This window comes from Salegentibacter maritimus (assembly GCF_016236915.1).
In the GTDB taxonomy this organism is placed as follows: domain Bacteria; phylum Bacteroidota; class Bacteroidia; order Flavobacteriales; family Flavobacteriaceae; genus Salegentibacter; species Salegentibacter maritimus.
Genome location: NZ_JAEHOK010000023.1, coordinates 1 through 51,398 on the forward strand (window position 1 = coordinate 1; position 51,398 = coordinate 51,398).

The following is a 51,398-nucleotide window of genomic DNA, read 5'->3' on the forward strand; positions in this document are numbered from 1 at the left end:
GGGTCTGTAAATTAAACTCTGTCTGATGTTTCAATTCCTCTGGGGCTAGCCCCAGAGGAATTGGCGTTTATGTCCAGCGGTATCCGGTCTCCAAATTTAATATAAAATTGCTGAATCGTAAGGCTCCAATTATGCAAAGGAGCGGTCCATTTCTTCTCAATGTTTCGTGTGGCCAGGTAGACTAGCTTTAGCAGCGACATATCAGTGGTGAAAGCACCCTTGGTTTTGGTAACTTTCCGGATTTGCCGATGGAAGCCCTCTACGGCATTAGTGGTGTAAATAATCTTCCTAATGGGTTCTGTATACTCAAAATACTGGGATAGCTGTTCCCAGTTACGCTGCCAACTTTCAATAACTACAGGATATTTATTACCCCATTTCCCTTCCAGGTTCAATAGCTCATCTTCGGCTACATCTTTAGTGACAGCCCTATAGACCTTTTTCAGGTCTTTCATAAACTCTTTTTGATCTTTAGAGGCAATATACTTCAATGAATTACGGATTTGGTGTACAATACAAAGCTGAACCTGAGCCTTTGGATAAACGCTTAAGATGGCTTGTGTAAAGCCTTTGAGATTATCTGTACAGGCTATTAAGATATCCTGTAATCCACGGTTATGAAGGTCGGTTAAAACCTGTAGCCAGAAATTAGCACCTTCGCTCTCAGAGATATACATCCCCAGGATTTCCTTTTTCCCTTCTTTGGTAATACCCAGGATGTTATAAAGTGCTTTGTGGGCAATCTTTCCATCCACTTTAACTTTATAATGCATGGCATCAAGCCAAACAATACAGTAAAGGGGTTCTAAAGGACGACTTTGCCAGGCTTTGATATCAGGAATGATCTGATCGGTGATCTGGCTTAAAACCGTATGGGAAATATCGGTATCGTACATTTCTTTGATATGACCCGAGATGTCACGGTAGCTCATTCCAAGTCCATAAAGACCGATAATTTTTTCTGAAAGATTATCAGCCAGAATCGTCTGTCGCTTTTTAACCAGTTCCGGTTGGAAGCTACTTTGACGGTCTTCAGGGGTTTCAATGTCAAAAGAGCCAAAGCCACTTTTAAGCTTTTTCTTTCCCTTGCCATTGCGTTTATTCCCTTTGGAGCGTTCATCACTACTTAGATGAGAGTCCATCTCTGCCTGAAGGGCCTTCTCAATAACGTTCTTGAGCATCGGTGCAAAAGCACCGTCTGCACCAAAAAGGCTTTTGCCTGACATGAACTGGTCAAGCACCTTTTTCTCGAATTCTTGTTGTTCTTTTGTTGCCATAATTCTGTATGAATGAAATTAATAAATAATTCAATTCAGACAGAGTTTATTTTACACTCTCTCTAAAGTAATAATAATCATTTTCTCTGCCTTCAAAAACCACCGGCGTGCCATGAAAATAATTTTTTTGAGTAAAAATCTTTTTCTCGTCTTCGTTTGATAATTCTTGAATCTCTTCTTTATAAACTTCTTTTTCCAATTGAAATTTTATTTAAAGCTTGATACCAACGTCTCGTATAAAAACAGTGCTGGTAAGCTTGATTGTCCTGCGGACAATCAGGCGCAGCAAGCGAGCAGGGAGTTTCGATTTGAGACGCATTTAAGCATCTTTTTATATTGTTAGCCGTAGTTTTTTATTATTCTGTCTGAGTGGTTATATTGTTTTTTGAATCCAATTTTTTCCACCATTTTATTTGATGATATATTTTCTTTGGTGGTCATAAGAAAAACTTTAATTCTTTCTTTGTGGATTTTTTCTGTTACAAAAGAAAGTAAATGAATTCCATTTCCTTTAGCCCTAAACTTTTTATCGATAAATATGGTTCCAATCATATTTAATTCTGGATGAAGAAAATTCATTATAGTACAAAACCCAACAATTTTTCCTTTAAGTTTCAATCTATAAATTAATTTCCGAGAATGTAAACTTTCGACCATTGCAGTCGTGGTTTGTAGATCTTTGTCATTTTTACCATCATATTCTTCATGAAAGTATTTTTGATAAAGAATACTCAATTCTTTAATATCTTCTTGTTTAGATAAATCTACTTCCTTCGAAAATTTAGTTTTAAGCTTAAGAGAATTTAATGAATAGTAGTACCTTTCTTTAAAAGGTTCAAGTGAATAATCTAAATTGCTATTTGACAATTGTTCAATTATTTGAGTGTTTCCCGTGAAATGAAACCCATTTCCAAATTGACCAAAATCAATTTTGTTTTTAATGATTTTGGTATCACTATGAATTAAGTTATTACTGTTGAAAAGGTAATTGCCAGTTATCCAAAAACCTACACACCATCTATCCTCTATTTCATAAATCCAACAATCATAAAATTCAACATTATTCGAAAATACGCGACCAAATGCATTAATTATATTGTAGAAATTAAATTCATTATATCCGTCTAAGCTTTCGATATGATAAATAAAATTAGCATCTAAATTATTTGAATAATCTGTGAACATTTTATTTTTTAAATTACGGCTAACTTGTTATAATACTATAAAATACAATTATTAAATAGTACCTGTATCGGGATAATAAGAGTTTTTCCAAATATAAGATAATCGAAAAACTTAATTATGTGGAAATCTGTAAATAAGGCTAGCAGTTGCAACCGCCTTTTAAAATAAAAAGCACTCTTTTGTAAATAATTGAGGTTAAGTCAATTGATGCATTAAAGTAAACAGATACAAAATAGTCTGTCTTCTTTTTGAAATGTGAATTTTTGATTTATAATTCTTTCTAAAGCTAGAGTTGGAAATACTCTACCAGCCCCATATCTACCATAACTAACCTGCGCCGGATCCTATGCTGTTTTTATAGCGTACGGGAAGTTAAGCGTAAAGTAAAAACAGCATAGGGGCGTTATTCGATTTAGATAATAGGTCACCTATTCCTCATATCGTCTTTTAAGAATATCTAGTTCGGTAAAATTAATATCTATTTTATAGTACGGCTTCCCAAAGGTAGGTTCTACTTTAGTTATCCCGTTGATAATCTTTGAGATCATTTCTGAAAATTTCCTTCGATCCTTTTGTCGTGCATTTTTAAGCAAATTGTATTCCTCCTGCGAAACTTTTCCATCTTCCAGCTCCCATTCCTCCCTGGTCAATCTTCTAATGTTTGTTTCCTCCAGTGGTCTTGTTTTAGCCTCTATTTTTTCAGCTTTATCAAAAAGTCCTGCAAGCATATTATAGGTAGGCTTATGATATTTTTCTTCGTGCTCCCTGAGCAGGGCAACGATAAAATCCAATCGGCCAATTACATAATTATATAGCCCAATATAGTGCCTAAAAATTGGACTCCTGGGATGAATCTTTGTGACTTCAAAAAAGTCCATCATATCATCCAGGCTTTCCGAATGAGAGGGACCTATATTTTTCGAAAACTTACGAAATCGTGCTGCCGTGATGCGATTAATACTAATTGCAGAAAACAGGCTTTTTCTATCTTTATTTGTTTCCATTACAGTAATTTTTTTCTTTGCTGCTGGGCTTCTTCAGACCAAAGAGCTGGTTTTTGCTCCATCGATCATTTCATTAGGTATTTTTATTAATTTTTAAAACACTGAATAACAGTGTTTTAAGTTAGAGGGTGGTTCCTAAGTATCCACTCTGTACAGTAGATTATTCCCCTGTTTACAGTAGCTAACGAATGATTCTAATTATTTATGCACCAGGGTTTTAAATATTAAAAACCATAATTAATTGAATATCAGTAATTTAAAAATTGTAACCTTGCTTTAGCAGGTTACCCTCTTGCTATTCAAATTCCATCCACTCCGCTTCTGAAATTCCAATAGCTTTTCCATATCATTAAATCACTAGAATCAAGTGCTTATTGATCAGCCCTGGAACTGCTTTAAAATTTTCTAAATTCCTCTTTAACTACTTTCCCCTTGATTCTTTTAGGGCTAAAATCTCTTGAGGAGGTAAGTCAAAAAAGTTAATAACTGTAATCTTATTTCCCTGATTCATTTTCTAGTTCTGAGCTTCTAAAATCAGGCTATCAAACTCTTTTTTGGCTTACTTCCGGATCCTCTTTTTGGACGAACCTCTTTTTCCTAAGCTGTAGCTTTTGCGAAGGCGTGGAAAATGTGGTGAGGACTTTTTACTACCAATCATTCTCGCCAGCTTTTCCCTTCCCATTTGATGATATTAAACATTTCCGGCAACCGGTCTCCAATATGATGTCCATACCGGGCGGATATAGCTGATGGATTTTCATTGGTAGTCACAAAAGTTTTTAATCTTCGCCGGTGTCTTTCATAAAGCAATTTTCCGATAATCTCTTCCCGGTTATAAGCCTTGTTTTCTTTACCCACATCATCCAGGTACAGTTTTCCGTAATAATAATCTTCCAGTTTAAAATTGCTGTTTTTATTCTGTTGCGATTCGTAATAACGTGTCAGTAAATGAACTGTCGAAATCTGAGGGAACCATAGTTGTGCACTTCGGGTCTGATCCAGAATTATTCTTCCAATGTGATGAATGGCATCAAAAAGCGTGGATTTTCCTACGCCGTAACCTCCATACACCAACAATCCTTTGTCGAGTCCTGGTTTATTTTTTATGATACCAAACTCATTAAAATTAGGCTGTTGTAGGAAATACCGGAAAATGCTGAACACTACGTGTTGGTTTTCTTGTGTTATTTCGAATTCGGGATACTGAGTGCGAAATAAACTCCAAAACACGTGTTTGCTAACCAGAGTTCGTTTAAAGTCAGGTTGCCTATTTTTTACAACTGACTTTGATAATATATATGGAAACTGGGTGCTAGTCATAACTCTGAATTTTATGCTGAACCTGTAAGTCCATTGTTTTAAGTCTCATCGGCTTATTGCCCTGGGCGATCAGCTGTCCAATTTTCTCCCTGAGTTTATGGGTGCTTAGGATTATTCCTTTCCAGAATTCTTCAGAACCATTTAGCAACTCATAAGCAAGCTGAAGTTGTTCTTCTGAAACACCATCTTTTTCCAGCATCAATCGAATTGGTGTCAAACAATCCTCGAATCCCGCCTGGTCTACTTTTTTTGTTGGTGCGCCTTTATTTTTTAAATTTTTTAAAAAGAGTTGCTGAAATTTAAATGCCCAGTTGAAATAGCCCAGATAGTTTTCTGGAATTTCAGATTTATCAACTTTTAGAAATTCTTTTTTATTTAAAGTTTTAAGGTTTTGTAGTTTAAGGTTTAATTGTTTATTTATACTCGCAATGCTTCGGACTTGCTTTGAGCATTGCTCAGACACTGCTGTGTGCAATGCTTTATGCAATGCTCTGTCCAATGCTTTAGGCGGTGCATTGGTATTTTTTACCAAAGCAATAATGTTGGAGGTGTATTGGTTTTTGCTTTTCTGGACCCATTTAATAAATTCCCAGTCAACCAGGTCTTCAAGCGCCCGGATATAAGTTTTATAATTTTTAATTCCCAAAGCTTCCATAGCCAGATCAGTAGGGAAGCCAAATGTTTCTTTCCAACCTAACCTATTGCAACGTTCTATGGCAAAAAAGTAAATAGCGGTATGTACGGGTTTAACTTTGTTGGGATGATTAAAACTGAAATCAAACCACGCCCTTGAAAATTCATATCCGTTCATAGGAATAAAATTTATAAGTGGATTGAAAAATCGATTTTAATGGATCGGGCTTAAATCTATAAGTGCCTGTTCAATTTCGCTTCGCTTATAATACACACGTCGTCCTAATCCATATGGTTTCAGTTTGCCCCGCTTGGTCCAGTGGTGTACAGTTGAAAGGTCAATTTTAAGCATTTTAGAAACTTCAGTCCTTGTGAGGTATTCTTCCGGTTCTTTTGGACGAAATTCTTGTTTAAGGATTTCAATTTCTTTCTTCACTCCAAGTAGAATAACGTTTACTAATTCCTCAGGAGTTGTCTGGTGTAGTTGGATAACTTTTTTCATTACATTGAGTTTTTTGGTTTACAATGCAAATCAATAAAATTTCATGGCATACCATTGGCATACTATGTCGTTAGTACGTCATAACTTTAACTTTTTCTTAAGTTAAGATCGGTTTATCCATTGTTTCAAATGGAATTCCAGCTCGTGAATTAAGGGTGTTAAGTCTGTGGAACGTTTTCTTATAGATTGAAGTTTTTCACGCTTGTCAAAAGGTAAATCTAATAGTTGCTGAAAAAAATCAAATACTTCTTTTTCGGATCCACCATTAATTTTTTTAGCCTGGATAAGTGCTTTAATTAACTCGGCCAGTTCGAGAGGAGTACCCAGCCATTTAATACGATTTTCCTCGCGGAAATCTTTCAATTCCCGCTCTTGTAAAATACTATTTACTTTATAATGTTTATCAAGGCTGAGAATAGATTTTTTGAAATCTAAAGTGTCCTGTTGGGAATATTGTGGTAGCGGATTATGGAAGGTGAAAAATTCGGTGATAATATTATCCTTCTCTGGAAGATGAAATTCCTCCAGTTTATTATGAAAAGCTTGAATAAAATCATATTCAGCAAGTAGATGGGGTTGACTTTGTATGGGTAAGCTCGGTAAATTTTTATCGACAGCTAAGACTCCTGTTATTTGCTGAACAATAGCTTCAAATAATAGGAAGTGGTATTTTTCTTTTGTCTGTAACGGTACTCCTTTATAGAGTAGAGGTCTTTTATAAGTAGTATTGAAATAGGCCTTGACCTGGTAAGGCATGACTTTATAATTATTGATGAAGATTAGAATATCTTTATACAGGTCCCTCATAAAGATTTCCATATCGACCTTAAAATACCTTCCGTGGGCTTTCTTAAAATAAAAATCGTAAAATGCGGAATTGATATCGATTTCCAGGAATTGCTTTAAGGAACATAGCTTTAAAAATGGTAGCTGCAACTGGTTATATTCAATATTTTTCGGCTTCATCTTTTAGATCGATATGATTGGATTCATTATAATTCCCATTTAACTAAAATCAACTTTTAGCCGCCAGTTTTTCGTATAAGTCAGCTATTTGCTGGGCACTATCCATAGCAGATTTCCCTATATATCCTAAGAACATTTTTTCCGTGCTATGTGCGGTGATTCTCATTAATAATGGTGTTGGAAAGATACCGTATTGGTTAGTTGCAAAAGTCCTTCGACATACGTGAGAAGTAATCAATTCGTATTTGGGGAAAGTGCCGGTTATTTTCCTTTTTGTGCCTTTCTTTTTATAACGGCCTTTTTCATCTTTTTCAAGTATTTCTCCGTTTTCATCAAGCATAACAATTTTTGCTCCTTCTGTAAGCGAATTTATTCCAACCGTATTACATAGAATTTTTAAATCGTTATTAAAATTTTGAAGGGCTATTGGGTAGGGTAGTCCTTCTTTTAAAATTTCTTTGGTAGTGGGAAGCACAGGTATAGTAACATTTTTGCCTGTCTTCTGTTGTTTTAGTTCAATTAGTTCCAAGCCCTTTCTTGTTATAAAATTATCTTTCGATAGTCGAAGTAGATCACCTCCTCTTTGACCAATATTGCAACCCAATAACAGCCATTTTCTAACATTCTTAAGGCTATCAGATTCTAATTGGGCCTTTTCAATTTTAAGAAGTTCTTCAGGAGTTAAATAAATGATGAAGTCATTTTTTGTTTTTCCTCCTTTTACCTTCTTAAGTTGATGACTAACTTCTAAACCATTTATTTCAGCATCTGCACAGACTGACTTGAGATCATCAATTTTTTTTCTGGCGTAACCTTCAGAATAATTTTGTGAACTGAGTAGCCAATCTAAAAATTTTCTACCAAATTTGATATCTACATCTTTCACTCGATACTTTTTAGCCCCTTGGTACTTTTTGAAAACGTTCAAAAGGTTTTTATAGGATTTAACCCTACTTAAAGAGATTCCCAAGCCTCCTCGAGCATTTTCTCGGGTATGAGCATTATCTATTAATTCTTGAATACAATCTGTTATTAAATCACTTTTAATTCCATCATCCACATGTTCATCTTCCTCTGGATTGTAAAAAATGTAAAGAATTTCTTTAAGCCAATTTTTCTGTTCAGGTTTGGGTTTTTGCTTCTTATACTTAGAAAGAAGAAAGTCTTCTAATTCGGACAGTTTTGAATTAACTTCGGCTATTTTTCTTTTGTCAACTGCATCTAAACCCCGCCTTTTATGCCTTGTAGTATTCCAATACTCTTTTGGAACCTCCAACTCTGTTTTAGCTTCAAATTGAAACTTTTTGTTATTATTATCCTTATCTTGTAGGCGTACTGTAAGTGGAGCTTGTTGCCTTTTGGAACGGTAAAGAAAATATATTGTAGCCATAAGGATTTATTGAGTAATTATAAAGATAAGACATATTCATTTTTGTTGTACGCAAAATGTACGCCCGAGGAAGAATATAAAAGAATTTTACGCAATCCATAACAATTTAACCTGGGACAATATAGTGCCGGAAGCTGTTGATTTTACTAAGCTTATACTGGTTTTTGTGGATATAGGAAATGAACTTAAAATTTTAAGGAAACACTACCGTCCCGAGTACTTAAAGCCTTGTTAATCATCTGATTTTCAAGGCTTTTTTGTTTTGTGGGGCTACGTTGAGGGCAACCTCTTATTGAAACTGTCTATTTTTACATGATTTACTTTTTTTATATCATTATCTTCTACAGAGTAGGTTCAATTATTATACTATGAAACAACTTAGAGATTATATAAATAAGAACAATAAAAAATTTTTCCTGGGTATTAATGTAGGGGTTATTATAGGAATTTTACTGGGATTATTTTTTATACTAAATTAATCAGTAATTGATTTGGTGGATAATTTCTTTATCACCATTTTCCTATAGTCTATTCTGACTCTAACCTGTGGAAAGTTTTTGCTTAGTATTAAGCCGTGGTAGTAACTGCTTTTATGACCAGAAAATGTTCTTGATCCAGTATGGTTCAGAATAAAATTTTGGGTGTTTTCCAGAATAGAAAAGATATCTCCGGTATATTCCTTTTTATCGATGAAAACATCCATTGTAGTTCCCTCAAATCTTGCACATTCTACCAGGCAATACAGCAGATTATTGGGAAGGATTAATATTGATTCCGCCATCAGTGTAATTTGGTATCCTGAGGTTAATGTTATTTTCCCTCATTAGATTTACTCCTCATCAATTGAAATACCTTCTTAATAACGATCAACTTCCAAGTAAAAACTCAAATTATGATTTGATGAATTCCAATTAGACATTCCTTTTTCTCTGAAATATTTTGTGTCTAAAGGATTAATACCTAAAGGAATCGCGAAAAACTTACTATCTGGAGTCTTCTTTTTACTTTCTAACCATTGTATAGTAACAGCGAAACTACCTAATTCTTCTTCTAGATAAATATCATAAGTATCCAAATCAACTTTAAACCAATCTGACTGAATATCTCCTACATCAAAAATAATGTCTTCTCTATTAAGTAATTCAGTAGGCTCATTATTATCTAATCGATATACATTTAACCTAAACTTTACAGAATTATATTGATTACTTCCGACATAAAAGTTTAAACTTTTAAGCCTATAGTCACCGTTCAAATTAAATTTCATCCCTGCTTCTGTACCCAGTTTGTCATTTTGTACTTCACCTGCAGTATAAAAATTAAACCATAATGTTCCCGTACCAATATGGTTCCTTCCAATTGTTTTTTCTTTTGGTTTTTTACTCGGAATAACAACTTCTGTAAGTTTATCTGATTGCGGTATCATTTTCACTACATTTTCTTTATTTCGCAAAGAAGATATTTGAATTAATTTCTTTTTATATCCAAGAAATGAAAATTGTAAAGTGTCACTTGATCTTAGTTTCTTGTTTAAATTAAGATTAAAATTTCCGTTTTTATCCGAAACGGTTCCAATATTTGTTCCTTGAATCCCGATATTGGCATAAGGTAATTCTGATTTAGTGTCAGCATCTATTATTTTGCCTTTAATATTAGATTGAGAATAGGTAAATGCACTTATTGAGAAAAATAAGATTGAAAGGATTTTATTCATGTGTGGGTTTATCGTTCAAATTAACAATTGAGTTTTAATTTTACTTGCCAACGCCAACATTCTGTATAATCATCAACTACGTTTATTAATATACCGTTTGGAAGTATTCCCTACAATCTTATCTAAAACCCTTTCATAAGGCTTCATTTCTCTTTTGTAGTAAGCTTTGTGAAACTTTTTCCAGTAATCTAAAGACATACTCTCTTTGGCCTTATATTTCAGTAAATTATGTCATGAATTTATTACAAGGTACTTTTTGAATTTTCGTGGTTTCATTGACTGCTTTTGCATTTCCATTCCTATAAAACAGTAATAAAGTTGATTTTAATCATCCCAATTTATGGAATATTCACCTGTAGGTGCAGTCTCAATCCATTTTCCCTCAATGATTTTTTCGTTACCCGTTCTGTTATTAGTTAAATTAAGTCTATATGAAACCTGTCGTTTTCGCCATTCCTGTTCAATGTGAAATGCAGATTGACCTTTAGGAATTGCAACTTTTTGCATTTCTTCAAAACCGTGTGGGTTTATCGAAGAGTACTCACTATACAACCTTTCCTCGCCATTAAAGTAAATTTCATTTTGATTAATGTCTGTGGGAACTTCAACCATTAAAGAATCATTCTTTAACCAAATAAATGCACCGTCTTCAGGGCTTTTAAAATGCGATTGAATATGAGTGTCAACCCCTCCATATGGGGAAATTGAAATCTCCTGGGACTCTGGTACATCGAATGTGTAAGTTGTTCCCTTCCTAACAAAAAGGGAATCACCATCATCTTCATTTAAAGTGTAGATGATGCTATTAAAGCGGTATCCCTGCGATTTTTTCTGAAATACTTCAATCTCTTTGACTTCTTCACCTGATTTAAGAACTAGAGTAAAACCAAATTCCTCCCCGGAACTGTTTTCTTTTAATATAACTTCAAGCAAAGAAGGAGTATTTCTGGTTATAACAAAACCTTTAATATCCCACAAAGCTTCGATTTTGCCCAGATCTTCTAAAGATAACACTGAATTTTCCTTAGTCATTTCCCCTTCTTGGGAATAGATGTTCCCGAAAATACTATAATCACTATTATGGTTTACGACCTCTGCGATTTGCCAATTACCATTAGTAAAAGATATTTCTGTTTCACCACCTTCTGCTTCCATTTCAATTAAAGTGGTTGACGGTTGTATGGTAGATAGTTCATTATCACTACAGGAAATTAATCCTATTATTAAAAATAGACCAATGAATATTTTCATGTTTTTTTACTTCTCATTTTTTGTCATTTATTATAGGACTTTGGTTTTTTAACTTCGTTACGGTTTTACTTGTTAAAATTGCTACGTCACCGCTTAGTTTTTATTTGCCTTGTATATTAAACCCACTACAGCTGAACCATCATTAAAAAGTATAAAAGTTTCAGTTCGTTCCTGTTTGGTGTTAAGTTTTGGGCTGAAATAGGAAAAAGTGATAATAAGCTTATTTACTAATAATTCGTTTGGGTCTCTACCAGTATATCTGTTTAAGTATTTAGGATTGCCAATCCTGGATCTCTTTTAAATTCTTCTCTTTTTCATTTAATTCCCGAAATTTTACTTGACTTAGCCTCGATCAATGGAGAGGCAGTACTTCTGTTTATAGTTTGGTGATCTAAAAGATAAAGAAGAATTTTTTTCTTTTCAGGGGCTAATCGTCCATAATCGTTCGTAAACGGTCGTTTTTCGGTCGATTGATTGACTGGAGTTTCCTTTTTGCGAACGATTTCGATATTCATAAAATCATTCTCTTCTTCTATTTTAGGAGTAGGTAAACCATATTCTTTGCAGGAGTTAATAATACGGTTAATTCTGCTTTCTCATTTCCATTAGAATCCAGTTATTTCAAATTATGATTTTTTCAGCCTGCAGTAAAAAAAATACTCCTGCCAGCCAATCTTCTCTTATTTGATTTTTAACAATCCTCATCAGGATCTTCAACCGCACAATGATCGGCGTGCCAGGCATTTCTTTCGCCCATTGGTTTTTCCATTCCTATGGTAGTGTCGTGGCGGGTTTGATGTTCCATTTCTGAATTTATCTCAGCACCCATTAATACAATAAAAGCGGTTAAAAATAACCACAACATTAATATTGCTACGGCAGCAAAACTTCCGTAGAGATCATCATAACTTCCAAAATTGGCTACATACCACGAAAATAAAATAGAGCCGGCCAGCCAAACCAGGGAGCCAATTACCGCACCCCAGCTTACCCAACTAAATCTTGGATTTGTTCTGTATGGAGCAGTTTTATAGAGCATACTTAAATTAAAAATTAAAATAAGTCCCAAAAACACCCAACGTAACCAGTTGAACATGTTTTCTAATTGTGGTGTTAAGCCCAGGTTTTTTATGAGTAACGGGAAGAAAATCACAATTAATAAACTAATGAGTCCTATTACTAAACCTCCCAGGGTAAACAACAGGCTTAGCAGATTTTTCATGATAATTCCCCGGCCATCAATTTCATCGTAAGCAATATTAATACCTTGCAAAAGTGCACTTGTTCCTTTATTGGCACTCCAAATACTTATAAGAATACTAATAAATAACCCCCAACCAATTTCTTTTTTAGAACGTTCTAAAACAGGATCCAGGAAATCGGTTAGCATATTAAAAGACTGGTCGGGTAAAATAAGGTTTAGGTATGAAATCTGTTCTTCAATTTGCGAAGGTTCTAAAACCAGGCTATAGATGGAAATAGCAGCTACAATAGTGGGGAAAATTGCAAGAAAGAAATAAAAGGCAACCCCGGCTGAAATTATTTGTATATGGTCTAATTTCATCTCTCGAAATACACGTTTCCCAATATCTATCCAGCCCGATATTGGGATTTGGTGTGGCCATTTAGCTTCTTGACCCCGGTAATTATTTCTGTTTTTACTCATTTTATAGATACTAGATTTTTACCTCTATTTAAGTAAGCCTAATATTTTTTGAAAAAGGGAATCTTTATTTCGCTTATTGATTTTGCTTTTAAATTCCGGTGCTCGAGCCTTTCGGCGGATAGCTTGATTGGTTTCTAAGAGCATCAATTTGCTCCCTGGTAAATTCCGGTATCGGCATTTCGCGCTCTTTTCTCCAGTTTTCAACTTCAGCTTCGGCTCTGGCCGACTTCTCTTTAGAAAGCCCGGGATCTTTTCCGAAATAAATAGTTTGTGAAGGGAAAGCAAAATCGGTACCGCTGCGGTCTACAACTTCCATCATTCTAAGCATAAGGTCTTCGCGTATTTCCAGAAATTCTTCATAACTGCGTGCTTCTAAATAAGCAAAAACTTCAATATCTAAAGAGTGTGCGCCAAAACCTATAAAGCGAATCCTGGCCGGATCTTCATAAACTTTTGGATGTGAATAGAGTGTTTTTCGTAATTCGGTAAGTAAAAAACGCAATTGGTCTGATGAAGTTTCATACCTGAAATTTAGAATGCTTGCGAACCTAAATTTATCTCGATAGGCATAATTCTCTATGGTGTCTGATGAGAAAGCTCCATTGGGAATGGTGATAAGTGTACGATCCAGGGTTCGAATTCGTGTAGACCTAATCCCAATTTTTTCAATAGTTCCGGTAATTTCTCCCACTTTACAAAAATCACCTACTCTAATGGGCCTATCGGCTATTAAAGTTACACTTCCTACAAAGTTTTCTATAGTTTTTTGTGCACCAAGGGCCAGTGCTATACCACCAATTCCCAATGCTGCGAGGCCGGTGGTTACATCTACACCTATAGCCCCCAGAATTGCTATAATTCCAAAAGCTACAATAGCTATTTTAGCTGCACGTTGTAAAAATAGGACTATAGAAACCCCGGCAGGGTTTCCGCGTAAAAGCATTTTTTCCTGAGTTATCTTTCCAATAAAATCAGATAATCTCCATAAAAGGATAAGAATAGCAGCAATCCCTATGGTTATGGTAATGGCGCTAAATTTCTGCCTTAGAATAAATGAAAGTTCAAGGTTTCTTGAAATAGATACAAATATCCATACCGCCATATAAAGTTTTACAGGTAGTTTCAGCGCAGTAATGATTCCTGAAATTGGCGAATGTCTTGCTTTTTTCCATATTTTCTTTAGTAGAAATATAATGACAGAAACTATTAGTCGCGAAATTAAATAGCTTATGGCAATAAGTATTACAGCAATTATCCATTGGCCGGCCGGAACCCCGCCCCATAGGTGCTTTTTTAAAACACCGGGCATTATTTCATCTATATATGTAGGGTTTTCCAGGTTAAGCGAGCTAATAGCCCTGGTAGTTTTAGAGGAAAAAAGCCATATGGGATGGCCGGCTTCATCATCATATTTTTCTAAAAAAATAGGTATGGTCTCACCATTAACCTTTACACTACCAATTTGATCCAAATTTGCATCTATATCATCATCTAATTTGCCACTTTCTTCATTGCTAATTATGTAATAAGACTGTATGTTTCCTTTTTGGTCAAACAAACCTTGTAAAATCCTAATAACTCGCTCTTTCTCTTTTTCGGTAGAAATACCCGCCGGAAAATTTAAGTATTTAGCTGCTTTGTTATAGTTTAGCTCGGCCATTGCATCTATAAAACCATTTACCGCTCCTCTTGGCGTTCTTCTACCAAGGGGGTCTTTAGGGGTTTCCTTTGCTTCCTGCTCTTCATTTTGTGTTTTAGATAATGGGAATTGCGCCTGGATATCTATGCTTGAAAACAGCAAGAAACAAATAATAAAAATCTGATGTACGCGGGTTATTGACTTCATGAGTTGGCAGTTTTCAAACTTATACCGAAGATAAGCAATTGTTTTTATCGCTTAGTTTTCTGGCTTCAGTTCTAACGTATTTATAGAATTCAGACTTATAAATCTTCCTTAAAACTTGATCGTAAAATCTTTAAAGAAGGTTAAAGTTCTTGAAACAGCTTTTTTAAACCTATAAATTATAGAATAGAGACTAAAATAATGAAAAATGGAAAAAATAGTAAAGATTAAAGAAGTGAAGCTTGTAACTCATGATGTTAAACAATTTATAGTAGAAAAGCCTGCTGGTTATACGTTTACCCCGGGTCACGCCACCGAAGTTTCTATAAATAAGCAAGAGTGGAAGGATGAAAAAAGGCCGTTTACCTTTACCAGCTTAAACGAAGACGATTATTTGGAATTTACGATTAAGATCTATCCAGATCATGATGGGGTGACTGAACAATTAGGTAAATTAAAACCTGGAGACGAATTAATTGTTCGCGATACCTGGGGTGCCATAGAATATAAAGGGCCGGGATATATTATTGCCGGAGGAGCAGGAATAACTCCATATATAGCGATGCTGCGCGAGCTTAAAGAAAAAAATAAGCTAGACGGAATAACTTTATTTTATTCTAATAAAACCGATAAAGACATTATTCTAAAAGAAGAATTAGATACTATGCTGGGGAAAAATGTAACTTATGTGATTACCGACCAAAAAGATACTCATTTTACCAAAGCTTATATAGATGAAGACTTCTTAAAAAAACATATAGATAATTTTAATGAAAAATTTTATGTATGTGGGCCGCCGAAAATGACAGAAGAGGTAGGTGAACTTTTAGAAAAATTAGGTGCGAATCCAGAGTCAGTAACCTTAGACGATCAGTAAAAAAAAAAGCATCCTTCAAGTAAAATTATTGCTAAGAGAGGTTTTGCTTACCGGGTAGGGTTAATTGAGGAATATGTTATCTATAATATTTTAAATGGAATATGATATTTTTTGAAATTAATAATCCGGGGTTGTTTCTTGTATGTGTACTCATCTTTTTTGCTGCGGTTTTTCTCAGGTATCTGGTCGCTGCAGGGATTTTTTATTGGTATTACTTTAAGCTGAAAAATAAAAAGTTTAGTGCAAAAAGGTTAAGTAAACGTGGCTTTAGAAAAGGGCAGTTAAAAAGTGAGATCTACTGGAGCATGTGGTCTTCTGTAATTTTCGGCTTTTTTGGTGCGGTAACCTATTTTCTTTGGCAAAGGGGCTTTACTGCCATTTACTTAGACCTGGAAAAATATGGGCTTTGGTATTTACCGGTAAGTTTTATTTTGCTTTCTCTACTGCACGAAACTTATTATTACTGGATACACCGTTGGATGCATAAGCCCGGTGTTTTTAGAAAAATTCATAAAGTACATCACGATAGCCTGGTGCCCAGTCCCTGGACGGCTTTTTCATTTCACCCCTGGGAGTCTCTATTAGAAGCCATAATAGTCCCGCTGTTGTTACTTCTGATACCCGTACATCCAATTGTTATTGGTCTCTATCTAATCTTTATGACATTTAGTAGTGTAATAAATCATTTAGATATTGAAATCTATCCAAAATTTTTTAGGAAAACCTGCTTCGGTAAATTGTTTATTGGGGCTACCCATCATCATTTTCATCACGCCGAGTTTAAGACCAATTTCGGACTTTACTTCACTTTTTGGGATAGATGGATGCAAACCAAAAGTAAGTCTGAGGCTTCCTCTGAGTAAGGAAAGCCCATTTTGAAAAGTTTTATAGATTATCCTAAACTTGTTTCAGAGTTTGTACTAATTTTTTTGGAGATTTAAAATGTGAATATTTTAACTATGCTAGAAGCTGAAAAACAAGTTTAGCTTGAGGCTGGTTGCCAATCTAAATTCTTCTCTTACGATTATTTCAGGCTTTTGTAAGCTTTCCGTATCTTGAAGCCAAAATAAAAATTCATGATAAAAAAACTACCTGTTCTGGGGCTGGCTGCAATGCTTGCAGTTGGTTGCGGAAGTGAGAAATCTCTTTTTGGCGGTAAGGATAAGTCGGCCGAAAACATACCTAAAAAATCAACCAACGGCCTCAAATCTTATAATCAGGTGATACCTTCTTCGGCTAAATCAGACGAAGGTCTCTTTACCACACATTTTGTAGACGATAAACTCTACTTCGAAATTCCTTTAGATTTACTGGATAAAGATATGCTTTTGGTAAGCCGTATTGCCGGGGTGCCCGATGGGTATGGTGGGGGCTATGTAAATGCCGGTTCTAAAGTAAATGAGCAGGTGGTGCGTTGGACCAAACGAAAGGGTAATATAGATGTTAAGGTAATTAGCTTTGAAAATATGAGTGATGAAGAATCACCTATTTACAAATCGGTACAAGCCAATAATTATTTCCCTATTTTATTTAGTTCAAAAATTGAGACTTATAATGCAGACTCTACAAGTGTGATAATTGAAGTGGGCGATTTGTTCGAAAACGAAGTAAAAGCCATTAACGGGCTTTCGTCTTCACTTCGGAAACGTTATAAAGTTAGAAGACTAGATCAAAATAGATCTTATATAGAATCGGCAAATTCGTATCCAAAAAACATAGAGGTGAAACACGTGATGACTTACGAAGCCGAAGAACCACCAACAAGGGACCAGGCCGGGACTATTTCTATGATGATGAACCAATCTATGGTATTGTTGCCAGACGATAAAATGCAGCCTAGAATTGCAGACCCACGTGTGGGCTGGTTTACTATAGATAAGTACAATTATAATTCGGAAGAATTAAAAGCCGATGATTATGAGTTAATTAGGCGTTGGCGATTAGTACCTAAAGATATTGAAGCATATAAACGTGGAGAGCTGGTAGAGCCGGTAAAACCCATTGTATATTATTTAGATCCTGCCACCCCTAAAAAATGGAGGCCTTATTTTAAGCAAGGAATTGAAGACTGGAACGTGGCTTTTGAAAAAGCAGGATTTAAAAACGCGGTTATTGCCAAGGATCCGCCTACTAAAGAAGAAGATCCTGAGTTTAGCCCCGAAGATGTTCGCTATTCTGTAGTGCGATATGTAGCCAGTACCACAAGAAATGCCGTTGGCCCTTCGGTAACCGACCCGCGTACAGGTGAGATTATAGAAAGTGATATTATTTGGTACCACAATCACTTGCGTTCTTATCGTAACCGGTTTATGATTGAAGCCGGTGCCCAAACCGAAGATGCCAGAACCTTAAATACCCCCGAATCTGAAATTGGAGAAATGATGCGTATGGTAATTGCGCACGAGGTGGGGCATGCACTCGGTTTACCGCATAATATGAAAGCGAGCTCAGCCTATCCTACAGATTCTTTAAGGTCGGCTGAATTTACCCAAAAGTATGGTTTAACTCCATCTATCATGGATTATGCGCGTGTAAATTATGTGGCACAACCTGAAGATAAAGGCGTGCGATATATAAGAATGATGGGGCCATACGATTTATATGCCATCAACTGGGGATACCGGTATTTGCCTGAAGCTAAATCGGCTGAAGCAGAGAAAGAAAAATTAGATGCCTGGATATTGGAAAAAGCAGGAAACCCCTGGTATGAGTTTGGAAACGGTTATGGGGGAGTAGATCCACAATCCCAACGTGAAAGCCTGGGAGATGATCAGGTAAAAGCCAGTGAATACGGCTTGGCGAACCTTAAAAGAGTGGTGCCTAACTTAATTGAGTGGACCTCTAAAGATGGCTACGGCTATGAAGATTTGGAAGAGGTTTATAGAGAATTAACCTATATGTGGAGAGGTTATGTTTCTCACGTGGTAACCAATGTTGGGGGCATTTATGAAACTCGTAAAACCTCAAATCAGGATGGTGTGGTTTATAAAAACGTGCCTAAACAAAAACAGAAAGAAGCTGTAGAGTTCCTGGTAGATGAGGCTTTTAGCACGCCCAAATGGTTGCTTAACCAGGAAATATTAGACCGTATTGAAGCTTCAGGAGCTATAGAACGAGTACAAAATTTACAAACCCGGGCCCTTAAAAGCTTGTTGGATGAAGACCGGTTAAACCGAATGATAGAAAATGAAGAGATAAACGGAAATGAAGCTTATACCGCTATTAATTTAATGCAAGAATTACGAAAAGGCATTTTTAGCGAACTTTATAGCCGTAAAAATGTTGATGCGTACCGCCGTAATTTACAACGTTCTTATGTGGATATTGCTTCAAATTATCTCAAAAAAATGAAGTCAGAAGGAAATGAAGCTTTATTAAAATCAGATATATTGCCATTGATGCGTGGTGAGATGCAAACATTAAAGCAAGATATAAACCGAAGAAAATCTGGGGTAAATCATTCGCTTACCAGATATCATTGGAATGATCTAATTGCCAGAATAGATGCTGCGTTGGAGGTAGAGTCTTAATTTTTTTAAATATCAATAGAAACCCCGAAAAGCATAAAGGTTTTTCGGGGTTTTATTTTTTTTACCTTAACTTGTTCTATAAACTTTCGCGATTATTTCAGAATCTATTTAGTAAAGATTTAAAGTTGAAAAAAAGGCTTGCTTTTAGGTTTGTGAAAAATAACAAACATTTGTATTATCCTCTAAAGTTTTCCCTGACGTCAAAAACTATTGCACGGGAAAATCAAAATAAGTTTCAGGATAGGGCTCATTTCTAAGGGTATAATGCCACCATTCTTCGGAATACGGTCGGAAGCCATTTTTGAGCATAATTCGTTTTAACAACAAACGATTTGCTTTTTGTTCTTTGTTAATTTTATTGGTATTATGGTGGGAAATATCTCCGAAGAAATCATATTTGCTGCCCATATCCAGTTCTTTTCCTGTATTCATATCTATAATAGTGAGGTCTACGGTACTGCCCCTGGAGTGCCCCGATTTGCTGGCTATATAGCCCAACTGAAATAAATCTTTTTTAGCAATTTCAGGGTAAAATATATTTTTGGAGAGCGTGTCTTTTGGATGTCTGGCCCATTCAATAAAATGGTTTACTGCGGTTTGTGGCCGGTAGGCATCAAAAATTTTAAGGCAATAGCCTTCCTGCATCAGGTCATCTTGGGCATTTTTTAGTGCTTCAGTAGCCACTTTGGTTAAAATGCCAACCGGTTTATAATAGGCATTCACCGGCTTGCCAATAAAATTATTACTTCCGGCATACCTAATATCCAGCTTTATGTTAGGGATTTGTTCTTTGATATAAACAAAATCTTTGGGAAGTCCTTTTTCCTGGGCCAGGCTTATACTTAAGTTGCATAGGAAAAGGAAAAGATAGGTTAAGTTTTTCATCTTGGCTAAATTTAATTCAGATTACTCGATAATCGAGGCTTAATGTTTGGAGCTTTGCCTCGATATTACAAAAAGTTTCTTTAATGTTTTGTTGACCTGCTGTGAGGTAAGTTACTTAAAATATTATTCCCTGATTTTCATCATACTTTTTTCTTGGTTAAAGGCTTAAATTTAAGCTTATTAATTAAATATTCAGGTCATGGAATTAAAAGGTAAAGTAGCTCTTATAACAGGCGCAGCATCGGGAATAGGAAAAAGTACAGCCTTACTTTTTGCAAAAGAGGGGGCAAAAGTTTTTTTAACCGATATTAATGAACAAGATGGAAAGGCCTTGGTTACTGAAATTGAGGAATCGGGAGGAGAAGCTGCATTTCTTAAAGCCGATACCTCTAAGCCAGAAGATTCTGAAAAAAGCGTAGCCCAGGCAGTAAAAAAGTTCGGGCAACTGGATGTTGCCATAAACAATGCGGGTATAGGTGGTCCTCAAAATCCTGTTGGGGAATATGAAATTGAAGCCTGGGATAAAGTAGTAAGCATTAATCTTTCCGGGGTTTTTTATGGAATGCGATATCAAATTCCTGCGATGCTTAAAAATGGCAAAGGAAGTATTATTAATGTAGCTTCTATTTTAGGAAGTGTAGGTTTTGCAAATGCATCAGCTTATGTGGCAGCCAAACATGGGGTTGTTGGCTTAACAAAATCGGCAGCACTGGAATATTCGGCGAAAGGAATACGGGTAAATTCTGTAGGACCTGCTTTTATAAAAACACCATTATTGGAGGGGTTGGACAAGGAGCTTTTGGCGCAATTGGTAAGTGTTCATCCTATTGGGCGTTTGGGAGAAGCAGATGAGGTTGCACAACTTTTTGTATGGTTGGCAAGTGATAGGTCTTCTTTTGCCACCGGGTCTTATTATCCTATAGATGGAGGGTATTTGTCTCAGTAAGATTTTAAGTTTTTATTGGTGTAAACAATAAATAGACTGAAAAAGTTTAATAAACTCCTTACTTTTTCCAAAGGCCTTTGGGGCTATTGTTAGCGTCTGCATTGTTTTTTAATCGGTGAACAATCAAAAACCTGGAGATATGTTGAATAAAGCCTAAAATCAAAATTTAGCTAGAAGAAAGTAGACTATGCAGAAAGCCTCTTGCCAATAAAATTGGTTTTCGTTCTCTAAAATATAACTTTATGATTTTCATAAGAAATTGAGAGGTGGATTGCTGCTGAAAAATAGTATTTTAGAACTTTAAATAAGCAAATCTTAACCGAGAATCTAGTTTATATTTATGGTAAAACCTCATACCAACGAGCTTTCTGAAAAAGAAAAAAATATCCTTACTAAATATGCCTTACAGCTTACCCAAACTATTAGGGAGCCGTTGCTGGTTTTAGATGAAAATTTTTGCGTTTTAAGCGCTACAACCGGGTTTAAGAATAGGTTTAAGCTTATTGAGCAGGCCATGGATGGAGATTCGGTTTTTCACTTAAACAAAGGGCAATTAGATATACCTGACTTTAGGAATAGTCTTGAAGAGGTCTTAAAAACAGGTGAGGCAATTAATGAGAAGACTTTTAGTATTGATCTTAATAAGAAAGGAAAAAAGAGGTTTGCTGTAAATATTTCTTTGCTGGAGTCTCCTAATGCGCAGAATATACTTTTGGTTAGCTTTAGGAAGCTAAAGGAAATGAGTAAAACCGACAAGCAGGAGGCTGTTTTTAATCGTATTTTTAAAAATATCCTATCAAAAACTCCTGCTGCTATATGTGTATTACGCGGGCCGAATCATGTCTTTGAGGTGGCCAATGAGAATTATATGAAACTGCTAGGGCATAGGGATATTATTGGTAAGACTGTGCAAGAAGCGATTCCGGAGGTGGGTAACCAGGGTTTTATAGAACTTTTAGATGAAGTATACAAAACAGGAGAACCTTATATAGGTAAGGAAACCCAGGTACAACTCAAAGTAGATGAAGATAAATTTAAAAATTCTTTTCTAAACTTTGTATACCAACCCACCAGAAACCATAAAGGAAAAATAGATGGGATCTTCGCCCATGTGATTGACGTTACAGAGCAAGTAGAGGCACGTAAAGCTGTAGAAGATAGCGAAAAACGCCTACGGGAAGTGATTGATGCTGTCCCGGCAATTGTTTGGATTTCCGATACTAAAGGGCAAACGGTTTACCTCAATAAAAACTGGTATAGTTATACCGGGCAGGACAAGGAAACTTCTGAAGGTTTAGGGTGGTTGGAAGCCATTCATCCCGAAGATAGAGAACAAACTAAATTATCATTCCTGGAAGGTCATGAGCAAAAAAAAGGCTATAGTATAGGCTTTAGATTGCGCAACAAAAAAGGAGAATACAGATGGGTGCTAGATAAGGCAGGCCCTAAATTTGATTCCAGTGGCAATTACGAAGGTATGATAGGTACCTTAATAGATGTCCATGAAGAAAAAAATAAGGAAGACCTGGTTAGGGAAAAAGATCACCGGCTACAGGGGATTGTAAAAGAGGCTACCGTAGCTACTGCTATTTATACGGGAAGGGAAATGCGTATAGATCTTGCCAACGATGCTATGATCAAGCTTTGGGGCAAGGATAAGTCGGTTATCGGTACTCCATTGCATAAGGCCTTGCCCGAACTGGACGGACAGCCTTTTTTAGGTTTGCTTAGAAATGTTTTGGATACCGGGGAAACATATTGGGGAAAAGAAGACAAAGTAGATTTAATGATAGACGGTAAAATGCAAACCGGCTATTACAACTTTACCTATAAACCCTTAAGGGACAAAAACGGGAAGATTTACGGAATTTTAAATATGGCGATAGATGTAACAGAATCTGTTACATCAAAAATATTGCTAAAGGAAAGTGAATTTCAGTTTAGGCAAATGGCCGATTTAATGCCCGGAATGGTGTCTAAATCCAACAAGGAAGGTGTGGATATTTATTTCAATAAAAATTGGCTGGATTTTACCGGAAATGACACTACAAAGCTTAAAGAAAAGGGATGGTTTCAATATATCCATCCCGATGAAAAAGGAGGGTTTTTACGTGCCTGGCAAGATTGTCTAAGTACCGGTTGTAATATGGAGATGCAATTGCGCCTTAAAAATAAAGAAGGGAAATATATTTGGCATCTAAGTAGATGTGAAGCGGTAAAAGAAGACGACGGTTCTATAAAAATGTGGATTTCTGTAAATACCGAAATAAATAAGATTAAGGAAGAAGAAAAGCGGAAAGAAGAGTTTTTAAAAATGGTAAGTCATGAGTTAAAAACACCGGTAACCTCCATAAAAGGCTATGTTCAGCTTTTGTTAACCTTAATCAAAAAACAAGAGGCGGCAGAAGATTCAAAACTCCCTCTAAAACCTTCATTAGAGCGCATAAATCATCAGGTAACCAGGTTAACCCGTTTAATTTCAGAAATACTGGATCTTTCAAGGATTAGGGAAAATCAATTGGAACTAAAAAAGGAAGAATTCAATTTAAACGAATTGGTTAAAGAAACTATTCAGGATATTAATTATACCAATACCCAACACGAGATTAGCTTAGATAGTGATAGTCAGTTTAGGGTGATGGCAGATAGGGATCGTATTGGGCAGGTAATTATAAATTTTGTAATGAATGCTATTAAATATTCTCCGGGGAGCCAGAATATAATTCTTAAAATTACCGGAGAGGGTAAAGATAAGGTAAGGGTAAGTGTTAAAGATTTTGGAATAGGAATAGGAGAAGAAAATTATAAAAAGATTTTTAGGAGATTCTATCGGGTAGAAGTTAAGCGGGAAGAAACTTACTCGGGTTTTGGAATTGGTTTATATTTGGCTAACGAAATTATAGAAAGACATAACGGAGAAATACAACTTAAAAGTAAGCTGGGTGAGGGGTCAGAATTTTCATTTATTTTGAACACTACTTGCGTTACTTCTTAATTATTAAATATGGAAAAAACTACAAAAATTCTGGTGGTTGATGATGATTCAGGAATAGGGGAGATGCTAAAAACCTTGCTGGAATTTTATGGTTACCAGGTAATGGTTACCGAAAAGCCACTACTGGCAGAAGAATTAATTCAACAAGAAAGTATAGACCTGGTTTTATTAGATATGCTTATCTCAGGGGTGGATGGTACCGATGTTTGTGCCGGTATTAGGCAAAACTCTAAAATAGCTCAAACTCCGGTGCTTATGATGTCGGCATTACATGATGCCGGCCCTAAATGTAAATCGGCCGGTGCCAACGATTTTATTGCGAAACCTTTTGAAGTGGAAGATCTTACTGCCAGGATAGAAGCAATTCTACAGAAAAAAGAATAGGCATATAATTTTGTAAATACGGAATATATCCAATAAATTTGGGTTTTAATGGATATATTCCTAAAACATTATAATTATGGGCCAACCACCTTCTATTGAAATTAAACATTTTAAAGAGATTAGGGAAGAAAATAACTTTACCCAATCTGAATTTGCCGATCTTTTAGGGATTAAAAACTCTACTGCCGATATTGAGCGGGGTCGTACCAAGCTTTCGGGCAAAGTGGTGGCCGAACTTCTTGGGCAGTTTGGGGTTAATCCATTGTGGCTTTTTGGGCAAAGTGGGCAAAAGTTTTTACAACTTAGTAAAGGCGATGTTAGCCCCAAGGTAGTGACCGTAGATTCTTCAGATAATGAGAATATGCTCATGGTAAATCAAAAGGCTGCGGCCGGTTACCCCCATAATGTACAGGATGTAGAATGGTATCAGCAATTACCGGCTTTTGATATTCCATTGCCCGAATTTAGAAATGCTACTTACAGGGGCTTCCAAATTGAAGGTGATAGTATGCTTCCAAATTATTATCCTAATGAATGGGTTTTGGCTAAAGCCGTACCCGATTTGGACCAGGCCAGCAACAATAAAATTTATGTAGTGGTTTTACAAGACTCGGTGTTGGTAAAAAAACTACAGAAATTACCTGATTCTTCTAAGATATTATTGATCTCCTTAAATGAAGAATATCTTCCTATTGAAGTGAATATAAATGAAATTCAGGAGCTTTGGCAGGTAAACTCAAAGCTTACTTTTAATCTGGATAATCCTTCAGAAAGCGGTCTTTTTAGAGAGTTAAAACAATCTATGGAAGATCTTAAACGAGAGCTTCGAACTTTTAAAAAACAGGCATAAATAAAAAAAACCTTTTTGATATGTATCAAAAAGGTTTTTCCATTGGTTGGTTAGCTTGTAAAAAAATGCTCTAATCTACGGCATCTTCAATTTCCTCACCAGCCTCTTCAGCAGCATCTTCTACATCGTCTGCTGCCTGTTCTACTCCAGATTTTTCTTCTCTACAAGAAGTAAATACTGCGGCAGTACTAAAACTAATGGCCAGGATTAAAATTATCTTTTTCATCTTTTTTATTTTAAAATGTTGGTTAATTAATAGTCGTCATTACCTTCTACCTCATCTTCTACTTCATTTGCAGCATCTTCTACTGCTTCCCCGGTTTCGTTGGCTGCATTTTCTACAGCATCTCCAACGTCGTTGGCAGCGTCTTCAATGTCTTCTCCAACATTGTCCATATCATTATCCATTTCGTCCATTTCTTCTTCCATCTCCATTTCCATTTCATCTTCTTCCTCCTTTACTTCACGGCAGGAAGTGAAAGCTGTACTAAGGGTGAAAAACATGGCAAGCATTAAAATTGATCGTTTCATAATTTGGTTGTTTCTAGTTTTCAAGAACAAAATTACAGAGGTAAAATTGTATCGTTGATACAAATAACATTAAATTTTTCTTAAAATATAAATAATTTGTCGATATAAATAGCTTTTTAAGATGTAAAATTAATTATCGTCAATTTTGTCTATCTCTTCGTTAATCTCCTTGTTAACTTTTTTATCTACTTTTTCACCGGCACGCTCTAAGATTCCTTTTTGTTCCTTTTCTTCAGGTTCTGGTGCCTCTTTTTGAACTTCAACTTCCTTTACCACGGTTTTTTCCTCTGCAGTCTCCCTACAAGAGGTTAAGCTTAAGGTACCTAACAAAAATATTCCTGTAATAAATACTCGTTTCATGTTTTTATTTTTTTGATTAGTAGATCGAAATTACAATTTAAACTTTATGCTTATTTCTTTTTTAAGAAACTTTAGCAAAATCAGGTAGGTTTTTTAGATATTTCATAACGCTATGGGTAGCCCCGGTATTACTGTTGATGAAGTGGCCGGCTATCATTCCTGTTTTCTCCCTAAAACTTCTGTCGGTAATTAGTTTATTACTTATGTTAGAAAATTCGTTAGAACTGGCTGCCACGAACAATCCGGCTAATTGCCGAAGTTTAATGGCTTCGGGAAAGTTTTTATAGTTTTTACCTATTACCACAGGAGTTCCAAAAGTAGCAGGCTCAAGGATGTTATGAAGTCCCGTAGTACCGGCGGCACCACCTACATAAGCAATATCAGCATAACTGTATACCTTTCCTAAAAGACCAATAGTATCTAATATTAATATATCGTAGCTTTTTAAATCTTTATGTTCTCTTTTAGAATATCTGATATATTTTTTTGTGATTCTCTTTTCCAGGGCCTTTAGCTTTTCTTCCTTTATCTCGTGGGGGGCAATAATCACTTTAAGTTTTTCTGAAGTTGTATTTATAAACGGAATTATAAGCTCATCGTCTTCAGGCCAGGTACTTCCCGCTACCAAACAGGGGGTGTTGTTAATAAACTCTTCGGCGAAATCAAGTTTGTTGTTGTGCTTAATTTGTCTCGATACACGGTCGAACCTGGTGTCACCACTTAGCGTAATATTATTGAAACCAATGCTTTGCAGCAAGTCCATAGAACTTTTATTTTGAACAAAAAAGTGATCAAAATTTGAAAGTGCCTTCCTCATAAAACTTCCGTAGCTTTTAAAATAGATCTGGTTCTTCCTAAAAGCACCTGAAACTAATAGCGTTCTAACACCTCGCCTTTTTAATTCTGATAAAAAATTTGGCCAGATTTCATATTTGATAAAAAAGGCCATTTTAGGTTGTACAAGGGCTAAAAAGCGTTTCGCATTATTCCGTGTGTCTAACGGGAGATAGGTAATGATGTCGGCCAGCGGGTGGTTTTTCTTATTTTCATAGCCCGAAGGGGAAAAAAAAGTGATCAAAATCCTGAAGTGCGGAAAATCCTTTTTTACTTCTTCAATAATGGGCAAAGCTTGTTCAAATTCACCTAAGGAGGCAGCATGGAACCAAAGATAATCATCCTTAGGATTAATTTTAGATTCCAGTTCAGTAAAAACCGATTTTCGGCCTTCTGTAAATAATTTTAATTTTTCATTAAAATTGGTGGCCAGCGGAAGTACTCTCTTTGCAATGCTTGTAGTTAGGTTATATAGTGCTCTCAAAATAAGTGGTTTCTAATGCGAAAATAGGTCTTTAATTAAAATTGATTGGCAATAGGAGCTTATTTTGTATTTTCGTGCTACTCAAAAAACTTACATGAAAAAGATACAAATGGTTGATCTTAAGGGTCAATACGAGGGAATAAAAGACCAGGTGAATACTTCTTTCCAGGAAGTGATAGAAAATGCAGCGTTTATTAATGGTCCGCAAGTTCAGCAATTTCAGAAAGATTTGGAAGACTACCTTCAGGTAAAAAATGTGATACCATGTGCAAACGGTACCGATGCTCTTCAAATAGCCATGATGGGGCTTGGTTTAAAACCAGGGGATGAAGTGATAACTGCCGATTTTACGTTTGCGGCTACTGTAGAGGTGATAGCCCTACTTCAGCTTACCCCGGTTTTGGTAGATGTAGAGCCAGATACGTTTAATATAGATCCCGAAGCAATAAAAAAAGCAATAACTCCTAAAACTAAAGCTATTGTTCCTGTTCATCTTTTTGGCCAGCCGGCAAATATGGATGCAATTATGGAAATAGCAGAAGAACATAAGTTATTTGTTATTGAAGATAATGCGCAAGCCATAGGTGGAAATTATCATTCTAAAAATGGAAAGACATATAAAACAGGGGCAATAGGGCATATTGGTGCCACCTCCTTCTTTCCATCTAAAAACCTTGGCTGTTATGGAGATGGAGGAGCCATTTTTACCAATAACGATGAATTAGCACATACTATTCGAGGCATTGTAAACCACGGAATGTACGAGCGTTATCATCACGATGTAGTAGGAGTGAATTCTCGTTTAGATAGTTTGCAAGCTGCGGTTTTGCGTGCCAAACTTCCAAAATTAGATGTTTATAACGAGGCTCGTAAAGAAGCTGCAAATCGCTACAATGATGCTTTTAAAGACGAGGCGCATATAGAAACTCCCGTTAGGAAAGGCGATTGCGATACCCACGTGTATCATCAATATACCCTGAAAATTAAGAACGGAAAACGTGATGCCCTGGCAAAACATCTTCAGGAGAAAGGAATTCCTTTTGGAATTTATTACCCAATTCCGTTGCATAAACAAAAAGCTTATACCGATTCGAGGTATAATGAAAGTGACTTTCCGGTGACCAATCAATTGGTACAGGAAGTTTTAGCATTGCCTATGCATACCGAACTGGATAAAGAACAAATTTCCTATATTACAGAAACCATTAAGCAATTTTTAAACACTTAAACTTTTAAGTATGAAAAAACTTTTAATCTTTTGTTTCGGAATATTTCTGTGTGCCGGGCTTCAGGCCCAGGATTTATATATACAGGCCGGGAAGTTGGTAGATACCAGGTCTGGAAAAGTCTTAGCTGAGAAAACCATTATCGTTTCCGGAGAAAGGATTAAAAGTGTGGAGAACGGATTTGTAGCTCCAGAAAATGAGAAGGATTCTGTAATCGATCTTCGGAACAAGACAGTGTTGCCCGGGTTAACAGATATGCATGTTCACCTGGAAAGTGAAACCAATCCGCAGAAATATATGGAGCGGTTTGTAAACGATCCTGCCGATGCTGCATTTAACTCGGTAGGTTTTGCTAAAACAACTTTAATGGCTGGTTTTACTACGGTTAGGGAATTAGGCGGTAGCGGTGTAAATATTGCGCTTCGAGATGCTATTAACGCAGGAAAAGTGCCCGGGCCTAGAATTTTTACTGCCGGAAAATCCCTTGCAACAACCGGTGGTCACGCCGATCCTACAAACGGGATGAATAAAAAATTAACAGGAAATCCGGGGCCAAAGGAAGGTGTGGTAAATGGTCAGGAAGATGCAGCGAAAGCAGTACGCCAGCGGTATAAAAATGGAGCCGATTTAATAAAGATTACGGCTACCGGCGGGGTTTTAAGTGTCGCGAAAAGTAGCTCTAATCCGCAGTTTACCGAAGAAGAAATAAAAGCCATTGTAAAAACAGCTAATGATTATGATTTTCATGTAGCAGCCCACGCTCATGGCGATGAGGGAATGCAACGGGCTATAAGGGCCGGTGTAAAAACTATTGAGCACGGTACCAAAATGAGCGAAGAAACAATGGATTTGATGAAAAAGCATAATGCTTATTTGGTGCCCACCATTACGGCCGGGAAAGAAGTAACCCAAAACGCTGAGATTGAAAATTACTATCCGGCACTTGTAGTACCGAAAGCCAGGGAAATAGGTCCGGAAATTCAGGGAATGTTTGAGCGTGCGTATAAAAGAGGCGTTGGCATTGCTTTTGGCACCGATGCAGGTGTTTTTAAACACGGAGAAAACGCACGGGAATTTGTGTATATGATCAAGGCCGGAATGCCGGCTATGGAAGCTATACAGAGTGCTACAATTACTCCGGCTATGATTTTAAAAATGGAGAATAAAATTGGCCAAATTGCTGAAGGTTTTTATGCCGATATTATAGCTGTAGAGGAGGACCCTACCCAAAATATAGAAACTTTAAAAAATGTAAAATTCGTTATGAAAGAAGGAAAGATATATAAAAAGTAAATTCCTTAGTTGCTTCGGGCAGAGTCGAAAAGTTTCGTTTGAAGTACATAAAAATAAAAATCCTGAAGTTTATAGCTTCAGGATTTTTTATTTTTTGAAATTGCTTCGGTCTATAGAAGATGAGTTTGTTGCAAAACTTCTTTCGTCAAGCTGAACTTGTTTCAGCTTCCAAGATGTTAGATCTCCGAATAAATTTCGGAGCAGGCTCTGAAACAAGTTCAGGATGACGATTAATACTAAAAAGTTACTATTTATGTATAAAATTTCTCAGTCCTATATAGAAGCTGAAGCAGTTTCCATTTTTCGGTTTATTTTCTTAACCAGACCCTGCAATACTTTTCCGGGGCCAACTTCGGTAAAGCTACTGGCGCCGTCTTGCATCATATTTTGTACACTTTGCGTCCATTTTACCGGAGCTGTTAATTGAAAAACAAGGTTTTTCTTTATTTCCTCGGGATCGGTTACTGCAAACGTGCTTACGTTTTGATAAATAGGACAGGTAGGTGTATTGAATGTAGTATTCTCTATAGCTGCAGCCAGTTCTTTTCGGGCCGGTTCCATTAAAGGAGAATGAAAGGCACCTCCAACAGGCAGGATCATAGCACGTTTTGCACCGCGTTCCTTTAAAGTTTCGCAGGCGGCTTCTACTGCTTTTACATCTCCCGAAATCACTAATTGCCCGGGGCAATTGTAATTTGCAGCTACAACGGTTCCTTCTGTTTCAGCACAAACGGCTTCTACTATCTCGTCTTCCAGGCCTAAAACAGCGGCCATAGTAGATGGCTCTAATTCGCAAGCCTGCTGCATAGCCATAGCGCGTTTGTAAACCAGTTTTAAACCATCTTCAAAAGAAAGCGTGTTATTTGCTACCAGTGCCGAAAGTTCTCCTAGCGAATGTCCTGCTACCATGTCTGGTTTAAAATCTTCGCCCAAAACTTTACTTAAAATAACCGAATGTAAAAAAACTGCCGGTTGGGTAACTTTTGTCTGTTTGAGGTCTTCAGCAGAGCCTTCAAACATGATATCGGTAATTGAAAAGCCTAAAATTGCATTGGCTTTCTTAAAAAGTTCCTGTGCTTTCGCAGATTTTTCAAAAAGGTCTAAGCCCATTCCCGAAAATTGCGCTCCCTGACCCGGGAAGATATATGCTTTCATAATTTTTCAATTTAGATTCGGCTAAAATAGAAATAATAAAAAAGACCTCATAACAAATGAATTGCCAGGAGGTCTTTTAATTGTAAAATCGGGTATTTTTTAAAGGTTCAATTTGCCTTTCTCCCCAATTTCTTTTTTATCACCGGTTATGGCCGCAGCCCCAATTTTTAAAAAAGTTACAAATTTGTTTTGCTTGTTATCCCAGAAATAAGCTTCTTGAGGAACCACTTTTATAGCCGTTAAATTGGGGTCGTCAACTCCATTAAACCAGGCATCATCCATTTTTCCGTAGAATTCTTTTAAAACACCTTTGTTGGTTTCAATACTGGCCTTTCCATAAATGCTAATAAATTCCATATCTGAGGTGTCACTAAAGAGGAGTTGTACGTCGTCGTCTTTTGCGATATCTCCATTATGATCACTATCTAACCTGCTAAAAAACCAGATATTTCCTTCTTTATCTACTTCTTTGGTTGTCATAGGTACGGCACTTAGAGGTTTGTTACCAAAATCTGTAACCAACATGGCTGTTTTTATGCTGTTTACCATGGTTTTCATCTTGTCTAAAGCCTCGTCTTTATTCAAATTTTCTGTACTCATCATTTTTTAGTTTAAGTTGGAAGTTGAATTTAACGAGTATATTAAGTTATCTACGCTAAGAAAGTGCTAAAAGAATAATATGGCCTGTTAAGAATTGTAAAATTAAGTGTATTGCTTTATGATGCTGGTAACCTGTGGCTTATATCCCGCACCAAAAATATTGAGATGAACCAATAAATAATAAAGTTGCCAAAGTGGGATACGCTTTTTAAATCCTGCTTCTAAAGGAAACTCTTTTTCGTAGCTATTGAATAATTCCTTATCAAATCCGCCGAAAAGCTGCATCATAGAAAGGTCCATTTCCCTGGGGGCAAAAGAAGTGGCCGGATCTATAAGGCAGGGATCGCCGCTTCCATTAACCAGGTAATTGCCTCCCCAAAGATCGCCGTGAATTAATGCAGGATTTTCATTGGGGATTATTGTTGAAATGTTTTTAAAAAACGAACCGGTAGCACCAAGGTCAAAACCATTATTTTTCGCCAGTTTAAATTGAGGTTCCAGTCGCTGGGAAATATAAAAGTCGGCTGCCGAAGCTGCAGTATTATTTTGTTGCGGAAGACTGCCAATATAATTATCCCGGTGAAACCCGAATTCTTTGGCAGTAGTTTTATGCAAGGCTGCCAATTGCCGGCCAAAATCCTGCCAGAAAGTAGATGACTTGGTAGCACTTTCTTTGTGTTCCAACAATAAATATGAAAAAGATTCAATTTTACCAATTCCTAAAACATCAGGAACATCAATTACTTTTGTGTTTTTAAGAGCTTCCAGGCCTGCTTTTTCAGCATCAAACATACCGGGAAACTTTTCGGCATTATTTAGTTTTACTACCTGTTTTTTCTCACTAAATGTAATGAGATAAACATCATTAATATCGCCGCCGGTAAGTCGGCTAAATTCGGCGTTGTTTAGACTATGCTCTTCAGCTATTTTAAAGAGAATGTTATCTTCTAACATAGGTTAGGTAAGTAAAGGCGTAGTCGTGCTTCTCATCCTTAGGATGAAACTCTTCGGCTATTAACTTCCATTTTTTTTCATCTATTTCGGGAAAAAAGGTATCAGCTTCAAAAGTACCGTGTACACGCGTAAGTTCTATTTTATCGGCTACCTCCATCCCTAATTTATAAATTTCGCCGCCGCCAATAATAAAAGGTTGGGGGTCTATTTTAGCAAATTCAAGCGCCTTTTCTAACGAAGAGGTAATTAAAGCATCTTTTTTTAGATAATTATCATTGCGTGTAATTACAATATGTGTACGGTTTGGTAGCGGTTTTGGAAAAGATTCAAAAGTTTTCCTGCCCATAATAATATGGTGCCCGGTGGTAAGTTTCTTAAAACGCTTAAAATCGTCTGGTAGGTGCCACACTAAATCCTGGTCTTTTCCCAGGGCATTATTTTCCGCAGCAGCGGCAATCATGGTAATCATAGTTTTAGGTATTGTAAGGTTGATCCGGTTTATCGGGCTGGTTGGGTTTTGGTTTAAATCGCTCGTTGTCTGCTTTTAATTCAGGTTTAACCTCCGGTTCAGCAGTATTTTTATGCAAAGGAGGGTTTGCAGGGAAATCCTGCTCTACCTGTTTTTGCATTTTTGCAATCTTTTCCTTTTGTTTTTGTACTAATTTACTCATTTGTTTATCCTGCCATTCTTTTCCTAAAAATTTATTGGTAATAAAAACATTAAAAACGTGGGCTAAAAGTAGAAAGCTCCAAATTAAAATTGCCCAAACAAACCAATTATAGCCAAGGGGCATAAAGTTTTCTTTGTAACCAATCACTACATTTAAAACAATAAGGAAAACGGCACCAATTAAAAAGATAATAAAGTGTTGAAATAACCTCTTTTTTTGAAGCGTACGTTTACGCGCATTTTCATAGAGTTCTCGTTGCTCGGCATCGAGTTTGGAAGTGTTTTTCTTTTTAGAAAACATAATAAGAAGTACTTTAGTGTCTATACCAAATTTACAGTTTTCGTTAACAATTTACATAGGATTATGGAGAATTTAAGAAAAGGATTTCCGGTATTGGAACAATACACTTACTTAAATACCGCAGCTTCAGGTTTATTGCCCGAAGCGGTTTGGGAGTTTAGGCAAAATCATGACCTGGATTTTCTGCTTGGGGCCAGTGTATTTAAAGAAAAACAAGCCGAAGTACTAACCGAAACCCGTGAATTGGTAGGCGAAGTCTTTAAGTGTGCCCCGGCCCGGGTGGCCTTGGTTCCTAATTTTTCCTTTGGGATTAATACTTTATTGGAGGGGCTGGATAAACACCCAAAAGCGCTCTTGCTTAAAAATGATTATCCGTCATTAAACTGGGCAGTCACATCCAGGAATTTTGAAATTGAATATGCCGAAATTAACGAAAACCTTGAAGAAAATATCGCTGAAGCCTTTAAAAAGGAACAACCCGATTTTTTTGCTTTTAGTATTGTACAATATCTTAACGGGATAAAAATAGACCTTGGTTTTGTGAATAAACTAAAACAAGAATATCCTGATACCTTATTTATTGCCGACGCAACCCAATATTGCGGTACCGAAGAATTTAATTTTGAGGAGAGTGGGCTCGATGTGCTTATTTGCAGTACTTATAAATGGTTAAATGCCGGCTATGGCAATGCTTTTATGCTCTTAAAAAAAGAAATTGAAAAGAGGATTAGTCCAAAAACTTTAGGTTTTGGCTCTTTACGGGGTAAATATAAAGCCCATGAAGGTAATTTTATAGGGAAATTTGAACCGGGGCATCAAGATACCTTAAATTACGGAAGCTTAGCTGAAGCCTTAAAATTGATTAAAAAAATTGGAATAAAAGAAATTTCCGCAAGAATTGAATCTTTAAGCAACAAGGCTAAAAGTGAATTCACAAAAATGGATTTACTGGAAGAAAGCGTGGTAAATAGAAAAATACATTCTTCAATTTTTAATATTAAAGGAGGAGAAAAGCTATTCCGGCATTTACAAAGTAAAAACATTATTACTTCTATGAGGGGTGGTGGGGTTCGCGTAAGTTTTCACTATTTTAATACTGAAGAGGAGCTGCATTTCCTCCTAAAACAATTAAGGGAATTTGGGGTTTAGTGCTTTTTCCTGAATATATAGTTTTTAAACCAGTTATCCTGGTCTTGAAAACTGGATTGAATCTCTAAACCGGCTTCTTTCGCCAGCCAGGCTACCACGGCATCGTCGTATTTTTGGGAGATTTCGGTGTGTATGCTTTCCCACGCATCAAAACATACCTCTAGCTCCAGCTTTTTAATAGTCACTTTTTGCTTTGCTTTACTTACCAAATAGCTTTTTGCGGTTCCGGTTTCGGGGTCGTAGGTTTCCCAGTGTTTAAAATTGTCTAAATTAAAGTTGGCGTCTAATTCTCTATTTATTCTTGCCAGTAAATTTTTGTTGAAAGCCTCTGTAATGCCGGTCCTATCGTTATAAGCGTCTAAAATCTTTTGCGGATCTTTTTTCTGATCAAAGCCCATAAATAGCCGGTCTTCAAAATTCATGGCTTTTTGAATATTACGAAGAAAGTTTATTGCGTTTTCGTGTAAAAGATTCCCAATATTGGAGCCCAACACCAGGATTACTTTACGGCGATTGTTATAATCGGCCAGATTTTCGAGGGTTTTAAAATAGGTGCCCTGTTGAATTTTTACCTTCACTTCGGGTATTTCATTCCTTAAAGAATCTCGTAATTCTTCCAGTACATGCTGACTAATATCTATAGGTAGATAATTGAAATCGTATTTTTTAGCTACCAAATGTTGTAAGAGGATTTTGGTTTTTTTTCCGTCTCCTGCTCCTAATTCAATAAGGTCAAATCCTCCTTCTTTATTAAATATTTCGGCAATAGCAGCTTTATGATGTTTCAGTATGTTTAACTCGCAGTTAGTAAGATAGTATTCAGGCATTTCCATTATTTGCTGGAAAAGTTTATCCCCTTTTTGGTCGTAAATATATTTGGAAAGTAAATATTTCGGAAAACTGGTTAGGCCTTTGTAAACGTCTTCTTCAAACGCCGATTGGAATGTAGTGGGTGTGGTTTTCATTTAGTTTTTTGGTTATTTGGCCAGTCTTAATCCCGTAAATTGCCAGCGTAAATGTGGATGAAAAAAATTGCGATATGTGTGGCGTGTATGCTTTTGGGAAGTGGCAACTGAAGCTCCTCGTAAAACTTTTTGGTTTACCATGAATTTTCCGTTGTATTCACCCAATGCGCCTTCAGGCCTGGTGTAATTAGGGTAGGGTGAATAAGCACTTTCTGTCCATTCCCAGCGGTCTCCCCATTTAAAATATTTTTGTGCGGTTTCCCATTCAAATTCTGTGGGTAATCTTAAACCTTTCCACTGCGCAAAAGCAAATGCTTCATAATAAGAAATATGACTTAATGGAGCTTCCGGGATTAGTTTTGTAAGTCCGTTTAAAGTGTATTGATGCCATTCTCCATCTATTTTGTGCCAGTAAAACGGAGCTTCAATTTTATTAGAATTAATCCAGTCCCAGCCTTCGGCGTGCCATAATAGCACATCTTTATAAGCCCCCGACGCAATGAATTCAATAAACTCGGCATTGGTTACCAGTTTATTTGAAATTTTAAAATCATTTAGGTAGACCTTATGAGCCCCCTGCTCGTTATCATAACAGAAGCCATCAGATTTATGGCCTATTTCATAAACACCTTTAGAAATTGAGATCCATTCCTGCTTAAAATCCTGGATGGGATTTTCTTTAAACTGATCGTTATATTCCGGAAATAGCGGGTTGTTTCCAAGAATATACTTGATATCTGTTAATAAGAGTTCCTGGTGTTGTTTCTCATGATGGCAACCTATCTCAATTATGCCGCATAACTCTTTAGAAATACTGCTCTCCTGAAGAAATTGTTCCATAGCTTTTGAAACATAATTTCGGTATTTATAAACCCAGGCTACCGTTGGTCGCGATAAATTACCACGATTGGTCCTTATTACTTTATCGCCTACACTTTCGTAGTAACTATTAAAAACGTAAGCCGAATGTTTATCGAAAAGTTGATAATTTTTTAGGTGTGGTTTTAAAACAAATTCCTCAAAAAACCAGGTAGTATGCCCAAGGTGCCATTTTGGGGGCGACACATTTTCTATTGGTTGCACCACATAATCTTCTGTTTCCAAAAAGGAACAAATCAGTTCAGATTGTGCCCTGGTTTCATTAAAAAAGTCGAGTAATTGTTCTTGTGATTGCATAAAAAAGAGTGATACTTTTTTGGGTATCACTCAAATTTACAATTTTTTCTTTCGGTCTAAAACTTAGGCTAGTTAACGCCAAGTTAAAGTATAATGAGACCCCTATAGATTTAAAGGGAGGGTGTAGCTTATTTTTGTAGGCTTTCCGCCACGAGTGCCTGGTTTCATTTTAGGCATCTTTTTAAGCATTTCTTTTACTGCAGCAATTACTTCTTTTTTATCGCCCTTAACAGTATTGATTACTGTTTTACCTTCTTCATCTATATGCATTTTTACAACCACCTTTCCTCTTATAAATTCCCCCTTATTGTTACGAGGATATTTATAATTAGACTTTACATGTTCCATCAATTTTTGATTGAAACATTTTTTTGAATCTTCGCTAGATTCACATCCCGGCCAAACCGGTGCCTTTTCCTTTACCGTAACCGTATTTCCTTTAACTTCTACGTCGTTTTGGGCAAACAAAAAAGTGCCGGTTAATAAAAAGAAGCAGAACATTAATTTTTTCATGGCTCGGGCTGTTAGTGGTTGTAGAGCTGTTCTCTAGAAATTAAATGGGACGGTGAAATTGCGGTCATCTGGTTCGCCATTTAAGGTTCCAGGTTCCATATCAGGAATCTTTTCAATCATTTCTCTGGCTGCAGCATTTACTTTTGGCTCAGATCCTTCTACATTTTTTACTACTGCTTTTCCTTCTTCAGTAATGGTGAAAGAGATTTTTACTTTTCCCCGCACATAATCACCGTCTTCGGTTTGAGGATACTCATAATTTTCTCTTACGTGTTGAGATAGTTTTTGATTAAAACAGGCTTTTAAGTCTTCGGAGTCTTCACAGCCTGGCCAAACCGGAGAAGTTTGCTGGGCCTGAACACTGGTTAAACCTCCAACTACTAAACTTGCGATAAGCAATAACTTTTTCATAAATTTTAAAATTTTAATTAGATAATTATAGATTACACCGCAACCTTGGCTTTAATACCCGGGTGCGGATTATAATTCTCTAATTTAAAATCTTTATAATCGAAATCAAAAATATTTTTTATTTCGGGGTTAAGGCTCATAGTTGGAAGCGCCCTGGGCTCTCGGGAAAGTTGCAGTTTTACCTGCTCCATATGGTTATTATATATATGAACATCGCCAAATGTATGAATAAAGTCCCCCGGTTCATACCCACAAACCTGTGCCATCATCATAGTTAATAATGCATACGAAGCAATATTAAAAGGTACCCCAAGAAATACATCGGCACTTCTTTGATAAAGTTGAAGCGAAAGTTTACCATCGGCAACATAGAATTGGAAAAAAGCGTGACAGGGCGGCAATGCGGCTTTTCCATTAGCTACATTCTCTGGAAATGATTTAGAAGAATCTGGAAGAACTGATGGGTTCCAGGCCGAAACCAACATTCTACGACTGTTAGGATTCTTTTTTAAGGTTTCTATAATTTCTTTGATCTGGTCAATTTCTTCGCCATTCCAATCTCGCCATTGTTTGCCATAAACAGGGCCCAAATCGCCATTTTCGTCTGCCCATTCGTTCCAAATCCGCACCCCATTTTCCTGGAGGTATTTTACATTGGTATCGCCTTTTAAGAACCACAAGAGTTCGTAAATAATAGATTTTAGGTGTAGTTTTTTGGTAGTGACCATGGGAAAGCCTTTGCTAAGATCAAACCTTAACTGATGCCCGAAGATACTTCTGGTGCCTGTGCCGGTTCTATCGCCTTTGTCGGTTCCGTTATCTAAAATATGCTGTAAAAGTTCGTGGTACTGTTTCATAAGTTTGCGCTGCAGAAGATTAGTTTTGCTAAAATAGCAAAAGCTGTTCAAATACAATTCTTAAAGATTTTTTAATAAATTACCCAATTATCATCCCGGCAAGGGTGGCAGAGAGCAAAGAGGCGATAGTCCCGCCAATTAGCGCTTTCATTCCAAATTCTGATAAGGTTTTTCTTTGTCCCGGGGCGAGAGATCCAATACCGCCAATTTGAATTCCTATAGAGGCAAAATTTGCAAAACCACAAAGCATATAGGTGGCCATAATCACAGATTTTTCATAATTAAGGCTAAGTGCATTTGCGGTGTTTTTAAGATCGGCCAGTTGTACGTAGCCTACAAATTCACTTGCAGCTAGCTTTATTCCCAGCAATTGTCCCATAAGCATCATATCTTCTTTGGCAACACCAATAAGCCACATGAGGGGAGCGAAAATTGTTCCTAAAATAGCTTCAAGTGAAAAGCTGGAGTAGGGGGTGTTTTCGGCTAGAAAAGCGTTCATGCCGGTCCAGGATCCTGTCCAGTTTAAAATATAATTGATCATAGCTATAAAAGCGATAAAAACCAGGAGCATGGCTGCAACGTTTGCGGCAAGTTTTAAACCTTCGGTAGTTCCGTTGGCTATAGCGTCAAGGATATTTGAACCAATTTTATCTGAAGATACCTCCACATTGGTATTAATTTTATTTTCCTGGGGATATAGTATTTTAGAAACCACAATGGCGCCGGGTGCTGCCATTACTGAAGCTGCCAGTAAATGTTTTGCAAACTGAAGCCTTAGTTCTGGATCGTCTCCTCCTAAAAAACCAATATATGCTGCGAGCACACCACCTGCAACGGTAGCCATTCCGCCAATCATAACCAGTAAAATTTCAGAACGGTTCATTCGTTCCAAATAGGCCTTAATCATAAGTGGGGCTTCGGTTTGTCCAAGAAATATATTTCCTGCTACGCTTAAGCTTTCGGCTCCAGATATTCCCATTAAACGGGTAAGTATCATCGCCATTCCCTTCACCACAATTTGAATAATTCCAAGATAAAATAATACAGAAGTTAATGCTGAAAAGAAGATAATAGTGGGTAATACCTGAAAAAGGAAAATAAAACCAAAACTGTCTACATCCATCATTCCGCCAAGTAAAAATTCGCTTCCTGCGGCTGTAAAATCAAGAATTAGTACAAATATATTTCCTATAAATTCAAATATTTTTTGAATAAAACTAATCTTTAAAACACCAATTGCCAATAACAATTGTGCACTAAGTCCAATACCAATGGTTTTCCAATTAATGGCTTTGCGATTGCTGCTAAATAAGAAAGCAATAAATAATAAGCTTAGCATGCCTAATGCTCCCCTCCAAATACTATTAAAGGATATCCCGGCACTGGGCACCATTTCTTTTGCCAATTTAGCAGGAACAACCTCTTCGAGATTGTTAAAATCTTCGGTCTTAAAGTAAAATTCTTTATCAGCCTCCTTTAGCGTCATGCTGGAATCTGTAAGCGCAGAAATTCTGTAATTTACAATGCTGTCTTGAGGTGGGCTGTAAAATAAAACGAGAAGTTTGTTTTGTAGAATATAATCTCCTGAGGCAAGTGTATCTTTAGCTGTACTAATGTTAAAGATGCCTTCATCTAAATGTAAGTTGTGTCCCTGCGCAAAAGTCTCCTGGTTGTCTTGTTCTTTATCAAGAGTCCAGGTTTTTGAAATATTTTGGGAAAAAGTGCCGGTCACACTTAAAAGAACTAAAATCAGGCAAAACCAGGTTTTATTCATAAATGGGAGCATTATTTGCGTTTGGAAATTTCGTCCCGGATGCGCGCCGCTTTTTCGTAATCTTCATTGTTTACGGCCTGGGAAAGCATATCTTTAAGTTCGTCTAAGGATAACTTTTTATAGTCAGTATCGTCAGATTTTATATCAATATCGTCGGGAAGTAGCTCTTCTGAAATTATATCTTCCTCCTGTTTTTCTGAAGCGGTTTTTTGCTCTTCTTCCTCTCCTTTTAAAAAGATTCCTGCTTTATCAAGAATGTTTTTATACGTGAAAATAGGAGCGTCAAACCTTAAGGCAAGGGCAATAGCATCACTGGTGCGTGCGTCTACAATTTCTTCAATCTTATCGCGTTCGCAAATCAAACTGGAATAAAATACACCGTCTACCAGCTTATGAATAATTACCTGCTTCACCGTAATTTCAAACCTGTCGGCGAAATTTTTAAAAAGATCGTGGGTTAAAGGGCGAGGTGGTTTTATTTCTTTTTCTAAAGCAATAGCGATAGATTGTGCTTCAAAAGCTCCAATAACTATGGGAAGTTTACGTTCTCCATTTACCTCGCTTAAAATTAAAGCGTAGGCTCCGTTTTGGGTTTGGCTATAAGAAATTCCTTTTATATTAAGGCGCACTAAACTCATATATCATCAATTAAAAAGGGCTGTCTAATTTAGGACTTTCACCGTATTTTAGACAGCCCTTTTAAAGGGTGCAAGTTATAAAAATTATGCGTTTTTAGCTTTAAATTCCTTTAGTTTTTCGTTTAGCTTAGGTACAATTTCAAAAGCATCACCAACTACTCCGTAGTCTGCGGCCTTAAAGAAAGGTGCTTCCGGGTCGTTGTTAATTACCACTTTAGTCTTGGCAGCGTTAATTCCTGCAAGATGTTGTATTGCCCCTGAAATTCCTACTGCGATATAAAGATTAGAAGCTACCGGTTTTCCCGTTTGGCCCACGTGTTCGCTATGCGGTCTCCAACCCATATCGCTAACCGGTTTGGAGCAAGCTGTGGCAGCCCCAAGAATATCGGCCATTTCTTCAATCATTCCCCAGTTTTCCGGGCCTTTAAGTCCGCGACCACCAGAAACAACTACTTCTGCATCAGCAATGGTTACTTTGTCTTTTGCTTTATCTACCGATTCTACATTTACTGTAAAGTCCCCTTCTTTTAGCTCAGGAGAAAAATCTTCAGCGGTAGCAGCAGCTTCTCTTTCTTTTAAACCGAATGCATTTTGAGATAAACCTACAATTTTTACATCGGTAGTGATTTTAGTAAAATTAAAAGCTTTGTTGGTAAAAGCACTCCTTTTAACTGTAAAAGGCTCCTGGCTCTCTGGTACAGCAATAACATTAGATGCATAACCTGCATTTAGATGCACGGCCAAAAGTGGAGCTAAATATTTACTGTTGGCGCTTTGGCTCAATACAAAAAGCTTACTTCCTTCTTTTTCTGCTGCTTGTTTAATTGCATCTGCATAAGCTTCAGCATTAAACTTGTTTAGTTTGTCGTTTTGGATATTTAGCACTTTGCTAACTCCATATTTTCCAAGTTCAGAAGTATCGGCAGCGTTAAAACTTACTGCAACTACTTCATCTCCGCCGGCTACTTCCTTTGCATAAGAAGCAACTTCAAACGCAGCTTTTTTAAACTTGCCATCTTCGGTTTCTGTATATACTAAAACTGACATATATTTTTATTTTTTAAGTGTAATTGCTCACAGGTTTTGAAAACTTGTGAGGTAATTTATATTTTATATTGCCTTGGCTTCGTTGTGAAGTAAATCTATCAATTCATCAAGATTTTCTGGGTCAACCAGTTTTACATCTCCTTTAGGAGCCGGTTTTTCAAACTTCACAGCTTCGGTTTGCGTAGCTGCTTCCTCGGGTTCAAGAACATTAAGTGGCTTTTTACGAGCTTGCATAATCCCTCTCATATTTGGGATCTTAAGATCGCTTTCTTCAACCAAACCTTTCTGTCCTCCAATAACCAAAGGAAGAGAGGCAGTTAAAGTTTCTTTACCGCCATCTATTTCCCTTACGGCTGTAGCTTTGTTGCCTTCTATCTCTAAACTAATACAGGTGTTAATAAAATTAGCGTCCAGAAGTGCTGCTAGCATTCCCGGTACCATTCCGCCGTTGTAATCTATAGATTCACGTCCGGCAATTATAAGGTCATATTCTCCTTCTTTAGCAACTTTTGCCAATTGTTTTGCTACCTGAAAACCATCTACAGCTGGCGTATTTACACGTATGGCATTATCGGCTCCAATAGCAAGTGCTTTTCTTAAGGTAGGCTCGGTTTCGGCGCCCCCAACATTTACAACATCTACACTTGCGCCTTGTTTTTCTTTAAACCACATAGCGCGGGTAAGTCCAAACTCATCATTTGGATTTATTACAAAATTCACTCCGTTGGTATCAAACTTTGAATCACCATCGGTAAAGTTGATTTTTGAGGTAGTATCAGGTACGTGACTAATACATACTAATATTTTCATTATAACGAGTTTTTTATATTTATAACAAATTTCATCACGAAGTTACATAATTTAATCCATAAAATGCTATGCACGCATAGTAAATTTCGCGATTTTCTTCAAAATTAATTTTATTGATTCCATCAATATATTGTAAATATGACAATTTTAAGATTAAAAAACTCCTAAAAATTAATTATTTCTTAGGGGTAATAGGCTATAATGTTGAACTTACGGAAGGCCTGTAAATTTTTGTGGATTATTAGTGGGGAAAACTTTATTGAATTACTATTTTTGTTGTTTAAAAAGATACATCTAAATAGTATAGCATATAATGAAGACAATTCAATTTAGGGAAGCCGTTCAGCAAGCAATGAGCGAAGAGATGCGAAAAGACGAGTCTATTTATCTAATGGGCGAGGAAGTAGCAGAGTATAATGGTGCTTACAAAGCCTCTAAAGGTATGTTGGACGAATTTGGCCCTGATCGTGTAATAGATACCCCAATTGCAGAGCTTGGATTTGCTGGAATTGGTGTGGGTTCGGCAATGAATGGCAACAGGCCTATTATTGAATTCATGACCTTTAACTTCTCATTGGTTGGAATTGACCAGATAATAAATAATGCGGCTAAAATGCGCCAAATGAGTGGTGGCCAATTTAATATTCCTATCGTTTTTAGGGGGCCAACCGCTTCTGCCGGGCAATTGGGTGCAACGCACTCCCAGGCTTTTGAAAGTTGGTATGCCAACTGCCCGGGTCTAAAAGTAATTGTACCTTCAAATCCTTACGATGCCAAAGGTTTGCTGAAAGCTGCTATTCGTGATGATGATCCGGTAATCTTTATGGAGAGTGAGCAAATGTATGGTGATAAAGGAGAAGTACCTGAAGAAGAGTACGTACTGGAAATAGGAAAAGCCGATATTAAAAGAGAAGGTAGTGATGTAACAATTGTTTCCTTTGGAAAAATTATTAAAGAAGCATACAAAGCGGCCGAGAAATTGGCTGAAGACGATATTTCTTGCGAGATTATAGACCTTAGAACTATTCGCCCAATGGATCATGAGACTATTATCGAATCGGTTAAGAAAACCAATCGTTTAGTGATTTTGGAAGAAGCCTGGCCTTTTGGAAATATTTCTACTGAAATCACCTACCAGGTACAGTCTAAAGCTTTTGATTATTTAGATGCACCAATTGTAAAAATAAATACTGCCGATACACCGGCACCTTACTCTCCTGTATTGCTTAAAGAATGGTTGCCAAACAGCGACGATGTTATTAAAGCGGTTAAACAGGTGATGTATATTGACTAAAAAAGCCAGCAGGATGCTGGACTTAAAACTTAGCAATAAACAGGTAATTAATCATAACTCTATAAGTAACACCAATTATAGGTTAAGCTTGCAAATAGAGAGAACTTTTATAAATCTAAAACTTCATCGGATTCTGATTCGGTGAAGTTTTTTTTTGTCCTGAAGAACAATGAGGCCGAAAGCAACTTATCTTTCCTTATTATTTTTGCTTTGCTATACGATAATGGTATCGCAAACCAGGGTTGGTGGTGTGGTTAAAGATCAAAACGGCCAGGCTTTGCCTTTTGTGAATGTGATTTTTAATAATTCTTCGGAAGGGACAACCTCAGGTGAAAGAGGGAAGTTTTATTTGCAAAGTGAAAATAACCATACCGAACTCAAAATTTCTTTTATTGGTTATCAAACTGAAATAATCCCACTTCCGCAAAAAAGTAATCTTTCACTGGAGATAGTATTGCAGCAAGAGGCTTCAAGCCTTGATGAAGTGAAAATAATTAGAGGGAAAACTTCTAAGAAGAATAATCCCGCTATAGATATCCTGAGAAAAATCTGGAAAAATAGGCGAGATAACGGTGTTACTGCCTTTAAACAATATCAGTATAAAAAATATGAAAAGCTGGAATTCGAACTAGATGGTATAGATAGTTCAGTAGTGAAAAATCCAATTTTTAACGGAATGGAATTCATATTTGATTATGCCGATACCAATAGAATTACCGGAAAGACTATTTTACCGGTTTTTATAAACGAATCGGTTTCCAGGGTATATGGTGATAATGTAGAAAATAAAAAACGAGAAGATCTTTTAGGAAATAAAAACTCAGGATTTGATCAAAATCAAAATTTAATCGCTGCGGTAAAAGATGTGTATGATGAATATAATGTTTACGACAATTATATCAAGGTTTTTGACAAGAGTTTTGTAAGTCCGCTTTCTACAACCGGCATTAATAATTACAATTACGTATTAAGTGATAGTGCTTATGTAGAAAATAAGTGGTGTTATAATATTATTTACTATCCACGCCGGGAAAACGAGCTTACTTTTAAAGGAGATTTTTGGGTAAATGATACTACCTGGGCAATTAAGAAAATAAATCTTGAGGCTTCTCGCGATGCCAATATAAACTGGGTGAAGGAGTTGTATATAGAACAGGAGTTTGAGGTGCTTAACGATTCGGTGTTTTTAATATCCAAAGATTATTTCCAGGCTAATTTTTCTTTGACCAAAAAAGAGACTTCAAAAGGAGTGTATGCTAAAAGGACTCAAGTTTTTGACGAGTATCAATTTAATTTAAAGCAAGCAGAAGGATTTTACCACAAACAGGCATATAGGTTTAATAAAGAGGTTTATCAGCGGGGTCAGGATTTTTGGGATAAAAACCGTTTGGAAGAACTTAATAGGGCAGAGGAGGATATTTATGTGATGCTGGATAGTCTAACCAGTGTGCCCGCATTCAATAGAATTTATGATATTGCAACCATAGCCGAATCTGGGTATGTAGAGTTTAATGGCTGGGATTTTGGCCCTGTCTATTCCTTGTTCGATTATAATGAGGTAGAAGGGTTTAGGACCCGCATAGGGGGAAGAACTTATTTTGGGCAACACGACCCCTGGAGAATTGAAGGGTATCTGGCATATGGTCTTTTAGATGAAAAATTTAAATATGGAATTTCCGGGAAGTGGTTGTTGGATGTACGTTCGCGTTTCATAATTTCTGGAGGAAAAAGACACGATATTGTACAGTTGGGAGCCGGTTTAACCGGTAATACTACAGATGTTTTGGGGCGTAGTTTAGCATCTTCAGGACTTGTGAGCGTGGGAGACAATACTAAATTAAGTCATTTAAACTTAAATACTGTAAATCTTGAAATTGAGCCCTGGAATAATTTTAAGGTTCGGGTAGGTGCTTCTTATCGTGAGCTTAGTTCGGCCTCTCCAGATTTTAGTTTAGACTATTATACCGATAAAATGCAGTCTAACATTGCTTCAACTATAAAGCAAACAGAAATAGCAACTACTTTCACCTATACGCCGGGTAGGCAAACTTCCGGGTTTGGGGTAGAACAAAATGTAATTAATGAAGATGAATTTCCTACCTTCTTTTTTAATTATAGTCTGGGCTTAAAAGACATATTGAAAAGCGATTTTGATTATAAGAAAATCCAGTTTTTCTACAATCAGCCATTTAAAATTGGCGGTTTTGGTAGGGCAAATGTCAGCATGGAAGCCGGAAAAACCGTCGGCGAAGTTCCGCTGGGGCTTTTAAATGTGGTGCCTGGTAACCAAACTTACTTTTCTATGTATAATGCGTTTCCGGTACTTAATTTCTATGAATTTGTAACTGATACGTATGTTTCAGCACATTTTGATCATAATTTTAACGGAAGGTTATTTGCCAGGATTCCGCTTTTGCGAGAATTAAATTTGCGTGAACTTGTTGGTGTTAGGGCTGTTTGGGGAGAAATTTCTGAAGCAAATAAAGCGCTAAATGCTTCTGGAATTCCATTTCGCGCACCTAACAAGGCACCTTATTACGAATATAGCCTTGGAATAGGAAATATTCTTAAATTTCTAAGTGTAGAAGCTCATTTTAGAGGTAATTATTATAATGTACCAGAGTCACGATCTTTTGCAATAACAGCCTCCTTTGGTTTTCATTTCTAAATAGGCGTAATTAATACTGATTTTCACTATATTTGCCGCCTTTAAATGAGAAAAATAGAAAGAACATGTCAGATAGTTTTGATGTATTAATCGAGATCCCAAAAGGGAGTAGAAACAAATATGAATACGATTTTGAGTTAAAGAAAGTCCGTTACGACAGGATGATTTTTTCTTCAATGATGTACCCGGCCGATTACGGCTTTATTCCAAATACCCTGGCCCAGGATAGCGATCCATTAGATGTTTTGGTATTGGTAAGTGAACCAACTTTCCCCGGTGTTGTAATGGAAGTTAAACCAATTGGTGTTTTCCATATGGCCGACGAAAAAGGACCTGATGAAAAAATTATTTGTGTGCCGGTTTCAGATCCTATTTGGAATAGGTTGAATGACCTTAAAGAACTTAATGGCCACATGATTAAAGAAATTGAGCATTTCTTTAAGGTTTATAAAGATCTTGAGAAGAAAAAAGTAGATGTAGGTGGCTGGGGCGATGCTTCAGAAGCCAAAGAAATTATAAGACAATGCGTAGAGCGTTTTGAGAATTTTGATGGAGATAAAGGTCAATTTGGAATACAACCTTAATTTCAGTCACATAATTTTGACGATTTTAAAGCAATAACCTTAAAAAGTTATTGCTTTTTTAATTATCAGTGATTTACTACATTAGCCATATTAACTAAAACTTAACAATTAATATGGAATCAATAATGGTTTATATGCCTGCAATACTTGCAGTAGTAGGTCTTGTTTTTATGTGGGTAAAACGTTCCTGGGTACTTAAACAGGATGCCGGGGACGGCAAGATGAAAGATATTTCTTCACATATCTACGAAGGGGCACTTGCCTTTTTAAATGCAGAATATAAATTACTTAGTTTTTTTGTGGTTGGGGCCAGTATTGCCCTGGCAGCTATAGCCTATGTTGTGCCAACCACACATTACCTAATTATTGTTGCTTTTATTTTTGGAGCTTTTTTCTCGGCCCTGGCCGGAAATATGGGGATGAAGATCGCTACCCAAAGTAATGTGCGCACAACACAGGCGGCCCGAACCAGTTTGCCACAAGCTTTAAAAGTTTCTTTTGGGGGTGGTACCGTAATGGGTCTTGGCGTAGCCGGTTTAGCGGTACTTGGGCTAACCACATTTTTTATTTTATTCTACCATTATTTTATGGGTGGGCAGTGGAGTAATACCACTCAAATGACCGTTGTTTTGGAAACCCTGGCAGGTTTTTCCCTGGGTGCCGAGTCTATTGCATTATTTGCCCGTGTTGGCGGTGGAATCTACACAAAAGCTGCCGATGTTGGTGCCGATTTAGTGGGGAAAGTTGAAGCAGGAATCCCGGAAGACGACCCCAGGAATCCTGCAACCATTGCAGATAATGTAGGAGATAATGTTGGTGACGTGGCTGGAATGGGTGCCGATCTTTTTGGGAGTTATGTGGCTACCGTTCTTGCTACTATGGTTTTAGGAAATTATATTATTGAAGATATGGGCGGAAATATTGTCGATTCCGGGTTTGGAGGAATTGGTCCTATTTTATTGCCTATGGCTATTGCCGGTGCCGGTATTATTATTTCTATTATCGGGACGCTTTTAGTGAAAATAAGCAGTAATTCGGCTAAAGAAGCCCAGGTGCAAAAAGCATTGAATATCGGTAATTGGACCTCCATAGTTCTGGTAGCAGTGGCCAGTTACTTTTTGGTAACCTGGATGCTACCTAAAGAGACCTTAACTATGGGCTTCTTTGTTGGTGGATCTGAAGGTTTTGAATTTATGGAAATCGCATCAATTAGGGTGTTTTATGCTTCTTTGGTAGGAATAGTAGTGGGAGGTGTAATTTCGGCGGTTACCGAATATTATACCGGTCTAGGTAAAAAACCGGTACTCTCTATTGTGCAAAATTCGAGTACAGGAGCCGGAACTAATATTATTGCAGGTTTGGCTACCGGAATGATCTCTACCTTTCTTTCTGTGTTATTATTTGCATTAGCTATTTGGGCCTCTTACGCTTTTGCCGGATTTTACGGCGTTGCATTGGCGGCTTCAGCTATGATGGCCACTACAGCAATGCAATTGGCTATTGATGCTTTTGGGCCTATTGCCGATAATGCTGGGGGAATAGCCGAAATGAGCGAACTGCCGGCCGAGGTTAGAGAGCGCACCGATATCCTGGATTCTGTAGGAAATACTACTGCAGCTACCGGAAAAGGTTTTGCAATTGCTTCTGCCGCATTAACCTCACTGGCGCTTTTTGCTGCCTACGTAACTTTTACCGGAATTGACGGAATCAATATTTTTAAAGCCCCGGTTTTGGCGATGTTGTTTATTGGAGGCATGGTGCCCGTGGTTTTTTCAGCATTAGCCATGAAATCTGTTGGGAAAGCAGCTATGAAAATGGTAGAGGAAGTGAGACGACAGTTTAAAAGCATTCCAGGCATTATGGAAGGAACCTCGAAGCCTGAATATGATAAGTGTGTCGCTATTTCTACCGAAGCAGCCTTAAAAGAGATGTTGTTACCCGGAATTTTAACCATTGGCTTTCCAATTGCCATCGCCCTACTTCCTATGCTTTTTGGCTATGAGAATGTTTTAATAGCAGAGATGCTTGGCGGCTATATGGCCGGGGTGACTGTAAGCGGGGTGCTTTGGGCAATTTTTCAAAATAATGCCGGTGGTGCCTGGGATAATGCTAAAAAGTCTTTTGAAGCAGGAGTGATGATAAACGGAGAAATGACCTATAAAGGTTCTGATGCCCACAAAGCCGCGGTTACCGGAGATACGGTAGGAGATCCGTTTAAAGATACCTCCGGGCCTTCTATGAATATTTTAATTAAATTAACCTGTTTAATCGGTTTGGTAATTGCACCAATTTTAGGAGGACATACCCAAACCGATGTGCCTAACGAAGAGACTGCAATAAAAGAAGAGACTGCAATAAAAAAAGAGGTGATTATAAATAATAATGCTTCAACCGATGAGAGCTCCAAAGAAATCCAGGTTAATATGATTTCGGAAGGAAATGAAACTATTGCTAAAGTAAGAATTACTACTACTGAAAAAGGAAAAACTGCAGTACAGCAAAAAACTTTTACCGGTACCAAAGCCGAAGTAGAAAAACAGGTACAGCAGTTAAGAGATAGAATATACTAAAGTCAGGTTTTTTAAACCAAAGAGGCTGTTTGATTTTTTGTTAAAACCGTTATCCAGAATTTATTTTAGGATCTAAGATGTTTAGAATTTATTTCATGTTAGAAGCTGAAACAAGTTCCTTTAGACTTGCAAGAGTAAAATTTGTGTAAATTAAGGATTAAAAAAGAGTAGGCTAACTATAACAAGTTCCAGTTAAAAGAGCTATATGCTGATTCAGTACCTACTCTTTCCCTAAATAGTAACTCAAATAGAAATTCGGGATTAAAAGCCCATTATTAAGGAATTGAGTCCTATTTAATTTAATCCATTCATAACTAAAACCAAAATTATGAAAAATTCATTGACTTTTGTAGGTATTGATATCAGTAAAAACACATTGGATATTTGTTCTATAAAAGGTGAGAAGAAACTGGCCAAACGTATTGATAACAACAAAAAAGCTATAAAAGTTTTTTTTAGTGGCTCAAAGCCACAAAGTTTAAAAGTCTGTATTGAGAATACGGGGCGATATGGCCGTAAGATTATTGAAGTCTTAACCTCTTTAAATATCGTTTTTTACGAAGTAAATCCTTTGCATTTACACAAAAGTATTGGACTCACCAGAGGAAAAGATGATATTATAGATGCCTTCCGTATTGCTAAATTCCTGGAAAAAAACCACACAGAACTCGAACCACATCAAAAACCAGAACCGGGAATAGAAAAGCTGAAAGCACTTATATCCCATAGGAACCTGTTAATTAAGCAAAGAGCCCAACTCAAAGCAAAAAACAAAGAAAACCTACTGATTGCAGATCTTGACTTGCCGCAACTGGAAGAGCACGGAGCTGAACTTATTCAATTACTAACTGAAAAAATAAAACAAACCGACAAATCAATAATTGAGGTTATTGAGCACAATAGTGTATTGAAGCACCAATACCATTTAATACGTGCTATTCCTGGAGTAGGTCCTATTTTATCGTGGAATATGTTGATTAAAACAAATGCATTTAAATCGATCACAAATCCTCGTAAATTTGCCTGTTATGCTGGAGTGGCGCCATTTTCAAAAAGTTCAGGAACTTCTGTTTTTGGTAGGGCATCGGTTTCTATCTATGCAGATAAAGGCATTAAGAAAATACTGCATTTAGCAGCCATGAGGGCGATCCAATTGCCTTCTGATTTAAAACAATATTACCATCGAAAGGTAAATGAAGGCAAAAACAAAATGAGCGTCTTAAATGCTGTAAGAAATAAGATCATTCATAGAATTTTTGCCATCATAAAAAATCAAAAAATATATAATAATAACTTGCAAGTGTCATAGAAATCAG

At 36.8% G+C, this 51,398-nt stretch carries 48 protein-coding genes; 15 read left to right on the plus strand and 33 right to left on the minus strand.

The genetic code is table 11. The features are described from left to right. Positions 1 to 11 precede the first annotated feature (11 nt). From I6U49_RS14170 to I6U49_RS14235, 14 genes are all read right to left on the minus strand, one after another. The gene (locus I6U49_RS14170; protein WP_262894938.1) at positions 12 to 1,277 is read right to left on the minus strand and encodes an IS256 family transposase; all 1,266 of its coding nucleotides are present in this window, start codon (positions 1,275 to 1,277) and stop codon (positions 12 to 14) included. Between the two features lie 46 nt (positions 1,278 to 1,323). After that, positions 1,324 to 1,476: a hypothetical protein gene (locus I6U49_RS14175; protein WP_198629316.1), complete on the minus strand. Its 153-nt coding sequence runs from the start codon at positions 1,474 to 1,476 to the stop codon at positions 1,324 to 1,326. 140 nt (positions 1,477 to 1,616) lie between these two features. Beyond that, positions 1,617 to 2,462 (minus strand): GNAT family N-acetyltransferase, encoded by an 846-nt coding sequence (locus I6U49_RS14180; RefSeq protein ID WP_198629317.1) that lies wholly within the window; start codon positions 2,460 to 2,462, stop codon positions 1,617 to 1,619. A gap of 428 nt (positions 2,463 to 2,890) precedes the next feature. Then, the gene (locus I6U49_RS14185; RefSeq protein WP_198629318.1) at positions 2,891 to 3,466 is read right to left on the minus strand and encodes a BfmA/BtgA family mobilization protein; all 576 of its coding nucleotides are present in this window, start codon (positions 3,464 to 3,466) and stop codon (positions 2,891 to 2,893) included. Between the two features lie 654 nt (positions 3,467 to 4,120). Continuing rightward, on the minus strand, positions 4,121 to 4,786 hold the full coding sequence (locus tag I6U49_RS14190) for an ATP-binding protein (RefSeq protein ID WP_198629319.1): 666 nt from the start codon (positions 4,784 to 4,786) through the stop codon (positions 4,121 to 4,123). Beyond that, a complete protein-coding gene (locus tag I6U49_RS14195; protein WP_198629320.1) occupies positions 4,779 to 5,597 on the minus strand; it encodes a hypothetical protein in 819 nt (272 codons plus the stop codon). The genes I6U49_RS14190 and I6U49_RS14195 overlap by 8 nt, the downstream gene beginning before the upstream one ends. A gap of 36 nt (positions 5,598 to 5,633) precedes the next feature. Next, positions 5,634 to 5,921, minus strand: coding sequence for a helix-turn-helix domain-containing protein (locus tag I6U49_RS14200; RefSeq protein ID WP_057480593.1), 288 nt, complete (start codon positions 5,919 to 5,921; stop codon positions 5,634 to 5,636). 102 nt (positions 5,922 to 6,023) lie between these two features. Beyond that, positions 6,024 to 6,887, minus strand: a complete 864-nt coding sequence (locus tag I6U49_RS14205; protein ID WP_198629321.1) for an RteC domain-containing protein — start codon at positions 6,885 to 6,887, stop codon at positions 6,024 to 6,026. Positions 6,888 to 6,936: 49 nt separating this feature from the next. Next, complete coding sequence (locus I6U49_RS14210; protein ID WP_198629322.1) at positions 6,937 to 8,277, minus strand: phage integrase SAM-like domain-containing protein; 1,341 nt, start codon at positions 8,275 to 8,277, stop codon at positions 6,937 to 6,939. Between the two features lie 475 nt (positions 8,278 to 8,752). After that, on the minus strand, positions 8,753 to 9,058 hold the full coding sequence (locus I6U49_RS14215) for a hypothetical protein (protein WP_198629323.1): 306 nt from the start codon (positions 9,056 to 9,058) through the stop codon (positions 8,753 to 8,755). Between the two features lie 75 nt (positions 9,059 to 9,133). Next, entirely contained in the window at positions 9,134 to 9,991 is an 858-nt protein-coding gene (locus I6U49_RS14220) for a carboxypeptidase-like regulatory domain-containing protein (protein ID WP_198629324.1), read from the minus strand. 324 nt (positions 9,992 to 10,315) lie between these two features. Beyond that, the gene (locus tag I6U49_RS14225) at positions 10,316 to 11,242 is read right to left on the minus strand and encodes a hypothetical protein (RefSeq protein WP_198629325.1); all 927 of its coding nucleotides are present in this window, start codon (positions 11,240 to 11,242) and stop codon (positions 10,316 to 10,318) included. 691 nt (positions 11,243 to 11,933) lie between these two features. Beyond that, the gene (locus tag I6U49_RS14230; RefSeq protein ID WP_198629326.1) at positions 11,934 to 12,908 is read right to left on the minus strand and encodes a YihY/virulence factor BrkB family protein; all 975 of its coding nucleotides are present in this window, start codon (positions 12,906 to 12,908) and stop codon (positions 11,934 to 11,936) included. Between the two features lie 88 nt (positions 12,909 to 12,996). Further along, positions 12,997 to 14,754 (minus strand): mechanosensitive ion channel family protein, encoded by a 1,758-nt coding sequence (locus I6U49_RS14235; RefSeq protein ID WP_198629327.1) that lies wholly within the window; start codon positions 14,752 to 14,754, stop codon positions 12,997 to 12,999. A 205-nt stretch (positions 14,755 to 14,959) separates the two neighbouring features. On the opposite strand from I6U49_RS14235, the gene I6U49_RS14240 reads away from it, so the two are divergent. From I6U49_RS14240 to I6U49_RS14250, 3 genes are all read left to right on the plus strand, one after another. Further along, positions 14,960 to 15,628 carry an FAD-binding oxidoreductase gene (locus I6U49_RS14240; RefSeq protein WP_198629328.1) on the plus strand — a complete coding sequence of 223 codons (669 nt, stop codon included), beginning with the start codon at positions 14,960 to 14,962 and terminating at the stop codon, positions 15,626 to 15,628. A gap of 101 nt (positions 15,629 to 15,729) precedes the next feature. Next, on the plus strand, positions 15,730 to 16,491 hold the full coding sequence (locus tag I6U49_RS14245; protein ID WP_198629329.1) for a sterol desaturase family protein: 762 nt from the start codon (positions 15,730 to 15,732) through the stop codon (positions 16,489 to 16,491). A 213-nt stretch (positions 16,492 to 16,704) separates the two neighbouring features. Next, positions 16,705 to 19,158, plus strand: coding sequence for a zinc-dependent metalloprotease (locus tag I6U49_RS14250; protein WP_198629330.1), 2,454 nt, complete (start codon positions 16,705 to 16,707; stop codon positions 19,156 to 19,158). A 207-nt stretch (positions 19,159 to 19,365) separates the two neighbouring features. On the opposite strand, the gene I6U49_RS14255 is transcribed toward I6U49_RS14250, so the two are convergent. Beyond that, on the minus strand, positions 19,366 to 20,043 hold the full coding sequence (locus I6U49_RS14255; protein ID WP_198629331.1) for a M15 family metallopeptidase: 678 nt from the start codon (positions 20,041 to 20,043) through the stop codon (positions 19,366 to 19,368). A gap of 199 nt (positions 20,044 to 20,242) precedes the next feature. Between I6U49_RS14255 and I6U49_RS14260 the strand changes: the two genes are divergently transcribed. The 4 genes from I6U49_RS14260 to I6U49_RS14275 all read left to right on the plus strand — a co-directional run bounded on the left by I6U49_RS14260 (position 20,243) and on the right by I6U49_RS14275 (position 25,218). Further along, positions 20,243 to 20,989 carry an SDR family NAD(P)-dependent oxidoreductase gene (locus tag I6U49_RS14260; protein WP_198629332.1) on the plus strand — a complete coding sequence of 249 codons (747 nt, stop codon included), beginning with the start codon at positions 20,243 to 20,245 and terminating at the stop codon, positions 20,987 to 20,989. Between the two features lie 340 nt (positions 20,990 to 21,329). Continuing rightward, entirely contained in the window at positions 21,330 to 23,984 is a 2,655-nt protein-coding gene (locus I6U49_RS14265; RefSeq protein ID WP_198629333.1) for a PAS domain S-box protein, read from the plus strand. Positions 23,985 to 23,993: 9 nt separating this feature from the next. Next, complete coding sequence (locus I6U49_RS14270) at positions 23,994 to 24,368, plus strand: response regulator transcription factor (protein WP_193711678.1); 375 nt, start codon at positions 23,994 to 23,996, stop codon at positions 24,366 to 24,368. A gap of 76 nt (positions 24,369 to 24,444) precedes the next feature. Continuing rightward, positions 24,445 to 25,218, plus strand: coding sequence for an XRE family transcriptional regulator (locus I6U49_RS14275; protein ID WP_193711677.1), 774 nt, complete (start codon positions 24,445 to 24,447; stop codon positions 25,216 to 25,218). 70 nt (positions 25,219 to 25,288) lie between these two features. Here I6U49_RS14275 and I6U49_RS14280 read toward each other — a convergent pair whose 3' ends face one another. From I6U49_RS14280 to I6U49_RS14295, 4 genes are all read right to left on the minus strand, one after another. Continuing rightward, a complete protein-coding gene (locus I6U49_RS14280; protein ID WP_193711676.1) occupies positions 25,289 to 25,444 on the minus strand; it encodes a hypothetical protein in 156 nt (51 codons plus the stop codon). A gap of 26 nt (positions 25,445 to 25,470) precedes the next feature. Then, on the minus strand, positions 25,471 to 25,749 hold the full coding sequence (locus I6U49_RS14285; RefSeq protein WP_198629334.1) for a hypothetical protein: 279 nt from the start codon (positions 25,747 to 25,749) through the stop codon (positions 25,471 to 25,473). Positions 25,750 to 25,878: 129 nt separating this feature from the next. Continuing rightward, positions 25,879 to 26,109, minus strand: coding sequence for a hypothetical protein (locus I6U49_RS14290; protein WP_198629335.1), 231 nt, complete (start codon positions 26,107 to 26,109; stop codon positions 25,879 to 25,881). Positions 26,110 to 26,170: 61 nt separating this feature from the next. Further along, the gene (locus tag I6U49_RS14295; RefSeq protein WP_198629336.1) at positions 26,171 to 27,427 is read right to left on the minus strand and encodes a 3-deoxy-D-manno-octulosonic acid transferase; all 1,257 of its coding nucleotides are present in this window, start codon (positions 27,425 to 27,427) and stop codon (positions 26,171 to 26,173) included. A gap of 94 nt (positions 27,428 to 27,521) precedes the next feature. Between I6U49_RS14295 and I6U49_RS14300 the strand changes: the two genes are divergently transcribed. Together I6U49_RS14300 and I6U49_RS14305 are read left to right on the plus strand one after the other, a co-directional pair. Next, positions 27,522 to 28,655: a DegT/DnrJ/EryC1/StrS family aminotransferase gene (locus I6U49_RS14300; RefSeq protein ID WP_198629337.1), complete on the plus strand. Its 1,134-nt coding sequence runs from the start codon at positions 27,522 to 27,524 to the stop codon at positions 28,653 to 28,655. A gap of 10 nt (positions 28,656 to 28,665) precedes the next feature. Continuing rightward, positions 28,666 to 29,946 (plus strand): metal-dependent hydrolase family protein, encoded by a 1,281-nt coding sequence (locus I6U49_RS14305; protein WP_198629338.1) that lies wholly within the window; start codon positions 28,666 to 28,668, stop codon positions 29,944 to 29,946. A 273-nt stretch (positions 29,947 to 30,219) separates the two neighbouring features. Here the strand turns inward: I6U49_RS14305 and fabD are convergent, their stop codons facing one another. From fabD to I6U49_RS14330, 5 genes are all read right to left on the minus strand, one after another. After that, the gene (gene fabD / locus I6U49_RS14310) at positions 30,220 to 31,101 is read right to left on the minus strand and encodes an ACP S-malonyltransferase (protein WP_198629339.1); all 882 of its coding nucleotides are present in this window, start codon (positions 31,099 to 31,101) and stop codon (positions 30,220 to 30,222) included. A 99-nt stretch (positions 31,102 to 31,200) separates the two neighbouring features. After that, positions 31,201 to 31,704, minus strand: a complete 504-nt coding sequence (locus I6U49_RS14315; protein ID WP_232804736.1) for a pyridoxamine 5'-phosphate oxidase family protein — start codon at positions 31,702 to 31,704, stop codon at positions 31,201 to 31,203. 99 nt (positions 31,705 to 31,803) lie between these two features. Continuing rightward, the gene (locus I6U49_RS14320) at positions 31,804 to 32,655 is read right to left on the minus strand and encodes a fructosamine kinase family protein (RefSeq protein ID WP_198629340.1); all 852 of its coding nucleotides are present in this window, start codon (positions 32,653 to 32,655) and stop codon (positions 31,804 to 31,806) included. Further along, complete coding sequence (locus tag I6U49_RS14325) at positions 32,642 to 33,124, minus strand: dihydrofolate reductase (protein ID WP_198629341.1); 483 nt, start codon at positions 33,122 to 33,124, stop codon at positions 32,642 to 32,644. Before I6U49_RS14325 ends, I6U49_RS14320 begins: the two co-directional genes overlap by 14 nt. A gap of 4 nt (positions 33,125 to 33,128) precedes the next feature. Beyond that, complete coding sequence (locus tag I6U49_RS14330; protein WP_198629342.1) at positions 33,129 to 33,626, minus strand: 2TM domain-containing protein; 498 nt, start codon at positions 33,624 to 33,626, stop codon at positions 33,129 to 33,131. A 63-nt stretch (positions 33,627 to 33,689) separates the two neighbouring features. Here I6U49_RS14330 and I6U49_RS14335 point away from each other — a divergent pair, with 63 nt between their 5' ends. Continuing rightward, a complete protein-coding gene (locus I6U49_RS14335) occupies positions 33,690 to 34,775 on the plus strand; it encodes an aminotransferase class V-fold PLP-dependent enzyme (RefSeq protein WP_198629343.1) in 1,086 nt (361 codons plus the stop codon). On the opposite strand, the gene egtD is transcribed toward I6U49_RS14335, so the two are convergent. The 9 genes from egtD to I6U49_RS14380 all read right to left on the minus strand — a co-directional run bounded on the left by egtD (position 34,772) and on the right by I6U49_RS14380 (position 42,966). Next, on the minus strand, positions 34,772 to 35,740 hold the full coding sequence (gene egtD, locus I6U49_RS14340; RefSeq protein WP_198629344.1) for an L-histidine N(alpha)-methyltransferase: 969 nt from the start codon (positions 35,738 to 35,740) through the stop codon (positions 34,772 to 34,774). The two genes, I6U49_RS14335 and egtD, sit on opposite strands and share 4 nt — an antisense overlap. A gap of 12 nt (positions 35,741 to 35,752) precedes the next feature. Beyond that, positions 35,753 to 36,916 (minus strand): ergothioneine biosynthesis protein EgtB, encoded by a 1,164-nt coding sequence (gene egtB / locus I6U49_RS14345; protein WP_198629345.1) that lies wholly within the window; start codon positions 36,914 to 36,916, stop codon positions 35,753 to 35,755. Positions 36,917 to 37,018: 102 nt separating this feature from the next. Further along, on the minus strand, positions 37,019 to 37,429 hold the full coding sequence (locus I6U49_RS14350; protein ID WP_227740379.1) for an energy transducer TonB: 411 nt from the start codon (positions 37,427 to 37,429) through the stop codon (positions 37,019 to 37,021). 33 nt (positions 37,430 to 37,462) lie between these two features. Further along, a complete protein-coding gene (locus tag I6U49_RS14355; RefSeq protein ID WP_198629346.1) occupies positions 37,463 to 37,840 on the minus strand; it encodes an energy transducer TonB in 378 nt (125 codons plus the stop codon). 32 nt (positions 37,841 to 37,872) lie between these two features. Beyond that, a complete protein-coding gene (locus I6U49_RS14360) occupies positions 37,873 to 38,697 on the minus strand; it encodes a thymidylate synthase (RefSeq protein WP_198629347.1) in 825 nt (274 codons plus the stop codon). A 79-nt stretch (positions 38,698 to 38,776) separates the two neighbouring features. Beyond that, positions 38,777 to 40,471 (minus strand): NupC/NupG family nucleoside CNT transporter, encoded by a 1,695-nt coding sequence (locus I6U49_RS14365; RefSeq protein WP_193711661.1) that lies wholly within the window; start codon positions 40,469 to 40,471, stop codon positions 38,777 to 38,779. Between the two features lie 11 nt (positions 40,472 to 40,482). Continuing rightward, positions 40,483 to 41,109, minus strand: a complete 627-nt coding sequence (locus I6U49_RS14370; protein WP_198629348.1) for a bifunctional nuclease family protein — start codon at positions 41,107 to 41,109, stop codon at positions 40,483 to 40,485. A gap of 84 nt (positions 41,110 to 41,193) precedes the next feature. After that, complete coding sequence (locus I6U49_RS14375; RefSeq protein WP_198629349.1) at positions 41,194 to 42,156, minus strand: electron transfer flavoprotein subunit alpha/FixB family protein; 963 nt, start codon at positions 42,154 to 42,156, stop codon at positions 41,194 to 41,196. A 63-nt stretch (positions 42,157 to 42,219) separates the two neighbouring features. Continuing rightward, entirely contained in the window at positions 42,220 to 42,966 is a 747-nt protein-coding gene (locus tag I6U49_RS14380; protein WP_198629350.1) for an electron transfer flavoprotein subunit beta/FixA family protein, read from the minus strand. A 313-nt stretch (positions 42,967 to 43,279) separates the two neighbouring features. On the opposite strand from I6U49_RS14380, the gene I6U49_RS14385 reads away from it, so the two are divergent. From I6U49_RS14385 to I6U49_RS14405, 5 genes are all read left to right on the plus strand, one after another. Next, positions 43,280 to 44,260 (plus strand): pyruvate dehydrogenase complex E1 component subunit beta, encoded by a 981-nt coding sequence (locus I6U49_RS14385; RefSeq protein WP_193711657.1) that lies wholly within the window; start codon positions 43,280 to 43,282, stop codon positions 44,258 to 44,260. A gap of 169 nt (positions 44,261 to 44,429) precedes the next feature. Then, complete coding sequence (locus tag I6U49_RS14390) at positions 44,430 to 46,928, plus strand: DUF5686 and carboxypeptidase-like regulatory domain-containing protein (RefSeq protein ID WP_198629351.1); 2,499 nt, start codon at positions 44,430 to 44,432, stop codon at positions 46,926 to 46,928. Between the two features lie 65 nt (positions 46,929 to 46,993). Next, on the plus strand, positions 46,994 to 47,512 hold the full coding sequence (locus I6U49_RS14395) for an inorganic diphosphatase (protein WP_193711655.1): 519 nt from the start codon (positions 46,994 to 46,996) through the stop codon (positions 47,510 to 47,512). 113 nt (positions 47,513 to 47,625) lie between these two features. Then, positions 47,626 to 50,082, plus strand: coding sequence for a sodium-translocating pyrophosphatase (locus tag I6U49_RS14400; protein WP_198629352.1), 2,457 nt, complete (start codon positions 47,626 to 47,628; stop codon positions 50,080 to 50,082). 328 nt (positions 50,083 to 50,410) lie between these two features. Next, a complete protein-coding gene (locus I6U49_RS14405) occupies positions 50,411 to 51,391 on the plus strand; it encodes an IS110 family RNA-guided transposase (RefSeq protein ID WP_198627550.1) in 981 nt (326 codons plus the stop codon). The last annotated feature ends 7 nt before the right edge of the window (positions 51,392 to 51,398 follow it).

What these genes read in the sequence shown, in the direction of transcription:
- I6U49_RS14170 (WP_262894938.1), bottom strand. Translation starts at nt 1,277, where the DNA reads ATGGCAACAAAAGAACAACAAGAATTCGAGAAAAAGGTGCTTGACCAG.
- I6U49_RS14180 (WP_198629317.1), bottom strand. Translation starts at nt 2,462, where the DNA reads ATGTTCACAGATTATTCAAATAATTTAGATGCTAATTTTATTTATCAT.
- I6U49_RS14185 (WP_198629318.1), bottom strand. Translation starts at nt 3,466, where the DNA reads ATGGAAACAAATAAAGATAGAAAAAGCCTGTTTTCTGCAATTAGTATT.
- I6U49_RS14190 (WP_198629319.1), bottom strand. Translation starts at nt 4,786, where the DNA reads ATGACTAGCACCCAGTTTCCATATATATTATCAAAGTCAGTTGTAAAA.
- I6U49_RS14195 (WP_198629320.1), bottom strand. Translation starts at nt 5,597, where the DNA reads ATGAACGGATATGAATTTTCAAGGGCGTGGTTTGATTTCAGTTTTAAT.
- I6U49_RS14200 (WP_057480593.1), bottom strand. Translation starts at nt 5,921, where the DNA reads ATGAAAAAAGTTATCCAACTACACCAGACAACTCCTGAGGAATTAGTA.
- I6U49_RS14205 (WP_198629321.1), bottom strand. Translation starts at nt 6,887, where the DNA reads ATGAAGCCGAAAAATATTGAATATAACCAGTTGCAGCTACCATTTTTA.
- I6U49_RS14210 (WP_198629322.1), bottom strand. Translation starts at nt 8,277, where the DNA reads ATGGCTACAATATATTTTCTTTACCGTTCCAAAAGGCAACAAGCTCCA.
- I6U49_RS14215 (WP_198629323.1), bottom strand. Translation starts at nt 9,058, where the DNA reads ATGGCGGAATCAATATTAATCCTTCCCAATAATCTGCTGTATTGCCTG.
- I6U49_RS14220 (WP_198629324.1), bottom strand. Translation starts at nt 9,991, where the DNA reads ATGAATAAAATCCTTTCAATCTTATTTTTCTCAATAAGTGCATTTACC.
- I6U49_RS14225 (WP_198629325.1), bottom strand. Translation starts at nt 11,242, where the DNA reads ATGAAAATATTCATTGGTCTATTTTTAATAATAGGATTAATTTCCTGT.
- I6U49_RS14230 (WP_198629326.1), bottom strand. Translation starts at nt 12,908, where the DNA reads ATGAGTAAAAACAGAAATAATTACCGGGGTCAAGAAGCTAAATGGCCA.
- I6U49_RS14235 (WP_198629327.1), bottom strand. Translation starts at nt 14,754, where the DNA reads ATGAAGTCAATAACCCGCGTACATCAGATTTTTATTATTTGTTTCTTG.
- I6U49_RS14240 (WP_198629328.1), top strand. Translation starts at nt 14,960, where the DNA reads ATGGAAAAAATAGTAAAGATTAAAGAAGTGAAGCTTGTAACTCATGAT.
- I6U49_RS14245 (WP_198629329.1), top strand. Translation starts at nt 15,730, where the DNA reads ATGATATTTTTTGAAATTAATAATCCGGGGTTGTTTCTTGTATGTGTA.
- I6U49_RS14250 (WP_198629330.1), top strand. Translation starts at nt 16,705, where the DNA reads ATGATAAAAAAACTACCTGTTCTGGGGCTGGCTGCAATGCTTGCAGTT.
- I6U49_RS14255 (WP_198629331.1), bottom strand. Translation starts at nt 20,043, where the DNA reads ATGAAAAACTTAACCTATCTTTTCCTTTTCCTATGCAACTTAAGTATA.
- I6U49_RS14260 (WP_198629332.1), top strand. Translation starts at nt 20,243, where the DNA reads ATGGAATTAAAAGGTAAAGTAGCTCTTATAACAGGCGCAGCATCGGGA.
- I6U49_RS14265 (WP_198629333.1), top strand. Translation starts at nt 21,330, where the DNA reads ATGGTAAAACCTCATACCAACGAGCTTTCTGAAAAAGAAAAAAATATC.
- I6U49_RS14270 (WP_193711678.1), top strand. Translation starts at nt 23,994, where the DNA reads ATGGAAAAAACTACAAAAATTCTGGTGGTTGATGATGATTCAGGAATA.
- I6U49_RS14275 (WP_193711677.1), top strand. Translation starts at nt 24,445, where the DNA reads ATGGGCCAACCACCTTCTATTGAAATTAAACATTTTAAAGAGATTAGG.
- I6U49_RS14280 (WP_193711676.1), bottom strand. Translation starts at nt 25,444, where the DNA reads ATGAAAAAGATAATTTTAATCCTGGCCATTAGTTTTAGTACTGCCGCA.
- I6U49_RS14285 (WP_198629334.1), bottom strand. Translation starts at nt 25,749, where the DNA reads ATGAAACGATCAATTTTAATGCTTGCCATGTTTTTCACCCTTAGTACA.
- I6U49_RS14290 (WP_198629335.1), bottom strand. Translation starts at nt 26,109, where the DNA reads ATGAAACGAGTATTTATTACAGGAATATTTTTGTTAGGTACCTTAAGC.
- I6U49_RS14300 (WP_198629337.1), top strand. Translation starts at nt 27,522, where the DNA reads ATGAAAAAGATACAAATGGTTGATCTTAAGGGTCAATACGAGGGAATA.
- I6U49_RS14305 (WP_198629338.1), top strand. Translation starts at nt 28,666, where the DNA reads ATGAAAAAACTTTTAATCTTTTGTTTCGGAATATTTCTGTGTGCCGGG.
- fabD (WP_198629339.1), bottom strand. Translation starts at nt 31,101, where the DNA reads ATGAAAGCATATATCTTCCCGGGTCAGGGAGCGCAATTTTCGGGAATG.
- I6U49_RS14315 (WP_232804736.1), bottom strand. Translation starts at nt 31,704, where the DNA reads ATGATGAGTACAGAAAATTTGAATAAAGACGAGGCTTTAGACAAGATG.
- I6U49_RS14320 (WP_198629340.1), bottom strand. Translation starts at nt 32,655, where the DNA reads ATGTTAGAAGATAACATTCTCTTTAAAATAGCTGAAGAGCATAGTCTA.
- I6U49_RS14325 (WP_198629341.1), bottom strand. Translation starts at nt 33,124, where the DNA reads ATGATTACCATGATTGCCGCTGCTGCGGAAAATAATGCCCTGGGAAAA.
- I6U49_RS14330 (WP_198629342.1), bottom strand. Translation starts at nt 33,626, where the DNA reads ATGTTTTCTAAAAAGAAAAACACTTCCAAACTCGATGCCGAGCAACGA.
- I6U49_RS14335 (WP_198629343.1), top strand. Translation starts at nt 33,690, where the DNA reads ATGGAGAATTTAAGAAAAGGATTTCCGGTATTGGAACAATACACTTAC.
- egtD (WP_198629344.1), bottom strand. Translation starts at nt 35,740, where the DNA reads ATGAAAACCACACCCACTACATTCCAATCGGCGTTTGAAGAAGACGTT.
- egtB (WP_198629345.1), bottom strand. Translation starts at nt 36,916, where the DNA reads ATGCAATCACAAGAACAATTACTCGACTTTTTTAATGAAACCAGGGCA.
- I6U49_RS14350 (WP_227740379.1), bottom strand. Translation starts at nt 37,429, where the DNA reads ATGAAAAAATTAATGTTCTGCTTCTTTTTATTAACCGGCACTTTTTTG.
- I6U49_RS14355 (WP_198629346.1), bottom strand. Translation starts at nt 37,840, where the DNA reads ATGAAAAAGTTATTGCTTATCGCAAGTTTAGTAGTTGGAGGTTTAACC.
- I6U49_RS14360 (WP_198629347.1), bottom strand. Translation starts at nt 38,697, where the DNA reads ATGAAACAGTACCACGAACTTTTACAGCATATTTTAGATAACGGAACC.
- I6U49_RS14365 (WP_193711661.1), bottom strand. Translation starts at nt 40,471, where the DNA reads ATGAATAAAACCTGGTTTTGCCTGATTTTAGTTCTTTTAAGTGTGACC.
- I6U49_RS14370 (WP_198629348.1), bottom strand. Translation starts at nt 41,109, where the DNA reads ATGAGTTTAGTGCGCCTTAATATAAAAGGAATTTCTTATAGCCAAACC.
- I6U49_RS14375 (WP_198629349.1), bottom strand. Translation starts at nt 42,156, where the DNA reads ATGTCAGTTTTAGTATATACAGAAACCGAAGATGGCAAGTTTAAAAAA.
- I6U49_RS14380 (WP_198629350.1), bottom strand. Translation starts at nt 42,966, where the DNA reads ATGAAAATATTAGTATGTATTAGTCACGTACCTGATACTACCTCAAAA.
- I6U49_RS14385 (WP_193711657.1), top strand. Translation starts at nt 43,280, where the DNA reads ATGAAGACAATTCAATTTAGGGAAGCCGTTCAGCAAGCAATGAGCGAA.
- I6U49_RS14390 (WP_198629351.1), top strand. Translation starts at nt 44,430, where the DNA reads ATGAGGCCGAAAGCAACTTATCTTTCCTTATTATTTTTGCTTTGCTAT.
- I6U49_RS14395 (WP_193711655.1), top strand. Translation starts at nt 46,994, where the DNA reads ATGTCAGATAGTTTTGATGTATTAATCGAGATCCCAAAAGGGAGTAGA.
- I6U49_RS14400 (WP_198629352.1), top strand. Translation starts at nt 47,626, where the DNA reads ATGGAATCAATAATGGTTTATATGCCTGCAATACTTGCAGTAGTAGGT.
- I6U49_RS14405 (WP_198627550.1), top strand. Translation starts at nt 50,411, where the DNA reads ATGAAAAATTCATTGACTTTTGTAGGTATTGATATCAGTAAAAACACA.